A 56410-nucleotide genomic window follows, 5' to 3' on the forward strand; every position below is an offset into this window, starting at 1 on the left:
TTCGCCGGCCGAGAGCGTGCTCCACACAGCAGCGCGACGCCCGGAAGCGATGAGCGCCGCAACGGCAGCTGCCTTTGCCTGGCGGTCCTGTTGCGCAATGAGGCGACGCAGCGACGAGCGCGCGATCATGCCCACGATGATTCCTCCGACAACAATCGCGAGGAAGGGCACGAGAGCGCTCGTAATGAACGTCCACCCCTGATCGGAGTTGAACCAGTCGACGAGATCGTTCCACCACTCAAGAATCATGTTGGCACTGTAACCCCGCTAACGGCCGCTAACGCAGAGCGACAGGCGCGTCACATCAAAACCGGAAGATATCCAAAGCATCGTCGATCGTCCAAAAATCTCCCAACGGTAAAAAGCGGCGCTGGCGTTGCAGCATTCGCTTCGCTTGGTAGCGTGCTCCGGCCGCTGACATCCAGCGGTGAACATAGCCCAGCACTTCGCCGTCGGGACGAGTGATGCGCCAGAGATCGTCGTTGAGCTGCACCGTTACGATGCCCGAGCGGATCGATTGCGCCGGGCCGGCGAAGTCGAGAGTGGTCATGGAAAGCTCCTTCAGCTGCTGGGCACGAGTATCGAGTAATTCGAATATATGTTCGAACACTGACATTCGGCTGCGGCAGCGCGGAAACAGCTGACATGACAAAGGCCGGATTCCGCACGAGCGTGCGAAATCCGGCCTCTGTTGAGGTGCGGGAGTGGCTAGCGAAGAGCCGTACCGTCGACCGCAAGTGGCTCGATCGCGCCGAGCTCATCATCCGACAGCGGTGCTCCTTCAAGAGCCGCAAAGTTGTTCTCCAATTGGGCGACGCTGCTCGCGCCGACAAGAGCAGACGTGACCTGCGGATGACGCAGCACCCACGTGAGAGCGAGTTGCGCCAGACTCTGGCCGCGGTTCTGCGCAATCTCGTTGAGGGCGCGAACGCGCTGCAAATACGTGTCGCTAAGCGGACCAGGCTGAAGCCAGCGGCCCTCAGAAGCACGCGAACCCTCGGGGATCGTGCCATCCATGTAACGATCAGTCAGCAGCCCCTGCGCCAGCGGCGAGAAGACGATGCTGCCCGCGCCGATCTGGTCGAGCACGGGGAAGAGCCCGTCTTCGATGTGGCGATCGAACATGTTGTAGCGGGGCTGATGAATCGTGAGCGGGATGCCGTATTCGGCAAGCGCCTCTTGGGCGGCGAGCGTCTGCTCGGGGTTGTAGTTGGAGACACCGACGTAGAGTGCCTTGCCTGAGTTCACCGCGGTCGCAAGCGCGCCCATGGTCTCCTCAATCGGAGTCTCAGGATCGGGGCGGTGGTGGTAGTAGATATCGACGTACTCGAGACCCATGCGGTCGAGGCTCGCGTCGAGTGAGGAGATCAGGTACTTGCGCGAACCAAAGTCCTGGTAAGGGCCCTCACCCATGGTGTAGCCGGCCTTGGTCGAGACGATCATTTCGTCGCGGTACGGCACAAAATCGTCGGCGAAGATCTCACCGAAGTTGCGTTCGGCGGCGCCGATTTCGGGGCCGTAGTTGTTGGCGAGGTCGAAGTGGGTGATTCCGAGATCGAAAGCGCGGCGCAGGATCGCGCGCTGGGTGGCGCGAGGGCGATCATCGCCAAAGTTGTTCCACAATCCCAGTGAGATCGCGGGAAGTTTGAGGCCGCTGTGGCCTACGCGGTGGTACTTGGTGGAGTCATAACGGAGGGGAGAAGCGTCGTAAGGCATTCGCTCAGCATATGCCCAGCGACTGAGGGAACACAGCGTGCGAGGTGTGCGTTGTATGAGACATCCAGCCCAAGAAAGTAGGCTCAACTTATGCACACATTTCATCTCGCAGGCGGCTGTTTCTGGTGCCTCGATGCGGTCTACCGCACCCTCAATGGCGTTACTGACGTAGTTTCCGGCTACACCGGCGGAACCGTGCCCAACCCCAGCTACGAACTGGTGTGCACGGAGACCACGGGTCACGCTGAAGCGGTTGCGGTGACGTTCGACCCCGAGGTCATCCCCGACGAGGTCATCCTCGACGTCTACTTCACGTTGCACGACCCGCGCCAGCTCAACCGACAAGGCAACGACATCGGTTCGTCATACCGTTCGGCGATGTTCTATGTCGGGGACGAGCAGAAGGCGCTGTTCGAAGCAGCCCGTGACCGCGCATCCGAATATTGGGATGGTGGCATTGTGACCACGATCGAGCCACTCGACACCTACTACAACGCTGAGGAATACCACCAGGACTTCTTCGCGAAGAACCCCGGTCAGGGCTACTGCATGGCAGTGGCATTGCCGAAGGTCAACAAAATCCGTTCGTCGTTCTCGAGCTACATCAAGTAGCTCCCGCAGCGACACGCACTGTGCGCCGTCTGGCACGAAGGTCTTTATCTTCGTCGCGAGGCGGCGTACGGTCGTTAACAAGCGACACTGGCGTCGTTTCACTAATTCGAAGGAGGTTCGGAAATGACAAACCACACTCTGACCGGACAGACCTGGGTGGCATTCACTCAGGCAGGAGCAGTTGGCTCGGTTCACCGGGTAACCGACGGGTTCACCTTCAAGTTATTGAAAGACGAAGACTATCGAGGGGTGTATCCCACTCTGGATGCCGCGAAGTCTGCCCTGCACGCAAGCCTGTTGCCCGGCACAAGCTGGCCTGAGTTCCGCGAACACTAGGTCGCGCGCGGGCCTCGCCCAAACTGACTACTCCTGCGCTGCTCAACGTGTGCGGGCGAACATGCGCTGACTACTCCTGCACTGAGTGTTGAAAGCCGGTGCCGTCCACAGAAGGTGGCATCGAACGCTCAGGCCTGTGCGCCCAAAGAACACTGGTGTCAGACGGATGCCGGGTCGGCTTCCCGGCACGAGTGTCGACCCGCATCTGTCTCCCATCCGGTCGCGCTATTCGTTGTGCGGCCCAGAACTAGGAGTAGCTATGTCAGACACCATTACCGTTTCCGGGCTCGTCGCTACCGCACCGCGTCACATCGTGACAGGGGAAGGCTTGCCCATCACGTCATTCCGGCTTGCGTCAACGCAGCGACGTTTCGATCGAAGCAACCAGCGCTGGATCGACGGCGAGACCAATTGGTACACGATCACTTCGTTCCGTCAGCTCGCGATCAACAGCGCGACATCGATCGGTAAAGGCGATCGAGTTGTGCTTACGGGCCGACTAAAGATCCGTGAATGGGAGAACGCCGATCGCAGCGGAATCAACATCGAGATTGAAGCTGACTCTCTTGGTCACGACCTTATGTGGGGAACGGCCCAGTTCTCGCGCACTATTTCGAGCGGGAACCAGTCGAACAGCCACAGCGACAACGATGACAAGTTCCCTGCTGCGGACGATGCGGATGACGCAGACGCCGGAGACAACGCAGAAGAAGGCGAACTCGTTGGCGTCGCAAGCGGAGAGGCTAAACCCTTCTGAGTGGATCGTGCGCGCAAGCAATCTAGACTTGACGCGGCCCGGAAGAATCGTGGCCGACGAAGGGAATGCAATGCGCGTACGACCTACCGGCCGACTCGGTGCTGCTCTCGCCCTCACCATCGCGGCAGTCATTGCCCTCAGCGGTTGTGTTGCGCAAGAGCCCGAACCGACCGCAACGCCGACCGCAGAAGCCAGCAACACACCCGAACCCGATGCCACACCCACGGGCCCGATTCTTCGTCCCGGAGAAGCTGCCGCAGGTAACCGCCAGTTCTTCGACATGCTCAACAATGAGTCTTTTGACGCGAATGGACGCGGAGACGGCCGCAGCATCGTCGACAAGCTCGTAGAAAACGGCTTCGAGAAACAAGACATGGAAGTCACGCCCGACGCGACCGCTATTGGTCTTGCAGCAGACTCGATCGTCGTTTCAGTGCGCATCAAGGGGGAGTGCCTTATCGGGCAGTTCACTGCGGACAACTACTCGTCATCCATCGAGCCCTTGCTCGGAACGGGAAGCTGTCTCGTCGGAAAGACCCGACCGATCGACTGGTAACTTCTCAACGGGTTCGACTGAGCCCGAACGCTCCGTAGAATGGTCACATGGCCGAATTCATTTATTCCATGGTGCGCGCGCGAAAAGCGGTCGGCGACAAGCTCATTCTTGACGACGTCACAATGTCGTTCTACCCCGGCGCGAAGATCGGTGTGGTTGGCCCCAACGGTGCCGGTAAGTCCACGATCCTCAAGATCATGGCCGGTCTCGACACCCCCAGCAACGGCGAAGCTCGACTGAGCCCCGGCTACAGCGTGGGCATCCTCATGCAGGAGCCCGAGCTCGATGAGACCAAGACCGTTCTCGAAAACGTGCAAGAAGGTGTTGGCGAGATCAAAGCCAAGGTTGACCGTCACGCTGCTATCGGCCTCGAAATGGCTGAGCCCGACGCTGACTTCGACGCCCTCATGGCCGAAATGGGCTCGCTGCAAGAAGAAATCGACGCCGCCGACGCGTGGGACCTCGACTCCCAGCTCGAACAGGCAATGGATGCTCTGCGCACCCCTCCCGGAGACTGGCCCGTCAACAAGCTCTCCGGTGGAGAAAAGCGCCGCGTAGCGCTCACCAAACTGCTCCTGCAGAAGCCCGACCTGCTGCTTCTCGATGAGCCCACTAACCACCTCGACGCCGAGAGCGTTCTCTGGCTCGAGCAGCACCTCTCCAAGTACCCGGGCGCCGTACTGGCCGTCACTCACGATAGGTACTTCCTCGACCACGTCGCCGAATGGATTGCCGAAGTCGACCGCGGTCACCTTTACCCCTACGAGGGCAACTACTCGACCTACCTCGAGAAGAAGCAAGAGCGACTTCAGGTGCAGGGCAAGAAAGACGCCAAGCTCGCGAAGCGCCTCTCAAGCGAACTCGAATGGGTGCGCTCAAACTCCAAGGGCCGCCAGACCAAGTCGAAGGCTCGACTCGCACGCTACGAAGAAATGGCGAACGAGGCAGAGAAGACCAGAAAGTTGGACTTCGAAGAAATCGTCATCCCCATGGGCCCGCGCTTGGGATCACAGGTCATCGACGCCAAGAACCTGAAGAAGGGCTTCGACGAGCGCATTCTCATCGACGGCTTGAGCTTCACGCTTCCCCGAAACGGAATCGTCGGCGTCATCGGCCCCAACGGTGTCGGAAAGACCACGCTTTTCAAGACCATCGTTGGTCTTGAACCCCTCGACGAGGGAACGCTCAAGGTCGGCGAGACCGTAGACATCTCGTACGTTGACCAGAGCCGCGGTGGAATCGACCCCAACAAGACGCTGTGGGAAGTTGTCTCCGACGGGCAGGACTACATCCAGGTCGGCAAGACCGAGATCCCGTCGCGCGGTTACGTATCGCAGTTCGGCTTCAAGGGTCCCGACCAGCAGAAGAAGGCCGGCGTGCTTTCCGGTGGTGAGCGCAACCGTTTGAACCTCGCGCTCACGCTCAAGCAAGGTGGAAACCTCTTGCTGCTCGACGAACCGACTAACGACCTCGATGTTGAAACCCTCGGAAGCCTCGAGAACGCACTGCTCGAATTCCCCGGCTGTGCTGTGGTCATCACTCACGATAGGTGGTTCCTCGACCGCATCGCGACTCACATCCTTGCCTACGAAGGCAGCGAAGAGACGCCCGGCTACTGGCACTGGTTCGAGGGAAACTTCGAAGCATACGAAGAGAACAAGATCGAGCGTCTCGGTCCTGACGCCGCTAAGCCGCACCGCAGCGCCTACCGCAAGCTGACCCGCGACTAACAATGAGGCTTCACGTACCTCTCCCGCTGCGTTGGTCAGACGTTGACGCGTACCAACACGTCAACAACGCCGAAGTGTTTCGCCTCCTCGAAGAGGCGCGCATTCACGCGTTCTGGCCAGCAGCGGGAGAGGATGCGCCCCTCACCGCCGTTCTCGACGGTCGCCCGGGCGGCCCGACGATGACGCTCATCGCACGTCAAGAGATCGAGTACCTGCTGCCGATCCCGTACCTGCGCGAACCGGTCGACATCGAGATGTGGATCGGTCGAGTCGGGGGAGCGAGCCTCGAGGTCTGCTACGAGATCTATACCCCGGTGAACGTTGCACCGCGCGAGTTGTATGTGCGAGCGTCCACGACTTTGGTGCTCGTCGACGCTGCCAACTCGCGGCCACTGCGGATCAGCGCTGAGCAACGCGAGGTCTTCGCGCAGTATGCCGAAGAGCCACTGCAGTTCGGCAAACGGCGTTAGCGCCTAGTCGTCAAGAACTCCGAGGCCGTCGCCCTCATCGTCGCGAAATTCTTCGTCAAGATCGGTCGGTTCGAGCCACTCGGCAATCGCGTGCGCGCCACGCGCTTCGAGCAGGGGAGCCGCGAACTGGAACAGTTCTTTGCGGTTCTCGACACCAGATCCCAGCGGCAGAGCTACGTCGATTCCGGCGGCCGCTGACTGCTCAGGCGTGAGATCGATACCCGCGGCCACCACGACGAGGAAGGCCGTAGGCCCCTTGGAACCGCGCAGGTAATCAACAACCTTGCCATCGAGCGATTGAGCGTCGAGCCGGCCCTCGCCGCTGATGATCACGTCTGCGGTGCCAATTACTTCGCTCAGCCCGATTGTGTCGGCGACCAACTGGGCGCCACGCACAAGCTCGGCGCCAAACAGTGTTATGAGCGGGGCTGCCGTTCCACCGGCGGCTCCGATTCCGGGCAGGGCGGCGATTCCCGCAGCCGAGAACCCGCGTTGGGCGACCAGCGGCGTCTCTGCGAGCACTTCCGCCAAGCGGGCGAGCCCGGCATCCAGCACCGCGACGTCGGATGCCGTTGCCCCCTTTTGAGGTCCGAAAACGTGGGCTGCGCCGTGGGTTCCTGTCAGCGGGTTGGTCACATCAACGGCGATACGCCACTTCGTCTCCAGCGCGCCGGGCACCAGCCCGCTGAGGTCGATGGTTTCGAGGGAGGCTAGCGCGCCACCGCCGGGTGCCAGTTCCTTGCCGTCGGCGTCGAGCATTCGCGCACCGAGGGCGCGCAGCAGGCCAGTGCCGCCGTCGGTGCTGGCGGAGCCTCCGAGAAAGAGGGTCACGTCGCGGGCGCCGCGTTCGATGACGCTCGCGGCGATGACCCCAACGCCATAGCTGTCGGCGCGCAGTGGTTCTGCGGTGACGTCGAGAACGTGGGGGAGTCCGTTAGCTTGAGCGGCTTCGATGACAGCGCGGCGGCCATCAAGGTCGAGTCCGAAGCGCGCGTCGCGGTCGCGCCCGAGGGCGTCGACGGTCGGCATCGTGAGCGCCGGCTGAAGCCAGGCGGCGAGAACGGCGTCGAGCGAACCTTCTCCGCCGTCGGCCATGGGAAACGTCAGCACGGTTGCGGTGTCGGGAAGCATCTCGCGTGCGCCGCGCTCAAGGGCTGCTGCGGCATCCGCAGCGCTCAAGCTCCCTTTGAATGAATCGGGGGCGATGATGACGACAGGGTTCTCGGTAGCTGACACCCTTCGACCCTAGCGCGCGCAAACCCGTCGGGCGCGCAAAAAGGGGCCGCCCGAAGGCGACCCCTTTTCGTGAGTTACAGCACCGAAGTGCTGAAAGCTAAAACAGTATTAGCTGGTGAGGCCGTCTACGTAGTCCTGGTTCGCTGCAATCCAGTCAGCAACGATGGGCTCGAAGTCGGTTCCGTCGTACTCGTTGTACATGACGTTCTCGAGCGAGTAGAGCAGCTCGGAGTCCATCTTGAAGTTCGAGATCCACTCGGTGACCTCAGGCATGTCGTCGCTCAAGGTGTCGCGTGCGAAGGAGTGAATTTCTTCAACGTCTCCGAGCGTTCCCTCGGGGTCAGCAAGGTCCTTGATGTCGAATGCATCGTAGGCCCAGTGCGGACGCCAGAGCGTAACGGCAATGTTCTCGCCGTTGTCGAGTGCAGCCTGCAGTTCAGCAAGCATGGCGGGAGTCGACGAGGTCAACAGTTCCATGTCCTCGAGGCCGTAGGTCGGCATGGTGTTGTTCAGTACTGCCTCGGTGAGGCCTGCACCAGGCTCGATTCCAACGATGCGGTCGCCGAAAGCGTCAGCGTTTGCTGCGAGCTCTTCGAGCGAGTCGATCGGTGCATCAGCGTTTACAGCAACGGTCAGTCCCGCTTCGCTGTTCCAAGCGCCGAGGTCCTCGATCGTGTCGCCGTATTCTTCCATCAGGCTTGCGTGAGTGATGGGGAGCCATCCGTCAAGCGCGACGTCGTAGTCTCCGGTGCTGAGACCCGAGAAGATCGGGGTTACGTCAGCGTATTCGAGCTCTACGTTGTAGCCCTTTTCTTCAAGGATTGCCTTCCAGAGGTACGAAACTGCTTCGCCCTCGGGCCATCCGTTGAATACGGCAATGCTGAGATCCTTGTTCTCAGCAGCGTCTCCGCTAGCCGTGTCGTCTCCGCCTGCAGCGCAAGCTGAGAGACCGAGGAGCGCAGCGGCTCCGATTGCAATTGCAGCGCGTGTCTGCTTCTTCATTGTGTCGTCCTTTTCTGTCAACGCTAAAGCGCGACGATGTTGACGTCGATGCACACAGGGTTCTCTGCATGCGGGGAAACGAGCGCGGGTGGGCGCCCGAAAATTAGCGAACGGGAGGAGTGAGTTCCGCAGGTTCGGTTGTTGCAGCGTCGCTGTTTGCGGCAGCATCCACTGCAGCAGATTCTGCGCGACGACCGCGAACGTTGAATGATTCGATGATGAACCGGAAGTAACCCTTGCCCGAACCGAAGGATGCGGTGAGGCGGTCAAGGAAGATGGCCAAGATCACTACCGAAAGTCCAGCTTCGAAGCCGAGTGCGACATCCGCACGGCTCAGGCTCTGGATAACGGGCTGACCGAGGCCGCCAGCACCAACCATGGACGCGATAACGACCATGGAGAGCGACAGCATGATCACCTGGTTGATACCGGCCATGATGGACGGCAGCGCCAGGGGAAGCTGAATTTGACGCAGGATGCGGCCCGGCGACGAACCGAAGGCCTGGCCGGCTTCGACAACTTCGCTGTCTACACCGCGGATTCCGAGTTCGGTGAGGCGTACGCCGGGAGCAAGCGCGAAGAGCACGGTTGCAACGATTCCGGGAACATCACCGATACGGAACAGGATGAGAGCAGGGATGAGGTAAACGAAGGCCGGCATTGTCTGCAGGAAGTCGAGAACGGGCTTCACAATGGTGGAAACCGTGCGGTACTTCGCGGCGAGGATGCCCAGCGGAACGCTGATGAACACGGCGATAGCCGCGGCCACCAGAACGAGCGCCATGGTGTCCATGGCGTTTTCCCACTGATCCAGGCTGAGGATCAAAAGGAAGCCGAGGGTGGTTCCGAGCGAGAACAACCAACCGCGAGCCACGAAGGCAAGCACGGCGAAGATGATCAGCATGATCCAGAACGGCGGCGACGTGAACACAAAGTTCATTCCGTCGGCAACCGAGGAAATGATCAGCTTGATGAAGTCAAAAACAAAACCGAAGGTGTCGGTGATGAAATCGATGCCATTTTCGACCCACTGGCCGAGGGGAATTCTGAGGAAGTCGTTCATCGTGCGTCCTCCTTCGCGTCGGAGCTCGTATCGCTGGCATCGAGGGCATCAGTGATGACGTCCGTCGAGACGGTTAGTGGTGGTTCCATGACCTGCAGTTCACCGGTGTCGGTAGTGACGTTGCCGAGCGCAGCAAGCAGCGTGACCCGCGGAACAACGCCCTTGAGGCGACCACGCTCGTCGATAACAGCCAAGGGAAGAGGGCTTTCGACCGACGGAACAAAGAGTTCTGAGAGGTAGGTGTTCTCGTCGACAGCGTTGTACTCGTCGCTCAAGATCGTTGTCATGTCGGTAACGCCCTTGCGAACCAGCTTCATGACATCGGCGTCGCGAACGACACCCTGAAGCGTGCGGTCGCGGCTGATCACGAATGCGGTTGAGGTCTGAAGATCGCGCATGACCTTCAACGCTGCGCGCGGTCCGCCACTGGCGAATACCGTTGCGCGGACTGGCTCCATAACGCTGGCGGCCGTGAGAACACGCGAGCGGTCGACATCCTGAACGAACTGAGCAACGTAGTCGTTGGCCGGGTCAGTGAGGATGTCTTCTGGCGTACCGATCTGAACGATGCGACCGTCGCGCATAACCGCAATGCGGTCACCCAGGAACATGGCCTCGTTGAGGTCGTGAGTAATGAAGATGATGGTCTTGCCGAGTTCGGTCTGAAGCTCGAGCAGCTGCTCTTGCATTTCGCGACGGATCAGCGGGTCGAGCGCACTGAAAGCCTCATCCATAAGGAGAACGTCAGTGTCGGCGGTCAGGGCGCGGGCGAGGCCTACGCGCTGCTGCATTCCACCGGAAAGTTCGGAGGGCATCTTGTGGCCCCAGCCCTTGAGGCCAACGAGGTCAATCGTCTTCTGGGCGCGAGCGAGTCGCTCTTCGCGGGCGATGCCCTGAACTTCGAGCGCGTACGCGGCGTTTTCGAGAACGCTGCGGTGCGGGAAGAGTGCGAAGTGCTGGAACACCATCGAGATGCGGCGACGACGAACGTCGCGCAGCTTGGGAGCTGAGATTCCGGTGATGAGGTCGCCACCGACGGTGACGGTGCCGGATGTCGTGTCCCAGAGACCGTTCAACATGCGAATGAGGGTGGATTTTCCGGAACCGGAAAGACCCATTACGACGAAGATCTCGCCGGGCAGAACGTCGAAGCTCGCATCGATAACGGCTGCGGTGCCCAGTTCTGTGATCTCATCACGGGAGGCGCCGTGCTGGAGCCTCTCTACTGCTTCATTGGGACGACGCCCAAAAACCTTGTAGATGTTTTTGGCGCTGACAGCAAATTTCTCGGTCACGTTCTCCTGATTACTCGGCACCTTGAGGGCTTCGCTTCTCTCGATTACGGTCCGGGTTGAACGCAGGGCTCTGTCGAATCCTTGGGTGATTCTGGTGGGAAACGATAGGGGAGCGCTTTCGGAGCAACTCCACTGCGAAACAACCATACGAACGACATCCCATTGCTGGGGTGGCGCGCGCGGCCTGATTCGTAGCACCTTGCCGACAGGACCCAAAAACGGGCACACCGGGGGCAAGGCCGATATCAACGGTAACGTTTTTTGAGGGTTCTTGCAGGGTGGAGTCCACCAAATTGGGGACATCTCGCGCCGGGCGTAGTCGCCGATCCGCGGCACAGTAGGGATCGAGCGGGGTCGCCTTCGTTATTCTTTTGTTACCCAACGGTGTCGAATTAACCGTCCAATTTGACGAAAAGGGCCTGCGCTAGCGCGGCCGTCGGACCATTCCCTCTTGCGCAACGCTGGCGATCAGGCGCCCCGCACGGTCGTAGATGCGTCCCTGGGAGAGGCCGCGCCCGCCAATTGCGTTCGGCGACTCCTGCACATAGAGCAGCCACTCATCCACGCGGGCATCACGGTGCCACCACATGGCGTGGTCGAGGCTCGCGACCTTGATGCCGGGCGTGACCCAGGCCAAGCCGTGGCGGCGCATGATCGACTCCAAGATCGAGTAATCGCTCGCGTAGGCGAGCGCGGCGCGGTGCAAGTTCATGTCGTCGGGCATCGGGCCTACCGATTTGAGCCAGACCGCCTGATGCGCAACTTTTCCGCCCTCGACGCCGAGGAAGATCGGCGACGTGACGTAACGCATGTCGAACGGGCGTTCGGAGGCCCAATAGCGAGCGACTGGATGATCGAAGGCCGCGAGAACCTCCGCCGTCGTCGGCAGCGATTCGGGGTCCGGCAAGTCAGTGGGCATGTCGATCTGGTGGTCGAGCCCCTCATCGTCATCTTGAAACGATGCGATCGCCGAGAGAATCGGCACGCCATCCTGATACGCCTGCGTGCGGCGAGTAGAGAACGAACGGCCGTCGTGAATGCGATCAACCGAGAAGGTGATCGGAAGGTTCACGTCACCCGGGCGGAGGAAGTATCCGTGCATTGAGTGCACCGAGCGATCTTCGGCGATGGTGCGCTGGGCGGCAACGAGGGCCTGCGCTAGCACCTGCCCTCCGAACACCCGGCCCTGGGGCATCCACTGGCTGGGACCAGTGAAAATGTCTTCGCTTGTTCGTGCGCCGGTGTCGGTCAGATCGAGGGCAGTCAGAAGCCCAGACATAGGGTCGCTCATGCCTGTAGTTTAGAGGCCTATGACTGCAACGTTTACTTTGGTTGATTCCCTTGCGCTGGGCGACCTGCAGGTTTTCTTGGGCCGAGCTGCCCGAGTGGATGAGGGCTCCGTTCGCCTTATCGGTGGCGCCGGCGTTCTCGCCGTCTATGTCTCTGTGCTGCACCCCGCCGGACTGCTCGATCAGAGCCCCACGGTTCTCGGCCTACGCACCTTTGCTCTCGCCTCGAAAGACGAGTTCGATGCAGTGGTTCCCGTTCGTTCTCTGCTGGCGCGCATTGAGAGTGCTGCCGAGGAATCGGCGGATACCGTGGGCGAGCCAGTCGCGGTCCGTTTGCCGATGAGCGTCACCACCGTCACGTGGGCGGCCATCACTCCGCCACGCGGAGGATGGGTGGCGATCGATTCTGTGCCGAGTGCCGTGCTCGAAGAAGCCGCCCGCGCCGGAATCGACGAAGTTGCCGAAGCGATTCCCACCGGCACCGGCGAAGCGCTCGTGCACAAGGTGCGCACCGAAGTTTGGGGGCGTCCGCTCGACGAACCCGACTACATTCCTGCGGGTGCAGGATTCGCGGCTGTGAGCCTTGGTTTCTTGGGGGATGACGAAGCGGCATCCATCTACGAATCAGGAGCCTGGACGCGGCTGACGACCAAGCGCGGTCACGTTCTCGTGAAGCGACGGGCCTGGTCAGTAGCGCGTTAGAACGACTCTGAGATTTGGGCGACGAGCGACACGAAGAAGATTATGTTTGCGATGAAGCCCAAGAGCACAACGCCAACTGAACCCCACAACGGAGCGAGTCCCTGACCGGTTCGGCGGCGCACCACCACTGAACGTCCGATGGCGTAGACGAACCAACCAATGAAAACGAACGCCCAGTGGAAGGGACGGTCGACGCCGCGGCGGTCAAGAGCGCGGCGGTCAAAGATCGCGAGCGGGATCGCAGCAAGGAAGACTAGCCAGCCGGAGAGCGACACCCACAGGTAGCCCGGGTCGAGCATGAGTCGAAGCTGCGCGTCTGCAGGGCCATCGGTTGGGCGGGGAATGAAGGCGCTGGCATCGATCGCCAAGAGTCCGGGAATCTGCAGCAGCGGCAACAGAACGATGAGCCAGATTTGCCACGTGTTGGTGCCAGCGTCGCTGACATTGCTCGGTGCTGCGTAGCTGTAGCTGGGGGCTGATCCCACGCCGGGAGTCGTCGCGGCGGGTGTTGGCGACATTGCCGGGGCAACGGGGGCAACGGGGGCGGCAGGTGCAACCGGGGCGACCGGGTTCGCGGATGCCGCGGGCGGCGTAACAGGCGCCGGAGCTGGGGTCGGCAACGGCGTGGCATCCGCGGGAACCGTGTTGGCGGCAGCCCACGCTGTTCCGTTCCACCAGCGAGGAGCAGCTCCTCCGGCGGGGTCGCGGTACCAGCCAGCAGCGGGGAGGGGGTTTGATGCGTCAGTCACTCTGCGATTCTAACCGTCTGGGCGGGCGAAGCTGACACTTGCTCGCGGGCGAGGCCCCGTGTTTTCAGGACTGAACGTGAGCTGGGCATCCTCTCAATCTGCGGCCACTTTCGTGCGGCGTCTTGTGAACCGCCCAGTGTGTAGGTACCGTCAGATTAACTCCGAGCGACGAGGCTCGGGTCAACCTGCGATTTACCAATCGCGGTTGTGAGGATCGCTAGAGCGCGGCTTACCTGCAGGCGCAAAGGCGGATCGGAGAAACGATGAGTACCACCGTGCCCGTGAAAGCCCAGATGTCTGGGGCGAAGAAGCAAACTCCTGAGTTTGTACAACTTCTTGACCCTGATGGAAAACGGCTGAGCGACGAACTCTACGACCCCTGGGTCTCTGACGTCACCGGTGATCAGCTCGCGAGCCTCTACGAAGACCTCATCATCGTGCGCCGTATCGATACGGAAGCAACCGCCCTGCAACGTCAAGGCGAACTCGGCCTCTGGCCACCACTCTTTGGGCAGGAAGCTGCGCAGGTCGGCTCTGCCCGCACGCTGCGCCCCGACGACTTCGTATTCTCCAGCTACCGCGAGAATGCTGTCGCGTACTGCCGTGGCGTCAAGTTGCCTGACCTTCTGCGCGTCTGGCGCGGCACGGCATCGTCGGGCTGGGATCCCTTCGAGGTCGGTATGGCAACGCCCGCCGTGATCATTGGCGCTCAGACGCTGCACGCCACCGGGTATGCGGTCGGGTGCACATTCGACGGCGTCGACAGCGTTTCGGTCGCCTACTTCGGCGACGGTGCTACGAGTGAGGGGGATGTCAACGAAGCGATGGTCTTCGCCGCCTCCTTCAACGCTCCCGTGATTTTCTTCTGCCAGAACAACCAGTGGGCGATTTCTGAGCCCGTGGGGCTTCAAGCTCAGCGGCCGATTGCCGATCGGGCTCCGGGGTTCGGGATTCCGAGCATCCGAGTTGATGGCAACGACGTGCTGGCTGTCATGGCGGCGACCCGCAGTGCTCTCGACCGTGCCCGCACCGGCGGTGGCCCGACCTTCATCGAAGCGGTGACCTACCGCCGAGGACCGCACACGACCTCTGACGATCCGAGCCGCTATGTTGACCCGCTTGTCGCGAAGGAGTGGGAAGCGCGCGACCCGATCGCGCGCGTGGAAGCGTTTTTGCGCAGCGAAGGGGTGCTGACCGACGAACTGGCGGCATCCATTCAGGCTCGAGCAGACGAGGTGGCGGCAGAATTCCGCGCCGGATGCTTGGCGCTCGAGAACCCCGAACCGCTCAGTGTGTTCGACAACGTCTATGCGACCGAGCACTCGGGGCTCGCGCGTCAAAAGAGCCAGTACAAGGCCTACCTCGAGGGATTCGACAAATGACAGAACTCACTCTCGCGAAAGCTCTCGGCTCTGGACTGCGTCGCGCTCTCAGCGACGACGACAAGGTTGTCTTGCTTGGTGAAGACATCGGAACCCTCGGTGGTGTTTTCCGCGTCACCGACGGGCTGCAGCGCGACTTCGGCAAAGACCGCGTGATCGACACTCCGCTCGCCGAAGCCGGCATCATCGGTATGGCCGTTGGCCTTGCGTTCCGGGGCTACCGCCCGGTCTGTGAGATCCAATTCGACGGCTTCATCTACCCGGGCTTCGACCAGATCGTCGCCCAGGTCGCCAAGCTGCACTACCGCACTGCCGGCAAGGTGCGGATGCCGCTGACAATTCGTGTGCCGTATGGCGGAGGTATCGGCGCTGTCGAGCACCACTCGGAGTCACCGGAGGCGTACTTCGCGCACACCGCGGGACTGCGCGTTGTCACGTGTTCGACGCCGCAGGATGCCCACAGCATGCTGCGCGAAGCGATTGCCAGCGACGACCCGGTGCTGTTCTTCGAGCCCAAGCGCCGCTACTGGACTAAGGGCGAGGTTGACGAAGACGCCACCGCTCTGCCCATGGGCAAAGCGCGCGTCGTGACCGAAGGAACCGACGTCACGCTCGTGACCTATGGCCCGCTCGTCGCCACGGCTCTGGATGCCGCAGTCGCCGCCGCCGATGATGGAATTTCTATCGAAGTGGTTGATCTTCGCTCGCTCTCCCCGGTCGACTTCGACACTGTTTCGGCGAGCGTGCGCAAGACAGGGCGGCTCGTGATTACCCACGAGGCTGCGGAATCTGGCGGCATCGGCGCCGAGATCGCCGCGACGCTCACCGATCGTTGCTTCTACTACTTGGAGGCAGCGCCCGTGCGCATTACGGGCTTCGATGTGCCGTACCCAGCCGCGAAGTTGGAGGACCACTTCTTGCCCGACCTCGACCGCATCCTCGACGGTGTTGACCGTGCGCTGGGTCGCGTGAACTCACTCACCGGTTGGAGCGCATAGTGGCTGTCAAAGAGTTCGCGCTGCCCGATTTGGGCGAGGGGTTGACCGAATCTGAGCTCGTGGAATGGCATGTTGCTGTTGGCGATCTCGTGACGCTCAATCAGCCCATTGCTGAGGTGGAGACCGCCAAGGCGATCGTCTCCCTGCCTTCGCCCGTTGCCGGCAAGATCTCGGCACTGCACGCCGAGCCAGGCTCGACCGTGCAGGTCGGCACGCGCATCGTGACGTTCGAGCTTGAGGGTGGTGCGCCCGCGGGCGACAGCGGTTCGAGCAGTGCCACCGATTCAAGCGGTGCCACCGATTCAAGCCGTGCTGCGGACGATGCGACACAGGCGAACGGCGAAGACACCGCGGCTGCGGCAGAGGCCGCCCCCGAACGAAACTCGGTGCTCGTCGGCTACGGCCCCGCCGTGGAGAGCGGTAAGCGCCCCACGCGCAAGCCGCGCAAGGGCGGTGGCGCACCGGCGGCGGCAGAGTCAGCGGCAGTGTCATCGCCAGCTGCGGATGCCGCATCCGGCACCGTGGCAGAGCCTGCGACATCCATTTCCGACGCGTCTATGGCCGCATCCTCAGAGCCCGCAGTCTCGCAGGCAGACGCCCGCACTAAGACAACGCCACCAGTGCGCAAGCTTGCCGCCGACCGTGGTGTTGACCTCACGCAGGTGACCGGAACCGGGCCCGAGGGCATCATCACTCGGGATGACGTGCTGAGCGCGGCTGAAGCTTCAGCCACCGGAGCGCTGGCTGACGACGCCACGGGAGCGGGAGCATCCGCCCCGACTCGCACGGGAGTGCTGGCGAACTCGCGTCCGCGCGAAACGCGCACGCCGATCAAGTCAGTGCGCAAGGCAACCGCGGCGGCGATGGTCGCGAGCGCGTTCACGGCACCGCACGTTACCGAGTTCTTGACGATCGATGTCACGCGCACGGTAGAACTGGTCGCCAAGCTCAAGGCGAAGGGCACCGCAGCGTCGGTGCTCGCTGTTGTCGCGAAGGCGCTGTGCATTGGGGTGGCTCGCAACCCGTCGCTCAACTCGCGGTGGGATGCTGACGCTAACGAAATCGTGGAGTTCGGTTACCTCAACCTCGGGATCGCCGTCGCGACGCCGCGAGGGCTCATGGTGCCGAACCTCAAGGATGCTGATGCCATGAATCTGGCCGAACTCACTGAGGCCATCGGTGACTTGGCTCGCAATGCGCGAGCGAGCAAGGCAACTCCGGCATCGCTCAATGGTGGAACCATTTCGATCACCAACGTGGGCGTCTTCGGCATCGACGCGGGCACTCCCATCCTGAATCCGGGGGAAGCCGCGATTCTGGCGATGGGTGCCGTACGCAGGATGCCGTGGGAACACCACGGAGAAGTCGCGCTGCGCGACGTGATGACCCTGAGCCTGTCGTTCGATCACCGACTCGTGGACGGCGAGCAGGGCGCCCGATTCTTGACCGATGTTGGCTCGATTCTGAACGACCCCGGCACCGTTCTGACAATGGTGTGACAGCGGTAGTGGCCGCAACAGGTAAGAATGGTCTTATGACCGAGAATCTCGACCCTGCTGCGGCCACCCCTGCTCCGGCTCCTACTGCCACGCGCGCACCGCGCCGTTTGCTCGTGGGCCTCTTTGCGCTCGCCGCATTCGTGATCGCTGCTGACCAGCTCAGCAAGTGGTGGGCTGAAGCCAACCTCAGCGGTGGCGAGAACATCCCGATCATCGGTGATCTGCTGTCGTTCCAGCTCGTCTACAACCCCGGCGCTGCCTTCTCGCTTGCCGAGGAATTCACGTGGGTGCTCACGATCATCGCCGCGATCGCCGTCGTCGCCATCACGTGGTACGCGTGGACCGTTCAGTCGCGTGCGTGGGCCGTCGCCCTCGGCATGCTTCTCGGTGGAGCCATCACTCACCTCGGTGACCGCCTGTTCCGTGACCCCGGGTTTGCCCGCGGCCACGTTGTCGACTTCATCAACTACAACGGCTACTTCATCGGCAACATCGCCGACATTGCTCTCGTTGGCGGCGCGATCATGATCGTCATCATTTCGATCATGGGCATTGCAGCAAAGCCTGAACCTGCAACGACCGGTGACGCGGATGCCGCGACCACTCCCACCACGACGGGATGACCGACCTCAGCCTTCGCATGCCCAACACGCGGCTGCGGGCAGTACTCAACTTGGGCACGCGGCGCACTCCGCCGATCGATTTGCCGCCGACGCTTGCGGCGCCGGAACTCTTTGCTGGCTGGGATGACGAAGCCCAGTTAAGTGATCTGCACGTTGAGTATCCGGATGGGCAACTGCACTGCGAAACCACCGCAGAGGGCGTCAGTCACCACTTTCACACGCTGCACGGAGAACCTCGCGAGTCGAGCCCATGGTCGGCAAACGACACTCGCATCCTCGTGCTGTGGGCAACGCGACTAGCCAGCGACTTTCATGCGCTGCTCCCGACTCTGCTCGACGACATCACGCAGGCTGCGGCCTGGCACGATGCCGGTTTCGATCTCTACATCTGCGAAGTGGCAGAACCTGTGCAACTCGACCTGCTGGAGATTGAGGTGGAGGGCGAGCTGCTGACGCTGCCGTGGCTCGGTGCGGGCACCGTGAGCCATGACCACATCGACGGCGAGAATCATCCGATCGCCCTGCTGTGGGGCGCGGGGGAGTCAGAACCTGACCAGCCCATCGCTGAAGCCTGGACTGACCCGCGCACGGGAGAACCGCGCTCGAAAGCGGTACCCGGCGTCGACTGGAACACCATCGGTCTTGCGGCCGAAGAAGTTCTGCCGTGGCTCGAGGGCATCTACCTCAACCACCACGTGATTCCGGATGCCGAGGGCACGTTGCTCAACGCCGTGCTGCGTCGACTCGGCAGCCTCGACGGCGGCGCGTAGCTCTCCGCTGCCTTCGCTACCGCCCCGGGCTTGAAGACGAAGCGTCGCTGCACCTGGAAGCTGATGATGTAGAGCGTCACGTCAGAGAAGACCTTGGCGACCACGAGCGGCACGCCCCAGTCGACCAGCACCGCGAGCCAGACGTAGCTGGAGGCGACGAGTGCCAGCGCCAGAATCACGTAGCGCAGGGCATCCCTCGCCACGTGCTCGTGCGTTCCTGATTGGAAGACGAGGTGGCGGTTGATGAGGAAGTTTACGGATGCACTCACGAGCCGCGCCCCGATCACCGAGACGAGCAGCGAATCGGTGAGGGCAAAGAGCAGAAGCAGGCCAACGGCGTCGATCACGAAAGAGGCGAGGGATGACGAGATGTAGCGCAGTAGCGGCGCGAAGACTCGAATGGAGTCGACGATGGGCCGAAAGTGCGAAGAGGCATTGTGCTGCAAGTAGACCGTCTCAATCTCGATTTCTTCGATGCGGATGCCGGCCGAGCGTGACCCGAGCAACAGGTTCAGTTCGTATTCGAACCGTTCGCCCTTCACATTGAGCAGCCAGTCGAGCATGTTCGCGGGGTAGCCGCGCAGCCCGGTCTGGGTGTCGCGCACGGCAACTCCGGTGGCGAACTTGAATGCTGCACGCGAAACGGCGTTGCCGAAGCGACTGCGGGCGGGAACCTCACCGGCAAAGGCGCGGCCGCCCAGCACCATGGCGCCCTCCGAGGCGTGCAGCTGGGCCGCGACCCGAAGGATGTCGGCCACCGTGTGCTGGCCATCACTGTCGGCGCAGACAACAGCCTCGCCCGGGTGGTTCTTGCGGCTGTAGTTGAAGCCGAACTTGAGGGCGTGTCCCTTGCCGCGGTTGTCGTCGTAACCGATCACGTCGGCTCCGGCGAGCTGGGCGGTGGTGAAGAGATCGGCGTACTCGGGCCCGCTGCCGTCATCGACGATGACGACCTGCAGCTGTGGGGCGGCCTCGCGAAGGGAACTAACGAGCTGCACGAGCCGCGCATCCGGTTCGAAAGAAGGAATCAGGATGATCATGATGCTGCTCCTACGTAGAGGATGTCGGAGGTTTCGCGTTCGCCGCCGTTGGACGGCTGGTTGATTACGGAACCGTTGAAGTACATGGTTGAGGAGCCGCCGCCGTCGAGGTTGTAGGCCGTCGTGGCCCCGAGACTCTGCATGATCTCGGCAAGCTCGGGCAGGGTGACGCCGGCGCTGTAGCCGGGGTCGCGACCATCAACGACCACGAACACGAGGTGGTTGTCGTCGATCACGCCGACCGCGGTTCGCGGCTGATCGCCTTGAATGGAGTGGTTGCCGAAGTTGGTGTCGATTTCGACGTTCTCGATGCCGGCAACAACATCGCCGTCCTCGACGATCGCGGGACCGAACGAGAGTGTATTCCAGACGCCGTCGGCGATCAGCTCGTCGGCAGAGGTCGTGGTTTCGTCGTACACCTCAACGCTGCCGTCGAGGGAGAACGCGAGACCATCGCGTGCTGGCTCGTCACGGTAAGCGACGCCATTGCGGATGACGATGCCGGTGTCTCGAAAGCCGTAGTAGTCGCCGTTGATGGCAAAGATCGCATCGTGTTCAGCGGCGATCGACGAGGTGAGGTCGATGATGTTCTCACCGAAGCTGTTCTGGGCAAATGCTGACCGCAGGGCGGTGGCATCGGTGAGTTCAACATCCGCGACGTAGTAGGTAACGGTGTCGGCACCGCTGCCGGTGACGACGGTGGAGATTGAGACGCTGGCGTCGTCGGAGGTGTAACTCGTGGCGGTGAGAACCGGCTCAGTCGAGGTGGTGACCGTGGGCTCGGTGGCCGTGGTGGTGCTGTTCTCGGCCTCGTATTGGGCGACATCCGAAATCTCGACGTGCTCGATGACGAAGCGGTCGAGGGCCCACGCTGCGGTGCTGCCCAGGCCGAGCACGACCACCAGCACGGAACCGATGATGATGTTCCGCTTTCGGAGCGTTCTCTTGTGCGCTGCTCTCTTTCGCGCTGTTCTGTCTCGCATACGTCAAGAAGTACGCGGGGCGGCTATCACTCTCTAATGGGGACGCTGTGAGCTTGCCATGACGCTCGCGGGAGTGCGCTGAGAGTGCGTGCGCTGGGTCGTGCTAGGGGGAGTGGCGCCTAGAAATCGCGCGTGGTTGCCGCGTCGGTGTCTGATTGTGCAGAGTAACGGCCGAGGTGCACTCGGCGCGAGAAACGGATGATCGGGCGAATCAGCATCTCGACGCTACCCAGCACGAAGAGCCAGGTTCCCGCGTGCGTGAGCTCGGGCGTGAAAAAGAAAATGCTGCCCACGAGAAAGAGCAGGCCGATCAGGATGTCGTTGACGATGCTGATGACTTCGTAGCGTTGGCGAATCACCAGTTCTTCGCGCCCGATCCGCAGTACGAGCGGGTTCGAAGTGCCGCTGTTGCGGTTGTCACCGCGAGTGCTGTCGGAGGCTGCGGAAGTGGTGTCGCCCATGCGTTCGGTCCTTTGCTTGGTCAGCGCGCGTGGCCCACAGTTTCGCAGGCTCCGCGGCGGGATGCCACACGGGGCTGTCTGTGAGCCAAGCGATGTGCTGGGATCCACCGCACTCCGGGCACACGAAAGGGCCTGCGACCGATCAGTCGCAGGCCCTTCGTCCTGGGGGAGGTGTGCGGGGTAAGGCTTACTCCTCGGTGTCGCTTTCGGTGTTGGTGCTGTCGTCAGCGGAGCCGCTGCGGTCACCCATCTGGCCGCGATCTCCGCGCTCACCACGATCGGCGCGGTCGCCACGGTCTCCGCGCTCGCCGTTGCCGGCGTCGGGGTTGGCTTCGCGCTCGGCTTCATGCTCGGCGCGAAGTTCGGTAAGGGCAGCGGTAAGGGTGTCTTCGTCCACGTTGAGTTCGGCGGCGAGGGCGGTCACGAGGGCTGCTCGGCGCTCATCCTTCGCTGTCGTTCGTTCTTCTTCGGTGGCGTCGGAATCGAGCCGCTCGGGGCGCTCAGAGCTGTCGCGCAACGCTGCAAAAGCATCCGATACTTCGGTTTCGGTGAGGTCAAGCTTGGTGGCGAGGCCTGCCGCGTCGAGGCCGCGAGCGTGACCGCGCCCGGCGTGCTCGCCGCTGGTCGTCTTGTCTGTGGTGGTATCGGAGGCAACTGTCGTGCTGGCGGTCTCGATGGTGTCAGCCTGGGCGGGCAAAGCAATGCCCAGTCCGACACAGGAGGCCAAAACTACGCCGGCTGCTCCTGTGATCAGTTTCTTGTTCATGGTTGATCCTTTTCGTCCTATCCGGAATCTCCGGTGTACGTGATCAACAGTGCGCGCCAGTTCTATCAAAACGCTGTGGTGAGTCTGCGCAGGTCATGGGCAAGTTCTGCCGTTCGGCTATGAAGTGTGCGGCTATGAAGAGTGAACGGGCTTGTTTGTCGGCGCGAAGGCGAGAACGACCAGTGAGAGCCCAATAACGCTGAGGCCGATCCAGCCCAGGCTGCTCAAACGCTCACCAACGACTAGCACCGCGAGAATTGCGGCGACCGCCGGTTCGCTCAGGGTGATGGCGGTTGCGGTGCTGGCGGGCACGCGCGCAAGTCCGTACCCAAAGAGCAGGTAGCCGAGGAACATCGGAACGATGACCATGTAGGCGGCGACGCTGAAGTTCTGCGCATTCGCGAGGAGCGGGGCCCCGGTGACCGCGAGCACGGGCATCAGCAGGGCTCCACCCACGCCGAAGATTGCGCCCATGGATGCGGCACGGCTAACGCCGCGACTCATCAGTCGTTGTGCGGACCACGAGTAGGTGGCGTAGGTGCCGCCGGCGACGAGACCCAACAGGATGCCCAGCACGGTCTGCACGGTTTCGCTGGGTTCGTTGCTCATTTTGGCGAGACAGAGCACGATGCTGCCGATGATTCCGAGACCTGCGGCGAATAGCCACCACTTGCTCAGCGGGGTGCGCTGAATGATGCGCTCGAGGAGCCCGGATGCGAGCGGTGCCGAAGCCAAAGAGACCACCGAGCCGAGCGCGACGCCAGCGAGGTGCATCGAGCTATAAAAGGCGAGGGGATAGATCGCGACGGCGATCGCTCCGACAATGAGCGAGGTGCGGTTGGCTTTCAGCTGGGGGAGCGCTCGGCGTAACGCAGGGATGGCGATAAGGGCTTGCAGGAGCCCGCCAAGTCCGAGCGCGGCGGCACCGATCGCGAGGGGGCCGACGTCGGGGGCGAAAGTTGCCACGGTGCCGGTGGTGCCCCAAAGGATCGAGGTCGTTGTGATTGCGGCGAAGGCCAGCGAACGCTGACGGTTCATGCTCCGTCTCGCAGTCGTGTTCGTGCGGGTCGATTTCGCACCGAATTCTCGTTCATGCGTCGAGGGCGGCTAGCGCCATCCGCTCGAGCACGGCACTGGTGGCGCCGGCACGCCCGCTGTGGGGAGTGGAGTTGATGAGCCCGAAGGTGGCGTGGGCGCGGGTGCGCAGCTCGGTGGTCGCGGCATCCGGATGCAGTTGTGAGAGCACGCCAACCCACAGTTCAACGTAGCTGCGCTGCAGGGCGCGCACGTCGTGTTGGTCGCTGGCGGTGAGGCTGTCGAGGTCGCGATCTTGAACGCGGATGACGTCGGCATTGCCGAGCGCAAATTCAACATGAAATTGAACGAGGCTTTCGAGCGCGGCTCGCGGTGTGGCAGCGTGCTCGATCACGGTCTGCGCCCCGCGACACAGGTTGGAGCTGGCGTCGACCAGAATCGCGGCGAGCACATCTTGTTTGCCGTCGAAGTGGCGGTACACAGCGGGGCCGCTCACGCCGGCGGCGGAGCCGAGTTCTTCGAGCGAGACGCGCGTGAAGCCGCGCTCGGCGAAGAGGCTGGCGGCGGCGTCGAGGAGGGCCTCGCGTCGGTCGGCCTTCGCTTGGCTGCGCGGAGTTGGCGTCTCGTTCATGTTCTGAGTCTAGACAGTTCGGTTAATGCTCGCTAACCTAAATTCAGTTAGTAATGACTAACCCAAGTGGCCACAAGCTACGCAGAACGAAGGTGTTCGATGGAGAAGATTTCCACGGCCGCTCAACCGTCCCACCCGACGTTTGCGGCTAACGAAGAGTCAATGCGCGGCCTTGTCGAGCAATTGCGCGAACGACTCGCGACGACGGCTCTCGGCGGCTCGGAGAAATCTCGCGAACGCCATGTTTCCCGCGGCAAGCTGCTGCCTCGCGATCGCGTCGATGAACTGCTCGATGAGGGCAGCCCCTTCATAGAGATCGCCCCGCTCGCCGCGAATGGAATATACGACGACCAGGCTCCCGGCGCTGGCGTGATTGCGGGTATCGGCCTCATCCACTCTCGCCCCGTGCTCGTGATCTCCAACGACGCGACGGTCAAGGGCGGCACCTACTTTCCGCTCACGGTGAAGAAGCATTTGCGGGCTCAAGAGATTGCGCTCGAGAACAAGCTGCCGTGCGTGTACCTCGTTGACTCGGGTGGCGCTTTTCTCCCGATGCAAGACGAGGTCTTTCCCGATCGCGATCACTTCGGGCGCATCTTCTACAACCAGGCTCGGCTCTCGGCGGCCGGCATCCCCCAGATTGCTTCGGTTATGGGCTCCTGCACCGCCGGTGGTGCTTACGTGCCGGCGATGAGCGACGAAACGATCATCGTGCGTAATCAGGGCACGATCTTCTTGGGCGGCCCGCCGCTCGTGAAGGCCGCCATTGGCGAGATCGTCACGGCCGAAGATCTCGGCGGGGGAGACGTGCACGCGCGCACCTCCGGCGTCACCGACCACCTCGCCGACGACGACCGCCACGCGCTCGAAATTGTGCGGGACATCATCAAGACGATCCCGAAGCCTGCTGCTCCCGCGTGGGATGTTGTTGCCTCGCGGCCTCCCGCCGTCAACCCTGACGAGCTTTACGGGGTCGTACCCACCGACGTGCAAAGCCCCTACGAAGTGCGCGAAGTGATCGCGCGGCTCGTCGATGGCAGCGAGTTCCACGAGTTCAAGAAGGAATACGGCACGACGCTCATCACCGGGTTCGCGACGCTGCACGGGCATCCGATCGGCATCGTCGCCAACGCCGGGGTGCTGTTCAGCGAATCGGCGCTCAAGGGCGCTCACTTCATCGAACTGTGTGATCAGCGCGGCATCCCGCTGCTGTTCCTGCAGAACATTTCTGGGTTCATGGTCGGCAAGGAATATGAAGCCGGCGGCATTGCCAAGAACGGCGCCAAAATGGTGACCGCGGTCGCAACGACGCGCGTTCCCAAGTTCACGGTCGTGATCGGCGGCTCGTTCGGTGCCGGCAACTACTCGATGTGTGGCCGCTCGTATTCGCCACGCTTCTTGTGGATGTGGCCCAACGCCCGCATTTCGGTCATGGGCGGCCCTCAGGCTGCTGCCGTGCTCTCCACGGTGCGCCGCGACCAGCTCGGCGAAGACGCCTTCACCGACGACGACAAGGTCGCGTTCGAGAAGCCCATCCGCGAGCAGTATGAACGCCAGGGCAGCCCCTACTATTCGACAGCTCGCCTGTGGGATGACGGAATCATTGACCCCAAAGACACCAGAGACGTGCTCGGCATGGCCCTCGATATCGCCGCGGCCACCCCGCTGCCTGAGCCGGGCTTCGGCCTCTTCCGGATGTGATTGCCATGTTCTCTGCCGTTCTGGTCGCCAATCGTGGCGAAATTTCCTGTCGCATCACGCGCACCCTGCACTCGATGGGCATCCGTTCGATCGCGGTCTACACCGAGCACGATCGTGACGCGAAGCACGTTCAAGTGGCGGATGCCGCGGTGCTCATCGACAGCTACCTCTCGGTCGAATCGATCGTTGCTGCCGCTCATGCCGTAGACGGCATGCATGCTGAGGCGGTTCACCCGGGCTATGGCTTCCTCTCCGAGAATGCACAGCTGGCTGAGGCCTGCGCCGCTGCCGGAATCACGTTCATCGGCCCCGGTGTCGAAGCACTCGAGATCATGGGTGACAAGATCGCGTCGAAGAAGCACGTGACTGAGCGTGGCGTCGCTGTGATCCCCGGCATCGCTGAGCCGGGCATGACGAACGATGATCTGGTCGCTGCTGCTACCGAGGTCGGATTCCCGCTGCTGATCAAGCCATCGGCTGGTGGTGGTGGCAAGGGCATGACGATCGTGCGCCAGCCCGACGCCGTTGCTGGTGCACTCGACTCTGCTCACCGTGTGGCCAGTGCCGCGTTCGGCGATGACACTCTCTTCCTTGAGCGCCTCGTCGAGAAGCCCCGCCACATCGAGGTGCAGGTGCTGGCCGATAGTCACGGCACGATCATCCACTTGGGCGAACGCGAATGTTCGCTGCAGCGTCGCCACCAGAAGATCATCGAAGAAGCCCCATCCCCGCTGCTCGATGAGGCAACGCGGCAGCGCATTGGCGAAGCAGCGTGCGAGGTTGCGCGCAGCGTGAGCTACATCGGTGCCGGAACCGTCGAGTTCCTCGTCTCCGACAATGCTCCCGACGAGTTCTTCTTCATGGAGATGAACACGCGACTGCAAGTGGAGCACCCGGTCACCGAAATGGTCACCGGCATCGACCTTGTGGAGTGGCAAGTGCGAATCGCTGCTGGCGAGAAGCTCACGGTGGAGACACCGGTGCTTACGGGTCACTCGGTTGAGGCGCGCATCTACTCCGAAGATCCTGCCAACGACTTCTTGCCCTCCGCCGGTCAGATCGTGCACCTGCACGAGGCCGGCGACGGCAGTGCGGCCAGCGCTGGCACAAGCAGCGCCAGCACGACCGACACCGCAGCGGCCAACGTCCGCGTCGACAGCTCGCTCATCCAGGGCGGCACAGTCTCGGCCAACTACGACCCGATGCTTGCCAAGGTGATCGCCCACGGCGCCACGCGCGCCGAAGCACTCCGAGCCCTCGACCGTGCTCTCGCCGACACCGTCATCCTCGGCGTCACCACCAACATCGAATTCCTCCGCGCCCTCCTCAACCGCGACGACGTACAAGCCGGCGATCTCGACACCGGCCTCATCGAGCGCGCGCTTGCCGAGATCGAGTTCACCGCCCCCACTCCGGCGGTGCTCGCAGCGGCGGCTCTGAGCATCCATTCCGAGCGCTGGATGCCGGGCTCACCTTGGCAGCAGCCCAGCGGATGGCGTGTGGGCCAGCATCGCCCTGCCCGCTACCGTCTCGCTTGTGCGGGGCAGGTGCACGAGGTTCTGGTTGCCGGCCCACCCAACGCAGCGGAAGTCACGATCGACGGCACCACCACTCCGGCGCGCTTGACGAGCACCGGTGTCGAGTGGGGTGCGCAGAGCATCCGTCTCGCCATGGAAACAGTCGACGCCACGGTGTGGGTTGGGCAGGAGGGCACTTCCTGGGCTCTCACTGCGCAGTCTCGCGCCGAGTCGTTGGCCGACCACCGCGCCACGCTCGCGAGAGTCGCCGGCGTGGTCGATCCCGAGTTGCGTTCGCCCATGCCCGGCACCGTTGTGGCCGTTGCGGTGGCGAACGGAGATTCTGTGACTGCCGGTCAGACGGTGCTCACGATTGAAGCCATGAAGATGGAACACCCCGTTGTCGCAACCCTCGATGGGGTTGTCGACATCAGCTTGAAGCCTGGCGATCTGGTCACACGCGATCAGATCGTTGCCCGAATCGAATCGCCACAAGCGAGCACTGAAGGAGAAACCTCATGAGTCACGACGCTACCCGCGGCGAAATCACCCACCTCGGCCTCACCGATGAGCAATTGAAGTTGAGCGCTGACGTGCGCGATTTTGCGGACAAGGTTGTTGCCCCGGCAGCGTATGAGTACGACACGAAGCGTGAACTGCCTTACGGCATCATCGCCCAGATGGGTGAGATGGGTCTCTTCGGTTTGCCGTTCCCCAAGGAGTTTGGCGGGCAGGGCAAGGACTACGTTTCGCTGTGCCTCGCGATTGAGCAGCTTGCTCGCGTTGACCAGTCGATCGCGGTGACGCTCGAGGCCGGCATCGGTCTTGGCGCGATGCCGATCTTCAAGCACGGTAGCGAAGAGCAGAAGCAGCAGTGGGTTCCGATGCTCGCGCGCGGTGAAGCTCTCGCTGGTTTCGGGCTGACCGAAGCGGATGCCGGCTCCGATGCTGCGGGAACCAAGACCACTGCCGAGCTCGTCGATGGCGAATGGGTCATCAATGGCACGAAGCAGTTCATCACTAACTCGGGCAGCGAGATCACGAAGGTCGTGACGGTCACGGCGGTCACGGGTCGTCGGGAGAATGGCAAGCCTGAGCTGAGCGCCATCCTCGTTCCAAACGGTACGCCCGGCTTCACGGTGCACCCGCCCTACGACAAGGTCGGCTGGCACACTTCTGACACGCATCCGCTGTCGTTCGACAACGTGCGCGTGCCCGAAGAGAACCTGATGGGGGAGCGCGGCCGTGGCTTTGCGAACTTCATTGAGGCTCTGGATGAGGGTCGCGTCGCTTTCTCGGCACTCTGCACCGGTGCGGCTCAGGGCTGCCTGGAGGAGTCGATCCGTTACGCCAACGAGCGTCACGTCTTCGGTCGTTCGATTGGCTCGAACCAGCACATTGCGTTCAAGATTGCGCGGATGCAGGCGCGGGTTCACTCGGCACGCTTGGCAACGTACGACGCAGCCCGCAAACTGGTTGCCGGAGTTCCTTTCAAGATGGAGGCGAGCTTGGCGAAAATGATCAGCAGCGAGGCGGCCATGGATAACGCTCGGGATGCCACCCAAATCTTTGGTGGCTATGGCTTCATGAACGAGAACCCTGTCGCTCGCCACTACCGTGACTCGAAGGTGCTGGAGCTCGGTGAGGGCACCACTGAGGTGCAGATGATGGTCATTGCTCGTGAGCTGGGATTCGCGACCCTATGACCGGCAAACGTATTCAGCAGCGCGGTCTCTGGTTCGACGAGTTCGAGGAGGGCGCGGTCTATCTGCACGCGCCCGGCCGCACCGTCACCGAGGCTGACAATGTTCTCTTCACGACGATGACGATGAACACGCAGTCGCTGCACTTGGATGCCGCGTGGTCGGAGCAGCAGCCGTTCGGGCAGCGTTTGGTGAACTCGATGTTCACGCTCTCGACGATGGTGGGGGCATCCGTCGCTCAACTGACTCAGGGCACGATTGTGGCGAACTTGGGCTTCACCGAGGTCAACTTTCCGCATCCGCTGTATCACGGCGACACGATGTATTCCGAGAGTGAGGTGCTGGAGAAGCGGCTCTCGAAGTCGCGCCCCGGCCAGGGAATCATCTCGTTGCGTCACACGGCCAAGAACCAGGACGGTGTTGTGGTGGCTGTCGCAACCCGTTCGGTGATGGTGTGGACTGAGGAGGGCGCACCGTGATTTTCACTTTAGGGCCGTCGATTCTGTTTGTTCCGGGCGATCGCCCCGACCGTTATGCCAAGGCGCTGGAGCGCGCGGATGCCATCATCATTGACCTTGAGGATGCCGTTGCCAGCGTCGATAAGGCTGCGGCCCGCGCTGCTCTGATCGCTAACCCGATGGATCCGGCCCGCACGATTGTGCGACTGAATCCGGCGGGCACCGAGGATCACGATAGTGACCTCGAGGCGTTGGAGCAGACGGAGTACCGCACGGTGATGCTCTCCAAGTCGGAGTCGGTTGCTGACTTCGATGCGCTGAAAGAGCTCGACGTGATAGCCCTGTGCGAGACGGCGCGGGGTGTGCTGGCGGCCACAAGTCTGGCGGCGCTGGATTGCGTGGTTGCCCTCATGTGGGGTGCCGAAGATTTGGTGGCATCGCTCGGCGGATCATCGTCGCGCGAAGATTCCGGCCCGTACCGTGGTGTCGCGTTGCACGCGCGCTCGTCGGTGTTGTTGGCAGCCGGTGCCTATTCGAAGGCTGTGATTGATGCGGTGCATCTCGACATCGCAGACCTGGAGGGTCTCGGTGCTGAGGCTCGGGATGCCGCGGCTCTCGGGTTCACGGCAACGGCCTGCATTCATCCCTCTCAGGTCGCTATTGTGCGCGAAAGTTATGCGCCCACGGTCGAGCAAATCGCGTCGGCACGGGCACTTCTCGCCGCCGCGGAATCGCAGCCTGGCGTCTTCAGCTTCGAGGGCCGCATGGTCGACGGCCCCATCCTGCGGCACGCGGAGTGCGTGGTAGCGCGGGCGGGGTTGCGGGAGGGTTGAAGCCAATCTATTGCCCGGGAGAACTGCGGACACGGCACTCGGTCGGCTGCGTTCGCGTTGAAACTGGGGGCATACCCGATCAGCTGCGTGGTTTGGGCCAATGTGCCTCATATCTGTCGAGGTGTCTGCTGATTTAAACAGATGGTTGTGACACGTAGTTATGAGAATTCATTCTGATTTCCGAGCCGCGGAAAATCAGGAGTACGGGGAAAGGCGGGACGGCGCCAACGAGACTTCCAATATTTCTAGGTTTGTAAAGCTCTAGGCGGGCGGACCGATATGGAGCTGGGTGGGGCGGGCATTCGTTCGCTGATCCCACGCGCACGCCAAGGGCGTGGCCGGTGACGCCTCGTCGTGAACGTGAAAAATTAGCCATAACAGTCGGCCATATCGGTCGAAGCTCCCTAGTGGGTTCTGTCACCGCAACGGCCGATTGTGCCATAGATTGAGTTTATGTTCGATATTCTGGCGCTCGAGGGCGTGACCCAGTGCGTCTAGGAGAGAATCCCTTTTCCGATTCAGCGATAGCGAATCTTGTCAAGACGAAGTCCGATAATGGCATCCTCCACGTACTGACGCGTGAAAGTGCGACTAAGGAGTTCAAGGAGACTTTCATGTGGGGGTCGATCGGGCTTTACGCTCGAACGATGGCGGCTTTCGCCAACTCACGCGGCGGGTACATCTTGTTCGGAATCGAAGACAAGCCCCGTGTGGCCGTAGGGCTAACTGGCAAATCGAAGATCAACTTCGATGATTTGGACCAGGCGAAGCTCACAGAGTCCCTTAATCAACTTTTTTCACCAGAAATCCACTGGACGCTCGGTCTGATCGAATTGGCGGGTGGCCTCACTCTTGGTGCTATTTACACGTTTGAATCCGACGATAAGCCGCTCGTCGCGACCAAAAACTACCAACAGCAGAATGCCAAGATTCTCGAAGGAGACATTCTCTATAGATATAATTCTCGATCGCAGCGGATCAAGTTTCCGGAGTTGAAACGACTTCTGGACGATGCGAAACTGCGGGAGCAACGTGCCATGATGAGCCACATCGAAACCCTCGTAAGAGCAGGCGCGTCGAACGCGGCAGTCTTGGATTTCTCAGAAAACATCCTCAAAGGGCCGAATGGACAGACAGTCCTCATCGATGAGGGACTTCTCGATCAGATCTCCTTCATAAAAGAGGGCGAGTTCGACGAGGTAGCCGGCGCACCGACCCTAAAACTCGTGGGCGACCTCCAGCCCGCAACCGCAATTACACTCGGTGAGAACCGCATTGTGCGTACAGCACTTTCCAGCGACGACGTGCTCGGTGATTTCCTGATCCGCCAGAATGTCGGCAACCCGGAGCAATACATCCGCCAGGCGGCAGCTGGGACAACAGGATACCTCCCAGTTCAGTTCTACCGCGTACTAGCTCGGCTGTCCCATGATGAGCTATATGCATACGTCGCGGAGGTTGCTACGCGATCACCCGCTAAGAAAAGACTTCTGGAGCGGCTTTCCACTGCAAGCGATATGAAAGTAAGTCCACCGTTAGCTGACTCTCCGCACCCCTCGACAGTAGAACGCCGCCGCTTTTACGACCAGTTGGTAACGGGCGGAGCAGGAGAGATCGAGATTGTCACCGCGAGTGAAGCGCAACACTTCCTCGTGTCTATCAAGAGCCTAGAAGACGAGCAGATTCACGCCGACGTGGGGGGAGTGCTTGAGCTCATGAAGATGTGTTTTGATGTTTACTACGCCACAGATTCAAAGGTGGCGGACGCTCTTCGTCGAGCCTCATGCCGAGTAGATAGCGCGATGTTCGGATCCGCGTAGTTCGACCTTTGTTAGGTGAATGGCTGGTTATTCACTCGAGGGTTCCTGTTCGACACGCCATTTTACGTGCTCCGAATCGGTCTTCGATTGCTGCTTGTCGCTTTCTCTTTTCGCTCGCTTGCCCGAGTCGCACGCGAGGTCTTTCTCTACGTCCGCACATGGGTGAACACCCATCCATAGATGTGCTCCTAAACGGCGGGATACGTGGCACCGTTTCGACTTGATCTATTTTCCCACAGATGCGGAAGTCAATCGATGCTCGAATGCGCGACCATCTATTTTCACGCAGAGCCGCCGCGACCGTGTCTCGTAACCGCCCAGCCTCGCTGTTCATGCGTTTCGAGACACTTCGGTTACCAGTCAATCCGGGGGCTTCGGGGAGAGATGCGAAGCACAAGAATTAACGCCTGGTGACGCAATAGGTCGAGCTGTACGAAGCATCAAGTCACCGTCGCGCTGGTCGCCCCATCACCGCCCGGGAGAATGTGCACATCTCGGAACCGAGAGGACGGAAACGGAGGTCGTCGATCTGCCGGCGACCAAGTATCCGCGCTTACAGCCCTCATTTGGATGAGTTCGGGGCGCTGGAATAATGCAGCGAGCATCGCGTCGGTCGCCTCCTCGAAGATCTGTCGCTTCAACACCTCTAAGGCTTCTGTAAGCCGGCCGATTAAGCTGTCTATCATCTCGCGAACTCTTTCAACGAAGTCCCGTGGTAACGGCTGCTCGAACGTCATGCTCCGAATCTTCACGAGCTCGACTGAACCGTCTGACAGCCGTTCCAAATCGAAAAGTGGCACCGTTACCGTCATCGTGTTCTCGGAGTGCACCGCAAATCGATTACGGAGAATACGAATGCTTTCGGTCAGCTCGGAGTCGTCTGGGGAGAATTGGACATAATCAGCCAAGTCGCCTCGTACTTTCGACCCCCACGTACGTCCATAGATGCTCACTGCTTGCACTATGAGGTGGCGTTGAGTATCCGCTTTGTCTGCGCCTGCGGCAGCGTCGATAGCAGATAAGGATTGACGAAGGTCGTGCATGTGGCTCGAGGCAGCGATGTACTTTTGCACAGCCTTCGTGTCAAAGCCCATTGTCTGCACCCGTGTTCCGCGCTCCTTGTCAATCCCCGCTATCACGGCTTGACGCGCGGCATCCTCGGTGTTCCCCCACGCGCGAAGCTCCCACTGGGCCTCCTCGCCATCGAGTTTGCGGAAAGATGCGACCGCTCGCCATGCTCCGCGTTTATCAGCCGGTGCCGGGGCGACAATTGGGTCCGAGTGTGCTCCAGGCGTCAGCTGCTCCATGAACCGAAGCGTACAGGGCGGCAGTCAAAATCAAACTTGGCCTAGGTGGTCGTTCTGGGTTGGGGAGAATTTAGTGTCAAGACGCCATCGAGAGTGGGGTGCAAGGTTCTTGTCCTGTGACGCTCTGGAATCGGCTCAAGGGCACCAGCCTGAACAACATCGCCGACGTCTGATCCACCGACCCAAAAACTAGCGCGCTAGAGAACTTTTGATTGGTGAGTAATCGTAGGGTTTGAAGTGTATGGAAGCTGGTGGTGAGGGCTCCCCCCGAGAACGGAGTCCTCATTATTGTTCGCGGGTCAGCAAGCGCTGTGTCAAGAACCGACTAGAGGGTTCAGGGCTTACAAAACAGGTCCGGCCCCTTCGTCGATGAGTCCCTGCCCAGTGGCGTTTAGACCGACCCACGTCGCCTCCTCCACCTTGTATTGAATTACTGCAACGGGTCCTAATTCAGCGAACTCGAAGGCCGCTTTTGTGAGGGATCCGGAAGTCCAGAGCACGGGGGTCTTGTTGAGGGTGATTGCAACCCCGAAGATTTCGCGTATTTCTTCGACTGGTACGGCTCCTGCGTAGTGTTTGACGCTTACTGCAAAACGGCTAGTCACGACGTCGACCCCGCCATCTTGAGACTGCTGAGTGACCGTTGCGTCATGAGCTCCAAGTGATCGCATGGCATCAGCAACCCATAATTCGGCGCCACGGGGCGACACTCCGTAAGGCTGAGCGACCGGTGCAGCAAACCCAGTCTCCGCACGTTTGCTCCTCAATTTCTGGTCCCTCTCCGCGAGAGCTGCCGTTAACAACAACCAACGCTCAGTAAGAGGCGCAACGAGTTCTTCAATGGCTAATCTCGCCCTCTGTATCGCTATCAACCGTTGCGCGGCTCGCCTCTCCTCTTCTTCCCTGCGTTCGTCATCGCCGAGGGGGAGCGGGGTGCCCAACGGAAAGTCTTCAAGATACTGGTCCCGAGCTAGTTCTACCTGTTCGAGCATGTTCGCTTGGAATTCAGTTGAGACGTCGCTCCATGTGAGAGTGATGAACTTCGCGCCAGAATTGTCGAACCTGCGTTCTTCCGTCATTCGCTGCACGTACGCCACGGTGATGACTCGGATCGCTTGGGAAACGGCGCCCGCACCGCTATCTTCCTCAAGCGCATGCAACGGTCCTGCGAGTCTCCCTAATTCTCGGTGGAGATGGAGGAGGTCATCGAACGATACAGACTCATCTCGATTGGTATTGGTGCGTTCGACGAACTCAATCGCTCTTGTGCTGGCGTGCGCGCGATATTCCTCCCGCGACGCAAGGGCTGCCTGTTCGCGGGTCCAGCGCCTTGTTGCTAGGTTCATGGCTGCCTTCCGCGCAGCGCGTTTATTCTTCTCTTTTTCCCTGTTTGCGAAGTCCTGAATGCGCTCATTGCGGGATACGCCGTCCAAACCGGATATCCGGCGAAGCACTTCGGAAATTTCCAAATCTCTGAGGCCCGCTTCAACGAGCGCACCGCTTTTACATTTCCGGGCAGCCGCAATGAAGACTCCGAACAAAGAAGTCTGCTCATCCTCCGTCACGGCCGCGAGATCGTCTCGAAGTTCTGTTGTTAGGAGCTCAAGATGCATTTTTACGATTTTGGGCTCGCCCTCGACAGCCCAATCGGCAACAGAACCCGCCAGTTTTCCTTCGCGCATGAAGAACATCCTGAGCTCACGGAGCGTCAGAAATTCCATAGTTCTCTCCAATTCGAACTCACGGGCACCCGCGAGCACGTGCGCGTCGGGCAACCGCGCGATTCAATATCCCAGCTCGATTCGCCGATTCAACTTTGCGGGGTCAGGAGGACTCGAAGCTGGCTTAGCTAGTTCGACGTCATCGATCTTTCTCAGCTCGGCTTTGAGGATCGGGTCGCTTTTGACTTTGTCCCAGCGGACAGAGGTCCGGGCGTTCGGGCGTATTTCGAGGAAGCCCGCGTCAAATGCGCGATCGACAAAGGTCGACAGGCAAATGCCGTTGCTAGGGTCGGTCCGAATATTCTCGTCATCGCTCCACGGAACGATATGGGATGCCACCAAGAACTCGCGTGTGCTGATGCCAGTCACGGCGCATTCCCCGCCATAGTTCGCCTTCACTGCCTTCGAGAAGACGCGCTGGGCGCTCCCGCGTATCTTCGTCGTTCCGGTCTGATCCTCGACGCGGAAAACTCCTAAGTCGAAGTCCTTTTGGATCGCAGAAGTCAACTTCGGGTCAGCGTCTGCAGCCTCGGCGATCTGGTCGTTTAGGACACCGCGAACAATTGTGGGCTCAAAGCTGCACCAGCCGTTACCGTCGAAGTAAATGGTGTCGGCTACGCGTCGATATACCCATTTGGTGTTGTCTGAAAATTCTGACTCACCCTTGAAAACTCCAAGGAACGCGTAATAGTTGGGGCCCGGTCGGGACTTCATGTGGCCGAAGGTGAATACATATTCCCGAAGTTGCTTCGACTCCATAACATCTGCGTACTCGCCCCCGAGAACAGGAACCATGGTGATCGTGTCGCCCATGTCGGAAAGCGAGTTGGCCCAGTCCTTGTTCTCATACATCTTCGGGAACCAGACCTCTATGGACTCATCGAGCCGTATCGTCGCCCTTTGGTGGCCTTTAAAGTCGTGACCGAAGAGCTTAGCTACTTGTACATGGGTGCTAAACGGGACGTGGTCGTTCACCGATAGACGGCCGTGTTCGATTAGATCTTCGAGCCAGACCGCGTCGGCATTGGGAACGAGACTCTTGCGGCGCCGGACTGTAACCTGTGGCGTGAGCGTCGGCTGTCCGCCGTCTTCCGGCAGATCTTTGGCGTAACGCTTGTAGCAGAGCAGCCTGTGCTCGGCAGCCATATCGTCAACATCAGAAGCCGTGCTTTCTGCTCCGAACCGAGGCGCCCGTTCGTACCCTGGCCCCATGGACCCGTCAGCGCGTATACAGAGCGATGTCAGTGGTGGTTCTTCAGCGTCAGCTGCACGTTGCGCTGCAATCTCAAGAACATCGCCAATCCAGTGTTTGATTAGTTGATCTGTTTTGATGCCCGTTCTGCTTTGCAAAAGCAGCGCAAGCTTCTTGTAGGTAATCGTGTTGTTGTATCGATGAGCAACTTCTTTGAGTGTCTCGTAGGCCACAGGTGCCCATAGCGCGAGCGTTTCGGCAGGGGCAACTTCAGTGCCATCAGATCGGGAATACATGGGCCCAGTATGGCGTGACGGTCACGCTGTGCGTGGATTCCACGCTCTATGGAGAGAAGTGGCTTTTGGTGCGGGCGGCGCGGAGGCATTGTTCGGATCAGCCATTACCGTTGTTGCCTACTTGGTTATAGAGCGCGTGTACGCAATCGGTGAGCACAAGTTCGATTACGCAGGTCTTCCATTTGGTGGTTCGGGAGAGCGGCCGGCGGTTTGCCGCATGTGGCGCATGCGAAGCCCGGTGACCGAACTCCGTGCTGTGTGTATTCGGGCCCGCCGGATGCTGCTCAAAAAAGCACGTCATGCGCTGCACCGTCAATACCGGGCTATTCCGAGCACCTAACCGCCTCAGACCATCGACCCCAGATCTGACCCGGTCGACGGGTAAGCGGCGGTTGTCGCCTTGATTTGGCGGGTGGTGAGGCCGTTCTTCATGGCGAGAGCGATCGTGTTGGCGAGTTCGGCGTAGTCGTGGCCGAGGAGGTGGGCGCCGATGATGCGGTCGGTGCTCTTGTCGACCAGAATCTTTGTCGCACCGGTCGTTTCACCAATGCGGTAGCTGGAGAACCATCCGCTCGTGTCAGTGAATCGCACGTCAACGTTGAGCCCGCTTTCCTTGGCCTCGTGCTCGAGCATGCCGACTCTCACAAGTTCCGGAATGGTGAGCACCGCAGTGGGAATGGCGCTGTAATCCGGTGTCGCCGAATTCGGCTTCAACATGTTGGATGCCGCGATCTTGGCCTCGAACACCGCCACCGGTGTCAGCGGCATCCCTGGGGTGTCCGCAGCATCGCCGGCCGCATACACGTCAGGGTTCGTGGTGCTCTGAAGGTGCTCCGAAACTTGGATGCCGCGAGGGCCGAAAGCGACATTGGCCGCTTCGAGGTTCAGGCGATCGAGGTCTGCGGTGCGCCCCGCACCGTGCACGACGAGGTCAACATCCATCGTGGATTCTGTGTCGCCCTGTTGAGTCGTAACCCGGAAACCTTGGGTGAGTTTCTCGACACTCGTGATGGTTGTCTCGCGGCGCACGGCGACGCCAGCGCTCTCACCACGCTTGAGCAAGAGTTCGACGAGGTCGGGGTCAAAACCCTTCAGCGGGATGCGGCCGCGGTCGATGACTACCGGGGTGCTTCCCGCGCGGGCAGCGATGTGCGCAAACTCGAACGACACAAAGCCGCCGCCGATGAACGCAATCCGTCGCGGAAGCTCGGGGAGATTGAGAAAGCCCGTGCTGTCGATGAGGTGCTCGTGGCCGGGGAAGTTGAGCTCGCGGGGCACTGCACCGGTAGCGATCAAGAACTTGTTTGCCTGAAACTTGGTGCCGTCGATCTCGATGTGGTTGTTGTCGACGAACGTCGCGATGCCGTGCAGGGTGTCAACGCCGGCCGCCTTGAGCCCCTTCTCCATGCTCTCGGGCACCGGATCGGTGAAGCCGTGCTTGTGCTGCATGAGGTCAGCCCAGTTGACGCTGAGGTCATCCGCGTTGATTCCCTTGTCGGCGAAGAGGCGGGCAGAGTCGACGATCTCTGCAGCGCGCCGAAGGATCTTCTTGGGGTCGCATCCACGAAGCGCGCACGTGCCGCCATAGGGGAGTGCATCCACAATTCCGACGCGCCACCCGCGTGACGCCGTCTTCTTCGCGGCGGCAATGCCGGCCATTCCGGCTCCGATGACGAGCAATTCATAGTTGTTGTCACTCATGGCTGTTCAACTTCTCTCTCAGCTGGTCAACGGTGGGTGCGCCGGCAAAGCCAGCCGGGGTGATGTAGCGGCGGCAGGCAAGCCCGACCGGGGCATCCGGCTGGGCAAAGGGATCCACACCATCGAAGAGGATGCTCGGCGACCCGCGGAACCCCACACGCTCAGCTTCCTCGACCGTGTCGACCAGGTGTCGCGACACGGTTATCTGCGTGAACTCCTGTACGAGTTCGGTGATGTGCTGATCGGCAACCTTCCAGTTGGGGCAGCCCTCGAAGTATTGCAGCGTGATTTCCATACCTTCACCGTAAACCTTGAAGTGCACTTGAAGGTCAAGCGTTAGTGTTGCCCCATGCTTATTGGAGAAGTAGCCGATCGCCTGGATGTTCCCCGCCACACGATCCGTTTTTACGAAAAGCAAGGGCTTCTGCCCGAGCCTCAGCGACAAGGCAACGGGTATCGCGACTACGATCCCGCCGTCGTCGACCGCGTCACGTTCATCCGCAACAGCCAAGCCGCGGGGCTCACGCTCTCGGAAATCATGAGCATCCTGTCGCTGCGGGATGCCGGCGAAGCACCCTGCACCCACGTCTCAAGCTTGCTCGAACACAAACTAGAAGGCGTGCAGGAGCGCCTGACAGACCTGGCGGCGCTCGAAGCGGAGCTGAAGCAACTCATCCACGAGGCTAAGGCTCTCGACCCGGCCAACTGCACCGAGGCTGAGATCTGCACCATCATCCCGCGCACCTAGCTGTACGTGTTCGGCCCGCCCCAAACAGTGTGCCAAGAAGCCGGTGAGGCGCTGGATCGCACCTCTTTGTGTTCCTGATCGTCCTCGCCCTCAGGAAGGCGCGACCAATATAGTGGCGTCATGGCCATCACTAGCCCCGCAATCGAGACGCTTCGAAGTGCCGGGGTCACCTTCCGGCTCATGCCAGATGCGGATGCTCGCGGCGAGGAACCTACCGAGCAGACCCAGGGTCTGATCAAACCGTTCCATTCGGTCGCCTGCCACTGGGTGTACCGAGAGAAACTCCCGCCGGTGTTCGTAGTTCTGTCACCGGAGCGCACAATATCTCGGCTCAAGGTTGCCGATGCGGTAGAGGACACCGTCACGTCAATCAAGCAACGAAAGCCCAGCGACGTGGCGACGCAGTTGGGCGCCAAACGTCCCCGAGGAGAACCCTCGCGGGTCATCGTGGATGCTGCTCTGGCTCGGGCATCCAGACACGTCATGTTTCCCAGCGGCGCCAAGGACCAGACGATCGTCGTCACTGCTGCGGGCCTCATCGATGGTTTCGACGCGCATATCTGGGATGTGAGCGACGTACCGGTGTTGCAACGCGTGGAGCCCTACTTCGCGGTCACCGCCGATGGGATCAGATCACTCGAGCCCGACAAGGAACACTCCCACGTGAGCCCCGGCGAAATCTACTTTCCCGAGGTTCGCCAAATCGTGAGCATCGGCGCTACGGAGGAGTACCTGGAGTGCTTTGATCGAGCGCTCCTGGCGGCCAAGAAACATCATCCCAAGCCGTCAGAGTCCGAACACGCGGCAGCACATTTCGCCTTCCTCAAGGAACACTAAAAGACCTGACCGCACGGTGGGGTGCAAAACCCCACCGTGCGCGGCCCCGTAGAGCTACTCGATCAGAGCTCTGCTCTTCCTAGCTGATGCCGTTTCCGGTGTAGGCATACATGTCGAGGTTGTCGCCGCTGACCTCAAAAGTCACGACAACGTTGGTGTCATTGTCTGCATACCAGCCGTGATATTCGAAGATGACCCCACCGGCGTCGTAGTCATTGTTCACGTAGTAAGCGCCGTCAACACCAAACATGTCGGCAACATCCTGATAGCTCGTGGCGTCCCCGCTGAGGTTTGCCGCCTTCAGCTCTTCGAACGCCGCCGCAAAATCATCCGCTGGGATCAGAGGGTAGTCCTCGGGGAAAGCTGTGACATCCAGCTCTTCGACCTCAACCGTGTACCCCGAGGACTCTGCCTCAGAGGTGCTTGCGGCGCTGCTGCTGCACGCAGTCACGGTCAGAAGTAATGCGCTTGCTAAAAACAATGCTGTGAGGCTCTTCACAATCCCTAATCCCTAGTCGTAGTCATTCCGAATATCGATTGCGGATAACCTCTAGGCACTAACGGAGTGACGCCTCATGCACAGAGGCACCAACGCCCGCGCCGCAGCCCGGACGCGCCAGACCCCACACAGACCGGGTTGCTGCGCGCAAACCCGAGGGAGGGTGCGACCCCGGAGTGAAGTCGCTCATCGATCGGAACTCGTGAATCTCGGTGGGCGCATCCGATGGCAGCACAGTGTGGGGGAGATCGTGGACTTAGAGGTTTCAACTCATCTCTGATCGTTCATCTCTCGATGACGAGTGACGAATCCGCGCTATGGTCATCGGTAAGCACTGCCGGCGCTTACGTTGCGTGATCGTCCACTCACCCGATTGCTGGACGACGAACTTAGACTGGACAGACAAATGAAAAGACGAAAAATCTTTGGTTCACTCGTGCTTGCTCTCTCTTTAGCTGCAAGCGTAGCTGGCTGCGGCTCGCCGCCTCAGCAAGCTGAAGAAGCTTCACGCGATTTGATACAGGAGCAGCAGGATCGAAATGACCTAGCGCTCCTCGCGTATGTAGAGGCTGAACGTGCAACGATTCCGCGCCTACTTGACCAGTACCCGGGGCTCTATAGCGAAGCACTCGTTTCTGGCTCCCGTTTTGAATCGCGAGGAGATCGCGGCATTCCCGCAGGAAGCTATTCAGTCGTCACCTTCACCTACGACTACGCGAACGCGGTCGATTGGACCGCCGCGCAAGCAGCCCTCGACACGCAACGCTCGGCTATCGATGAGCTTTGCGAAACTGCAGTGTTTCCCGCGATGAGGAGCGCAGGAATTACGGGATATCTCGGCGTCGAATACTTATATAAGGATGCTAGAGATATAGGAACTTTGTGGGATTACTCTTGTTGGGAATCCTCGTTCTAATTTCGACAGGTTAGTTTGACCCATCTTTTCGGAGCAGCGCTCACGGCGAGTGACACTTTCGCTACGTATCGAGAGCCTCTGTGGTAGATGATCAGGTCAGAGAGTCTTTCGAATAGGAACAGGTATGACCAAAGCGAATTGTGTGGCGTTCTGCCGATCGATGATTCATGCGGCCGCCAAGAGGATGCCGTACATGCACTCCGCACCTAATCCTCAAATGTGTTGACCATGGCGTGCGCGGCACGGTCGAGGTACGCCCAGATTTCGGCGTCGTAGAGCGGTGGCAGTTCGAGGGTGTCGAGGGCGTTGCGCATGTGGTGCAACCAACGGTCGCGGGCATCCGGGTTCACCTTGAAGGGCATGTGGCGCATGCGGAGGCGGGGGTGTCCGCGTTCCTGGCTGTACGTGTTCGGGCCGCCCCAATACTGTTCCAAGAAACCCGTCAGGCGCTGGATCGCACCCTCAAGATCGGGCTGCTCCGGGTACATCGGCAGCAGCACCTCATCCGTTGCCACACCCACATAGAACTCGCGCACAAGCTTCTCGAACGTGTCGCGACCGCCGATGAGTTCCCACATCGAATCGGCCGGAGCATCCGGAGTCACCGCCGGCTTCGCAATGATGCGAATCTTCGGGCGCTTCACGGGGTCAGCCGCATTGCCAGATTCAGCCGCAGTCTCGGCCACGTTCTTGGGCTCAGCCACGCCCGCAGCGTCAGCCACGTTCTCAGGATCGGTCATTTCTTGGGCTTCTCCTCGCCAAAGTTCACGGGCACTGGGCGCGTGCGGGGCGGTCGTGCACCGCGCACACTCGCAGCACCCTCAAAGCCACTCAACACGATCGAGTTCAAAGCGGGAAGTTTGACACCCGCCTCATCCAAATCCTTCTTCAAACGGGCCCGCAGCTCGCGAGCAACATCATCCTTTGTCGCGGATGCCGTCTTCACGACGAGACGAACGACCACCGCTTCATCCGAAATAGATTCGATGCCCCAAATCTCGGGCACCTCCAAGATGCGAGTTGTCCACTTGGGGGTCTTATAGAGATCAACGGCGGTCTTCAGGATGCGCTCCTGCACGGCATCCACATCGGAGTCATACGGCACAGCAAGATCAATGATCACGCGCGCCCAGCCCTGCGACATATTGCCCACCCGGGTGATCTCACCGTTGCGCACAAACCAGAGGGTTCCGTTCACGTCGCGAACCTGGGTGGTGCGGATGTCGACAGACTCCACGACACCCACCGCCGGCCCGAGGTCAACAATGTCGCCAACGCCCAACTGATCCTCGGCCACCATAAAGAGACCGTTCAGCACATCCTTGACCACGTTTTGGGCACCAAAACCGAGACCAGCACCGGTCGCCGCCGTGATGAGGGCAAAGGCGCCGGTGGCGTTGGGGGCGAAAAGATCGAAGAGCAGCAGCAGCACGACGATCACGATCGCCACGGTGACCAGGCTGGAGAGAACGCCGCCGAGAGTGCGAGTGCGTTGAACAACGCGCACAGCGGCGAGCGGGGAAGTCAGCAGAACTTGAGTGTCGTGAATGTTCTCTTTGTGCTTCACACCGTTCACTACGCGGTCGACGACGCGCTTGATGACGAACAGCAGAATGAAGCGAAGAACCCAAGCGCCGGCAATGATCACGGCACCTTGAAGAAGCGTCGAGCTCTCGTAAAACGCTCGCACCGCGGCCCACAGGCCACCTATCGTGAAATCTTCCATGCTTGGGAGCCTAGCGAGCGACTGCTGAATAGTCGCCGCTAGGCTCCCGCACGACCACCCGAAGGCGGCTGAAAGGGGTTAGGAGTTGTCGCGAGCCTGAACTACCAGCGCACGCTCAACCCCCGCAAGGTTCTCCACGATGATGCGGCGCAGGGCCGGCACATCAGGGTTTGCCTCGAGCCAGGCGTTCGTGGCATCCACGAGTCCCTGGTTTGCCAGCGGTGCCGGGTAGAGGCCACGAAGAACCGTCTCGGCAATCGCGTAGCTGCGGTTGTTCCACACATCGTTGATCGCCTCAAAGTACGGAGCCACGAAAGCTTCGAGCACAGCGGGGTCGTTCACGTGGGTGTAGCCCATGGTCACGTTGCGCACGATCGCGTTCGGAGCCTTGTCGCTCTTTACGAGCGAGTCGAATGCGGCCTGCTTGCCCGCCTCCGTGGTGATCGTGGCGCGAGCGCGGGCCGCAGCCTGCTGGCCGTTCGCCGTCTTGTCCTTGGCGAGAGCCTCATCCACTTCAGCATCACCGGCAGCACCGTTGAGCACGAGGCCCTCCAGAAGCTCCCAGCTCAGGTCCGTGTCAATCTCGAGACCCTCGAGCGTGGTCGAACCGCTGAGCAGGGCGCGAAGCACCGTGACGTGCTGTTCGGTGGATGCCACATTCGCGAAGTACTTCACGAACTGGAACTGAGCATCCGATCCAGCCTCAGCACTCTGAGCGAGACCCCAGAGCGTGTCGCCGATCTTCTCGATCGTGGCGGCACGACGCTCAGGAGCAACGTACTGCTTAGCAACCAGAACCAGCTGCGCGAGCGTGGTGCGGATGGTGGTCGACTCGGTCTCCGAGGCAATGTTGCCGAGAACCAGGGCAACATAATCGCTGGCCGGAGTCTCAGCATCGCGAGCAGCATCCCACGCGGCACCCCACACGATGGCGCGAGCCAGCGGGTCAGTGATGTCAGAGAGGTGCTTCATCGCCACAGCAAGCGAGGAGTCATCGAGACGAATCTTCGCGTACGCGAGGTCGTCATCGTTGATCAGGATGAGGTCGGGGCGCTTCGTGCCCACAAGCTCGGGAACCTCGGTGCGCTCGCCTTCAACATCGATCTCGACGCGGTGGTGGCGAACAAGCTTGCCGCCTTCCAGCGAGTAGTAACCGATGGCCAGACGGTGCGGGCGAATCGTGGGGTAGTCCTCGGCGGCGGTCTGAACGATCGCGAAGCTTTCGACGGTTCCGTCTTCAGCGGTCACTACATCCGGGCGCAGCGTGTTCACACCAGCGGTCTCAAGCCAGAGCTTGCTCCACTCCATGAGCTCGCGGCCACTGGTCTTCTCCAGTTCAACCAGCAGGTCCTTGAGCTCAGTGTTGCCGAAGGCGTGCTTCTTGAAGTATGCGGCAACGCCGGCCATGAACGCTTCGAGACCAACCCAGGCCACGAGCTGCTTGAGAATCGAGCCTCCCTTGGCGTAGGTGATGCCGTCGAAGTTGACGAGAACGTCATCGAGGTCATTGATCGATGCGTAGACGGGGTGAGTCGAAGGAAGCTGGTCCTGCTTGTAAGCCCAGCTCTTCTCCATGGCCTGGAACGTGGTCCACGCTTCGGTCCACTCGGTGGCTTCAGCGGTCGCGATGGTCGATGCCCACTCAGCGAACGACTCGTTCAGCCAGAGGTCATTCCACCACTTCATGGTGACGAGGTCGCCGAACCACATGTGAGCCAGCTCGTGCAAGATCGTGACGACGCGACGTTCCTTGATGGCGTCGGTCACCTTCGAGCGGAACACGTAGGTCTCGGTGAACGTGACAGCGCCAGCGTTCTCCATGGCACCAGCGTTGAACTCGGGCACGAACATCTGGTCGTACTTCTCGAAGGGGTACGGGTACTGGAAGTGCTTCTCGAAGAACTCGAAACCCTGCTTGGTCTTCTCGAAAATGTAGTCAGCATCAAGGTGCTCGCTCAGCGACGCACGCGTGAAGATACCGAGCGGGATGACGCGGCCGTCGCTCGAGGTGAGCTCGTCGCGAACCTCGGCATACGGGCCAGCCACGATCGCGGTGATGTAGCTCGACATGATCTGAGTGGGCGGGAACTCCCACGTGGCGTTCTCGCCATCCACCACAGGCTCAGGAGTGGGGGAGTTGCTGATAACAGCCCAGCGTGCCGGTGCGGTCACGGTGAACTGGAACGTGGCCTTGAGGTCAGGCTGCTCGAACACAGCGAACACGCGACGCGAGTCGGGCACCTCGAACTGCGAGTAGAGGTACACCTCGTCATCAACCGGGTCAACGAAGCGGTGCAGGCCCTCCCCGGTGTTGGTGTATTCGGCATCCGCCACAACCTCAAGAACGTTGTTCTCAGCAAGGTTGTCGAGCTGGATGCGCACACCATCGTTCACGGCCGCAACATCAAGAGCGGTGCCGTTGAGCGTGACCGAGTGCACCGTGCGGGTGATCGAATCAATGAAAGTGGATGCGCCAGCAGTGGCAGTAAAGCGAACAGTCGTGCTGCTCTTAAACGTCTCAGGACCCGTAGTGAGGTCAAGCGCAATCTCATAGCTGTCAACGTTGACAATCGCTTTGCGTTCTTGCGCTTCAACTCGGGTGAGGTTCTCTCCGGGCACGTACAACTCCTTCGTGTTGGGGCGGTTTGTGGCCGCACCTATCTACCTTATGCCGCACCTCCTCAATGTCAGCACTACCGCTCGGATGCGACCGTAGACTGGACGAATGCGCATCCATATCGCCACCGATCACGCCGGCCTCGAGTTCAGTGCCACCCTGCAGCAGCACCTCACCGATGCAGGCCACGAAGTGATCGATCACGGACCTGTTCAGTACGACGCTCTCGACGATTACCCCGGGTTCTGCATCGCCGCAGCCCGTGGTGTTGCCGCCGACCAGGCTGCCGGTGTCGACGCCCTCGGTGTCGTCTTCGGTGGTTCGGGTAACGGCGAGCAGATCGCCGCCAACAAGGTCGTGGGCATCCGCGCCGCGCTCGTGTGGAACGACTCGACCGCCGCTCTGGCGCGCCAGCACAACGACGCCAACGTCATCTCTATTGGCGCCCGCCAGCACACCGTCGACGAAGCCACGCGCTTCATCGACCTCTTCATCGCCGAGCCCTTCTCGGGCGACGAGCGTCACGCCCGCCGCATCGCTCAGCTTGCCGAGTACGAAACGACAGGCGCCATCGCCGCGCACCCCTTCGACAACTAATGCCTGAGGGGCATTCCGTACATCGCATCGCGCGCCAGTTCGCGCTGCACTTCGTCGGCAAAACCGTCGCAGTGTCGTCTCCGCAAGGCCGCTTTGCTGCGGGAGCCGAACGCATCGATGGACTTCGGATGCTCAGCGCCAAAGCTGTGGGCAAGCAGATGTTTCTCGAATTCGAGCACGACCGTTGGCTGCGCGTGCACCTCGGGCTCTACGGAGCGTGGGATTTCGCGGGCAACTTCACCGCCGACGCGACCACGGCATCCGCCGCCGGTCGTATGGGGCAGACCAACCAGCACGGCACCGTCGTGGGGGAGCACGAAGACTCGCTCGCGAGCATCGGTGCCCCGCGCCGCACACGGTTGCGGATGTCGGAGCAGGAGAAAGCGAGCGATGCGCCGTCTGAGTTCCCGCCCGAGCCCATCGGCGCGGTGCGCGTTCGTCTCCTCACCGATACGACGTGTGCCGACCTGCGCGGGCCCACCGCGTGCGAAGTGCTCACCCCTGACGAGGTGCAGGTCGCGCTCAACAAGCTCGGGCCCGACCCGCTAGTCGACGACAACGGCGCGGCTGAAGAGCGCTTCGTTGCTACCGTTCGCAAGAAGCAGACCGCTATCGGCATCCTGCTCATGGATCAGTCGGTCGTCAGCGGCATCGGCAACGTGTACCGCGCCGAGATTTTGTTCCGCGCTCGCCTCGACCCGCACACTCCGGGCAAGCTCATCCCCGAAGAGTTGCTGCGCGAACTCTGGCGTGACTGGGCACACCTGCTCGAAATCGGTGTGCGTACCGGCCAGATGATGACAATGGATGGACTCACCGGCGACGACTACACGGCCGCGCTCGCGAGCCGGGATGACCGTCACTGGGTCTATCACCGCGAAGGGCTGCCGTGCCGCGTCTGTGGCGCGAACATCGCAATGGAACTCGCTTCGGCCCGCAAGCTGTACTGGTGCCCGAGCTGCCAAGCACCACTGGGCAGCTAACGTGCGTCACCGCGCTAACTGCGCGTACGCTAGCCCAGAACTAGCCGCAGAAATGACAAGGGCATTACCGAGTGAAACTGACTAACGCGCGCATCGTCGGCGACGATGCCTCCGCCCTGGTCGATGTCACCCTCACCGAGGGCCGCATCTCCGCTATCGAGCCCCACCGGCATGCTGCGGATGCCGCGGGCGACACTGCTGCTGAGCGCGACTTTGCCGACCACGAGAGTGTCGATCTCGACGGCCGCTGGATCATGCCCGGCCTCTGGGATCAGCACGTGCACTCGAGCATGTGGGCGCAGCAATCGCAGCGCATCGACCTCAGCCACACGACCTCGGCCACTGAAGTCGCCGTCACTCTCGCTACTTCGGTATTGCCGCAGTCCGAGGGCATCATTGTCGGCCAGGGTTTCCGCGATGCCCTGTGGCCCGACCAGCCCACCCGCGCCCTGCTCGACTCGGCCGTCTCTGACATTGCCGTCGTTCTTGTCAGTGGCGACCTGCACTCCTGCTGGCTCAATAGCCTCGCCCTCGAACGCTTCGGCTTCTACGATCACCCCACCGGCTTCCTGCGCGAAGAGGAAGCCTTCGCGGTCGGAAGTGCGCTCAGCCGGGTGGAACCCGAGGTTCTCGACGAGTGGATCCACAACGGCGCGCGCGAAGCGGCATCCCGCGGTGTGGTCGGCATCGTCGACCTCGAGATGACGTGGGAGTTTGAGAACTGGCAGCGCCGCATGCTGCACGGCTTCGACCTGTTCCGCGTGCGCGTTGGCGTGTACCCGCGCTTCTTGGAGCGCGCCATTTCCGAAGGTCTCGCCACCGGGCAGCGCCTCGCGCCGTTGCTCGAAGTCGGTCCGTTCAAGATCATCACCGACGGTTCGCTCAACACCCGCACCGCGTACTGCGTCGAGTCGTACCCGGGCGAAGCCGAGAACAGGGGAGTGCTCAACATCCCCACCGATGAACTCGTCGAATGGATTCGCACCGCCAGCGACGCCGGCCTCTCACCCGCCGTTCACGCCATCGGTGACGACGCCAACACTCTTGCCCTCGATGCTTTCGAAGCTGTCGGATGCCGTGGCCGCATCGAGCACGCCCAGTTGCTGTCCGCAACGGACCTGCCTCGCTTCGCGGCTCTCGGTATTGGTGCGAGCGTGCAGCCCGAACACGCCATGGATGACCGTGACGTAGCGGACGCACTGTGGCCCGGGCGAAACGACCGCACCATCGCCCTCCGGGCTCTGCTCGATGCGGGTGCTGAGTTGCTGATGGGCTCGGATGCTCCGGTGGCACCGCTTGACCCGTGGGCAGCGATCGCGTCGGCCGTGAGTCGTAGCCGCGATGGGCGCGAGCCGTGGCATCCAGAACAGTGCATCACGGTTGCCGAAGCGCTGCAGGCCTCAGTGCAATCAAGCATCGCGGTCGGAGAAGTCGCTGACATTGTCGTGACACGCAAAAACCCGCTCGACTGCAGCGGTGATGAGCTGCGATCGATGCGGGTTGACGCGACGATTCTGGATGGCCGCTTCACTCACAACGAGCTGTAGCTGCGACGAGTCGCAATCACAGCCAGTCGCCAGCGAAGCGACCGCCCGAAAAGTTACTTCGTGGCGAGGTGAGCGAAGAGGAACCAGCGGTCCTTCTCCAGCCCACGAGCGATCTCAATCGCAACGTCTTCGCTGACCTTGTCGAGCTCACCGAGCTCGTCAACGGCGGTGCGAACGGTCACGAGCGTGGCGTCGATCGCGGCGATAACCTGCGCGATGACCTCGTCGGACTGCTGGAAGCCAGCGGTCATGCTCGGAGTCGTTGCCTTAGCGCCAACGGTCTGCGTGCGAGCGTCGATCGGGAGTCCGAGAGCAACAACGCGCTCTGCGGCCGTGTCAGCCCATTCGCGGGCGTGGTCGACGATGACGTCGAGAAGTTCGTGTACTGCCTGGAAGTTGACACCGCGAACATGCCAGTGAGCCTGCTTGCCGTCGATCGACAGGGCCGTGAGGTCGGTGACGACCGGGCCGAGGAACTGGGCAACACCCGAGGTGACATCAGGGTCTGCTGAGGTCTGCGGAACTGCTTGAATTTCGGTCATTGTGTGCTCCTTCATTGTTCTTCAGATACAACGCTACGCAGCCACAAAAATTTCACAAGCAAGCTGAGGCAACGCTAACCCGCCCGTACGCGCTCTCATCAGTGCTCCGGAGATGTGCGCCATTGCCGCCCGGAGCACGAGCACGGGGGATATCCCCACTGACAGTTGGTGTGCATCCACGCTGGGGCGCGGTCGCCGTTTTCGAGAATCTGTATTCAACGAACATCCGCCCCACTAATGCGCGAGACTGAAGCGAGAGAACAATGACTACAGACACTGTGACGAAACCCCGAAACCCGTATTGGCAGCTCTGGCGAACCACGCCAAAAGAAGTGCTCTATCTGATGCTGAGCTTCCCGCTCGCGATGACCGGATTTGGCGTGGCCATCTCCCTCGTCGCCAGCGGTGTCGGCACGCTCGCCGTATTTTTGATCGGGTTCTTCGTCATGATCTTGGCTTTGTACGTCGGCCGTGGTTTCGGGCTCGCGGAGATCAATCTCTTGGAGTGGGCCGGTCGCGAAAAGATTGCGCGCCCGGATTGGCAAGACGATCGAGCCGCTACCGGATTCGGCGGCTGGCTGGCAGCAACTCTGGGAAACGCCCACTACTGGCTGTACCTCCTCCACACAGTCATCTTGAACTTCGTTCTCACCCTCGTGACCTGGATAATCTCGGTGGTCTGGCTCAGCGTCGGTCTCACCGGAATCTTCGCGTGGTTGCTCGATGGCGAAGTGCAGACGGGCGACCCCAACTGGTCTCTCGGTGAGTGGTTCTTCGGCCTGTTTGGGGTCAACACCGCAAGTTGGAATCTCGAAGTTGCCGACAACATCGTTGTCTTCGTCGTGGGCCTCATCTTCATCGCAACACTTCCCTTCGTCACTCGCGGTCTCGTTCTGACCCACTGGTGGCTGGCCCGCGCTCTGCTCTCCGCGTTCAAGTCGGATGGGCTGCGTCGCGAGGTGCAGTCCCTCGAAGAGTCGCGCGGTGCCGCTCTCTCGGCAGAAGGCCACTCGCTTCGTCGCCTTGAGCGCGACATCCATGATGGACCGCAGCAGCGTCTCGTTCGCCTGCAGATGGATCTCGCGGCAGCGGAACGTCAGCTCGACGCCGACCCCGAGCAGGCGCGCCAGCTGCTCTCCGAAGCGCGAGCGCAATCAGCCGAGGCCTTGGAGGAATTGCGTGCGCTCTCTCGTGGCTTCGCGCCGCCGCTCTTGCTCGATCGCGGCCTCGTCGCAGCCCTCGAGTCGGTAGTGACGCGTGCTGCTGTGCCGACCACCCTCACTGCTGAGCTTCCCACGCCGTTGGCGCTGCCCGGTGAAGTTGAACGGGCGTCGTACTTCGTCGTTGCCGAACTGCTCACGAATGTTGCGAAGCATTCGAAGGCCAGTCACGCCGGAGTGCACCTCGGCACAGAACTCAGCGACGATCGCCCGTGGCTGCTTGTACAGGTGACGGATGACGGCCAGGGTGGTGCTGCAGTGCTTGCCGACCACGGTCTTGCCGGCATCGAAGAGCGTGTGCGCGGTGTGGGCGGACGTCTTGAGATCACGAGTCCTGCGGGCGGGCCGACTGCGGTCACGGCGCGACTGCCGCTGCCCAAGTCGAGTGCAGATCGGGCGCCCGTTGACCTCTAGTCTTAAGCGCATGAGCCCTTTGCGAGTTGCTGTTGCTGATGATTCGGTACTGCTGCGCGAAGGGCTCGTGCGTGTTCTCATCGAAGCGGGTTTCGACGTCGTCGGCTCGTTCGGCGACGCGGATGAACTGCTCGCGAACCTCGATGACTGCGCGCCCGAGCTTGTCGTGCTCGATGTGCGCATGCCGCCGACGTTTCGGGATGAGGGAGTGCGGGCCGCGATTCGCTTGCGTGAACTCCGGCCCCAGATCGGCATCCTCTTGCTCTCGCAGTATGTCGAGGTTGTCTATGCGCAGGAGCTCTTGTCGTCGGGCCGTGGTGGCGTCGGCTATTTGCTGAAGGATCGCGTTGCATCGCTTTCTGAACTGCAGGATGCCGTGGAGCGAATCTCGGCGGGCAGCACGGTGCTTGACCCCGAGGTTGTCGCGCAGCTTGTCGGGCGCCGTCAAGATCCGCTCATGTCGCTCACGCCGCGCGAGCACGAGGTCATGACGCTCGTCGCCGAGGGGCGCACCAATGCCGCTATCGCCAAGCAACTCGTGATCGGAATCGGCGCGGTCGAGAAGAACGTGACCTCAATCTTTCAGAAACTGAATCTCGAAGATTCGGGCAGCGACCACCGCCGGGTGCTTGCTGTGCTCACCTGGTTGCAGCGCTAGCGTCGCTTTTTCTCGCTAGCGAAGGGCACTGAACTTTGTGTTGAGAGTCTTGAGATCCCGGATGCGCCGCTCGAGCGTGATGCCGAGGAACAACACGATCGCGCCGCCGACCACGGCCCACAGCCACCAATCGGTGAGTTGATACAGCGCGACGATTGCGGGAGCAAACGTGTGCGCCGCATGTATGAGGGCGACGACGGCGCCGATCACGAGGGGTGCTTGAAGTCTGAGCCAGGTGCCGGCGACGATAGCGACGACGGAAGCAACGCCGAGAGCAAGGATTCTCCACACCGTGTTGAGACTGTCGGTGGCGATGAATGTCGCGATCAGGCTGGGCAACAGAATGATTACTAACCCGGCGGTGAGCGCGGAGAAGCTGCGAAGTTCGGGGGCGCGTGCCATTCGAATCACGCCGTGGATCAGCACGGCAGCGCCGAGCGGAATGGTGACCCACTCAACGGGAGTGATGAGTCCTCCGAGCGCAGCGATGGCCCCGACGAGGCTCGCGAGCACGAACGCGAGGTAGCTAATGCGGTGCGTGAGCGGTCGTGCCGAAGGGCGAGCCGTCACGAGCAACAGCGAGCTGCCGATCACTACGAGCCCAACGATGCGGATGCTGTCTAGAGCGCTCTCGACGCTGCCAGAGTCGAGCAGAACGAGGGTTTCTATCGCAAACAGCAGCACTAGCGCGGTGCCGAGCAGAATCTCGCTCGTCGGTGCCCAACGCGAATGTGCCGGATCGGTAGTGAAGCTGGTGGAGGCGAGACCGAAGCTGCCCAGGGCGATCACGGCAACGGCACCGAGCAGCCACGAGTCGAGTTCTGGTAATGCGTTGGTGCTCTGGCTCGCCAACACGAGCGCGCGACTACCGGTCGTGGCAATGAGGCCGACGCCGGCGGCGACGATCGCGACACCCCAGAAGTCGACGAGTCGCTCGTGAGGCTCAACAAAGCAGGCGGTGAGCAGCACCGCTCCGCTGAGTCCGGCAATGATGAGCGTGTGCAGTCCGCTGCCCGATGCGGCGTTGAGCCCCAGCGGCAAAACGGCAATGAGCAGTGCGGCGAGCACAATCGCGGGAGCGGAGACGAGGCGTGACTGACGTAGTTCTGCGCGTGCCGTGAACGCGCCCACGATGAGCACGACAGCGGCGAGCGGCAGCACATAGGCCTCAAGCGCTTCGACGCGCCCCTGGTCGAGCCGCAGCCAGAGCGCCCCAGTGCCGAAAGTAACCGCGGCCCACACGAGGTGTCGGCGCGGTGAGTGCGAACCGAAGATGCCATCGCGAGCAATGGATGCCAGCAGCAACGTGATCGAGACCAGCAGCACGATGAGCCAGTGGCTCGCTCGCGGCTCGACGATCGCGTTGGCGGCGGTGATGCCGGCCACGGTGAGTGCGCTGATTTCACTGACGCGGCGCATCCGTGGGTGAAGTCCGCGCACACGCAGAGCCATGCTGGCCGCGCCGACGAGAACGGATGCGGTTGCCGGTGCCAGCTGGATCGCAATGTCGGAGAGCCCCAGAGTGCGACTCGCGCTGTCGAGTGCCCACACCGTTGCTGGCGCGAGGAGCGCGGCTGCTGTGTAGCGGGCTTCGAGCCGGTTGATTCCGACGCGACCCGTCATGGTGAGAGCGAGCGCTAGGAGAGCGGCGGCGGCGATTATGAAACTCACGAGTGGCAGGTTGAGCACTAGCGGTGCTGAGTCGCTGGGTGCGCCGTTAATCGAGGCGATCCACAGCACTGCGGCGGCGAGGGAGGTGGCTCCCAGCCCGATCCACCACACCGTGAGACGATCTGCTGCGGTCGTCTGCGGCGCCGATTTCCAGAACGAGAGCGCCAGTAGCAGCACGCCTGCGGCTCCGACCACGAGCCACGATTCGAGTTGGTTCGGTTGCCCATCAGTGAAGCCGAATTGCAGTTGTTCGCCCACTCCGGCTGCTGCCAAGAGCAGCACGATGCTAGCGCTGCCCAGCAGAGCGGCGCGATCGCCAATGCCGGTCAGCACGGAACGTGCGGCAACCAGTAGCGCAGCAGTAACCACGCTCGCGAGCACCCAGGTGTGGTGGCTTGACCAGCCTGAGCTGTATGCCAGCACGAGGGGGAGCAGTCCACCTGCCGCAATAGTGACGTGGATGCGTCGCGCCCCGTTGCGCCGTCTATCTCGCGCAATCGATACGAGAGCTGCCGTCGCGAGAATGAGCCACGCGATGACTGCGCTGAGGAGCGTGCCTGTCAGCGGAGCGGCGAGGGCAAGGGCGATGCCTGCGCTGCCCAGAACACTGTGCAGGCGGCCGCGCAACTGGCGGGTGAGCCACCAGACAATCGCCATCGCTGCCGGCACGATCAACAGTGTTAGCTGGGGCCAGCCGCCGTTTTCGATGTCGAAGGGCGCACTGCCGGGCGTGATGCGTCGCAGATCTTGTTGCCCGGTAAATTGCAGGGCGACGAAGAGTGACTGAAAGAGAGGGATGATCGCGGCAGTACCGGTGACAATCCAGACACCCACCGCAGCCCAGAAGGTTGCGAGTCGGCCCGCGGCGGCGAGCCGCCTCCCGATAGTTTCGCTGGCAAGCGCTGTGGCCGTGAGTGCGGCTACGACGAGCAACAGGCGGAATGGGGCCGCATCCGCTCCTTCGACCGCATCGTCGACTGCTTCGGCGCGCGGAATGATCGCGATCCAGAGGGCGGCGCCGAGCAGCACGCCGGCCACTGCAGCGAAGGCGTTGTGCAGGCCGGGCATGAGGGCGTTGCCGCGGCCCCAGGCGGCGATGCCGTGGAGTGCTGCCAGCGCAGCGAGTGCGAATACCCAACCGGCGGTGTCATTGTTACTGCTCGCGGTGTGGGTGAACGCCGCGAGGACAAGGCCACCGGCGAAGGCGAAGAGAGCGTAAACAACACAAATAATGCGCTCGGCATAGGCCGTATAGGAGCCGTGCGCCGCGAACACATGGATGAGCGAGGCAGCCGCGAGAGCGACGAGCGCGGCGAGGGCTGCCGTGTCGAAGGTGCTTTCGTCAGCGAGTCCGGCCGCAAGGAGTGCTGCGGCGAGGGGAAACAGTGCGAAGCCCACCACATTGACGAGCACGAGCGCACTTGCTCGATGCCACAGCATGAATCCGAGAGCGGCGAGCAGTAGTGCGCCGCCCCAGTACAGTCGCCCTGCCTCGTCGCCGAGGACCACGAGGTCATTGGCCCTCAGTGCATAGATGTCGAGAATCACCAGCACCACGGCAAGAGCTGAGAGCGCTTCGCCGGTAGCGGAAAGTCCGCGGCGTTTCATGGCAGATGCCGTCACGATGCTCGCGATCGTGATGCTCGCGATGATCGCCGAACGCCAGATGAGTCCGAATGTCAGGAATGCGTAGATGAGGAAGAAGATCGCGCCGATCGAAAGCAACGAGACGCCAACCACAAGCAACAGAACTTGGATGCCGGAGTGCGGCTTGCCTGCCACCTCAGTGCTGGAGTGGGAAGGATTCGCCGGCGGCGAGACTACCGAGTCGTGAGCTGCCGGGGGAGTGGCACCCGGAATTGCTGTGTTCGCACTAGCTGCGGGGGTGGCGGCTGTGGCGGCCGTAGCGGCAGCAACGGTGCGAATGTCGGATTCCGGCGCGGCGGCTGATCGGGCCGCACGGTGAGCTGTCGCCGCCTCGAACGCGGCATATTCGGCATCCCGAGCTTCGTCGCGAAGGCGTTTGCGTTCGGCGGCGGTCTCGAACCGGATCTTGCCGATGAGCTCGAGCCGGGAATCGAGCAGAGTCGCGACGTCGTGTGATTCTTCGCGGAGAAGGGCGGCATCCGGGTGATTGAGATCAAGCCCACATTGTGAGCACACCGCAGAAGGCGGGAGTATGACAAAGCACGCCGGGCATCGCGAGGTGTCGGTGAGGTCTAGCGGTTCACGAGGAAAGAGAACATGGCCTACATGCTCAATGAAGGAACGCGCTGAACTGACCATCTACTCTGACTTCCTTTCGGGAGGAAGTCTCAGAGTAGCGGTGCTGAAAGCCTAAGAAGCGATGAGGCGCGAAAGTGTGGACTGTTGCTGGGCGTAGCCCTTTGCAGCCTGAAGTTCGGGGCGCGGCTTTTCGAGACGGTTGGTCCAGACCTTGCCATCCCACCAGCGAAGCAGGTGGCTACCAGCGGGGTCCGGGTACCAGCCGAAGGGAGGAAGTTGAGTTGCGGTGTTAGACATCGGGGGCGTCCAAGGTGCCCTGCCACGGGGGGCGATACGGGTGTGGCGTTCGATCCAGCCGCCGAGGATCAGTTCGGGGGAACGGCTAGTCCCCAGTATAGGGGGCACGTTTCCGGCCCCACAAGGGGGTACGCGCCTCGGCGAGGGTGACTTCGGTGTGAGAGTACTCGTGGGTAAGATGGAGGAGTGAACATTCTTGGATTTGTAATTTCCTTCGTGCTCTTCGTGGGCGGCATCTACATGATGGGCGAAGCCTTCTACGTTGAGGGTCTGGAGTCTGTCGTGTTCATTGGTGGCCTGCTCGTCACCACTGCGGGGGTCTTCATCCCGATCCACGTAATGAAGCGCGTAGACAGCTAGCACGGCATGGCGAGCCTTCTCAGTCGGCTCGCTCCACTTGCGTTGACCCTTCGAGGGTCAAAACGCATGTTCAGCGATCCCCAGCGAACTCTCGCGCGGATTGCTGAGCTTCGAAAGAAACCTGTCCGGTTCGCCCCTCCGGCGTCGATCTCCAGGCACGTCTCGGTCTCACGCCGCGATGTTGGCGGTTGGCCCGTGTTCACGATTGCGCCCCAGTCCTCTTCGGGCGCCGGCCATGTCGTGTATCTCCACGGTGGAAGCTACGTCTTTCAGATCGATCCGCTGCACTGGAAGCTCATCGCCCGTCTCGTGCGCGCCACCGGAACGACGTTCACCGTTCCGATCATGCCTCTCGCTCCCGACGGCCGTGCTTCCGTGGTTGTTGATCGAGCGGCATCCATCGTTCAATCCGTTGTGGCCGACGTCGGCGCTGAGAATGTCAGCGTGATGGGGGATTCCTCCGGCGGTGGGATGGCCATGGCCGTTTCCATGGAACTGCGCGACCGCAAGCTTCCTCCGCTCCGCTCGATCGTGCTGATTGCGCCCTGGCTCGACATCAGCGGCACCGACCCGATGTTGGCGGAGATTGCTCCGCGGGATCC

The 56410-nt window shown here is 61.4% G+C and carries 55 protein-coding genes (2 of these 55 only partly in view); 28 read left to right on the top strand and 27 right to left on the bottom strand.

Going from position 1 to position 56410, the window contains the following annotated elements; translation table 11 throughout:
- The 3 genes from CLV85_RS06045 to CLV85_RS06055 form a co-directional block, all read right to left on the bottom strand.
- Positions 1–249, bottom strand: the 5' portion of a protein-coding gene (locus tag CLV85_RS06045) for a hypothetical protein (protein WP_100388660.1). The gene continues 417 nt to the left of window position 1, outside the view; only the first 249 of its 666 coding nucleotides appear in the window; its start codon is at positions 247–249; the stop codon falls past the left edge of the window.
- 55 nt (positions 250–304) lie between these two features.
- A complete protein-coding gene (locus tag CLV85_RS06050) occupies positions 305–550 on the bottom strand; it encodes a hypothetical protein (RefSeq protein WP_100388661.1) in 246 nt (81 codons plus the stop codon).
- Between the two features lie 158 nt (positions 551–708).
- A complete protein-coding gene (locus CLV85_RS06055) occupies positions 709–1716 on the bottom strand; it encodes an aldo/keto reductase (protein ID WP_100388662.1) in 1008 nt (335 codons plus the stop codon).
- A 90-nt stretch (positions 1717–1806) separates the two neighbouring features.
- Here CLV85_RS06055 and msrA point away from each other — a divergent pair, with 90 nt between their 5' ends.
- The 6 genes from msrA to CLV85_RS06085 all read left to right on the top strand — a co-directional run bounded on the left by msrA (position 1807) and on the right by CLV85_RS06085 (position 6177).
- The gene (gene msrA / locus CLV85_RS06060; RefSeq protein WP_100388663.1) at positions 1807–2328 is read left to right on the top strand and encodes a peptide-methionine (S)-S-oxide reductase MsrA; all 522 of its coding nucleotides are present in this window, start codon (positions 1807–1809) and stop codon (positions 2326–2328) included.
- 123 nt (positions 2329–2451) lie between these two features.
- On the top strand, positions 2452–2664 hold the full coding sequence (locus tag CLV85_RS06065) for a methyltransferase (RefSeq protein WP_100388664.1): 213 nt from the start codon (positions 2452–2454) through the stop codon (positions 2662–2664).
- A gap of 259 nt (positions 2665–2923) precedes the next feature.
- Positions 2924–3421, top strand: a complete 498-nt coding sequence (locus CLV85_RS06070; protein WP_100388665.1) for a single-stranded DNA-binding protein — start codon at positions 2924–2926, stop codon at positions 3419–3421.
- 70 nt (positions 3422–3491) lie between these two features.
- Entirely contained in the window at positions 3492–3977 is a 486-nt protein-coding gene (locus tag CLV85_RS06075; RefSeq protein WP_100388666.1) for a DUF6993 domain-containing protein, read from the top strand.
- A gap of 47 nt (positions 3978–4024) precedes the next feature.
- Positions 4025–5707 carry an energy-dependent translational throttle protein EttA gene (gene ettA / locus CLV85_RS06080; RefSeq protein ID WP_100388667.1) on the top strand — a complete coding sequence of 561 codons (1683 nt, stop codon included), beginning with the start codon at positions 4025–4027 and terminating at the stop codon, positions 5705–5707.
- Positions 5708–5709: 2 nt separating this feature from the next.
- Positions 5710–6177 (top strand): acyl-CoA thioesterase, encoded by a 468-nt coding sequence (locus CLV85_RS06085; protein WP_100388668.1) that lies wholly within the window; start codon positions 5710–5712, stop codon positions 6175–6177.
- Between the two features lie 3 nt (positions 6178–6180).
- Here CLV85_RS06085 and CLV85_RS06090 read toward each other — a convergent pair whose 3' ends face one another.
- The 5 genes from CLV85_RS06090 to CLV85_RS06110 all read right to left on the bottom strand — a co-directional run bounded on the left by CLV85_RS06090 (position 6181) and on the right by CLV85_RS06110 (position 12052).
- Positions 6181–7413: a glycerate kinase gene (locus CLV85_RS06090; protein WP_100388669.1), complete on the bottom strand. Its 1233-nt coding sequence runs from the start codon at positions 7411–7413 to the stop codon at positions 6181–6183.
- A gap of 108 nt (positions 7414–7521) precedes the next feature.
- On the bottom strand, positions 7522–8415 hold the full coding sequence (locus tag CLV85_RS06095) for a glycine betaine ABC transporter substrate-binding protein (RefSeq protein ID WP_100388670.1): 894 nt from the start codon (positions 8413–8415) through the stop codon (positions 7522–7524).
- 103 nt (positions 8416–8518) lie between these two features.
- The gene (locus tag CLV85_RS06100) at positions 8519–9478 is read right to left on the bottom strand and encodes an ABC transporter permease (protein ID WP_100388671.1); all 960 of its coding nucleotides are present in this window, start codon (positions 9476–9478) and stop codon (positions 8519–8521) included.
- Entirely contained in the window at positions 9475–10773 is a 1299-nt protein-coding gene (locus tag CLV85_RS06105; RefSeq protein ID WP_229820285.1) for a quaternary amine ABC transporter ATP-binding protein, read from the bottom strand. Before CLV85_RS06105 ends, CLV85_RS06100 begins: the two co-directional genes overlap by 4 nt.
- 424 nt (positions 10774–11197) lie before the next feature.
- Positions 11198–12052 carry an acyl-CoA thioesterase gene (locus CLV85_RS06110; RefSeq protein ID WP_100388673.1) on the bottom strand — a complete coding sequence of 285 codons (855 nt, stop codon included), beginning with the start codon at positions 12050–12052 and terminating at the stop codon, positions 11198–11200.
- A gap of 31 nt (positions 12053–12083) precedes the next feature.
- Here CLV85_RS06110 and CLV85_RS06115 point away from each other — a divergent pair, with 31 nt between their 5' ends.
- Positions 12084–12764, top strand: a complete 681-nt coding sequence (locus tag CLV85_RS06115) for a DUF8185 domain-containing protein (RefSeq protein WP_100388674.1) — start codon at positions 12084–12086, stop codon at positions 12762–12764.
- On the opposite strand, the gene CLV85_RS06120 is transcribed toward CLV85_RS06115, so the two are convergent.
- A complete protein-coding gene (locus CLV85_RS06120) occupies positions 12761–13513 on the bottom strand; it encodes a DUF2510 domain-containing protein (RefSeq protein ID WP_100388675.1) in 753 nt (250 codons plus the stop codon). The two genes, CLV85_RS06115 and CLV85_RS06120, sit on opposite strands and share 4 nt — an antisense overlap.
- Before the next feature lie 263 nt (positions 13514–13776).
- Between CLV85_RS06120 and pdhA the strand changes: the two genes are divergently transcribed.
- The 5 genes from pdhA to CLV85_RS06145 are packed head-to-tail and all read left to right on the top strand — an operon-like array spanning position 13777 to position 18785.
- Positions 13777–14895 (top strand): pyruvate dehydrogenase (acetyl-transferring) E1 component subunit alpha, encoded by a 1119-nt coding sequence (gene pdhA, locus CLV85_RS06125; RefSeq protein WP_100388676.1) that lies wholly within the window; start codon positions 13777–13779, stop codon positions 14893–14895.
- Positions 14892–15893 (top strand): alpha-ketoacid dehydrogenase subunit beta, encoded by a 1002-nt coding sequence (locus CLV85_RS06130; protein WP_100388677.1) that lies wholly within the window; start codon positions 14892–14894, stop codon positions 15891–15893. Before pdhA ends, CLV85_RS06130 begins: the two co-directional genes overlap by 4 nt.
- On the top strand, positions 15893–17392 hold the full coding sequence (locus CLV85_RS06135) for a dihydrolipoamide acetyltransferase family protein (RefSeq protein ID WP_100388678.1): 1500 nt from the start codon (positions 15893–15895) through the stop codon (positions 17390–17392). The genes CLV85_RS06130 and CLV85_RS06135 overlap by 1 nt, the downstream gene beginning before the upstream one ends.
- A 35-nt stretch (positions 17393–17427) precedes the next feature.
- Positions 17428–18015 (top strand): signal peptidase II, encoded by a 588-nt coding sequence (locus tag CLV85_RS06140; protein WP_100388679.1) that lies wholly within the window; start codon positions 17428–17430, stop codon positions 18013–18015.
- On the top strand, positions 18012–18785 hold the full coding sequence (locus CLV85_RS06145) for a hypothetical protein (RefSeq protein ID WP_100388680.1): 774 nt from the start codon (positions 18012–18014) through the stop codon (positions 18783–18785). Before CLV85_RS06140 ends, CLV85_RS06145 begins: the two co-directional genes overlap by 4 nt.
- Here CLV85_RS06145 and CLV85_RS06150 read toward each other — a convergent pair.
- The 6 genes from CLV85_RS06150 to CLV85_RS06175 form a co-directional block, all read right to left on the bottom strand.
- Positions 18695–19825, bottom strand: coding sequence for a bifunctional glycosyltransferase family 2/GtrA family protein (locus CLV85_RS06150; RefSeq protein ID WP_100388681.1), 1131 nt, complete (start codon positions 19823–19825; stop codon positions 18695–18697). The two genes, CLV85_RS06145 and CLV85_RS06150, sit on opposite strands and share 91 nt — an antisense overlap.
- Positions 19822–20808 (bottom strand): phosphodiester glycosidase family protein, encoded by a 987-nt coding sequence (locus CLV85_RS06155; protein ID WP_100388682.1) that lies wholly within the window; start codon positions 20806–20808, stop codon positions 19822–19824. The genes CLV85_RS06150 and CLV85_RS06155 overlap by 4 nt, the downstream gene beginning before the upstream one ends.
- Positions 20809–20927: 119 nt before the next feature.
- Positions 20928–21269, bottom strand: coding sequence for a YrhK family protein (locus tag CLV85_RS06160; protein ID WP_100388683.1), 342 nt, complete (start codon positions 21267–21269; stop codon positions 20928–20930).
- A 187-nt stretch (positions 21270–21456) separates the two neighbouring features.
- Positions 21457–22035 (bottom strand): hypothetical protein, encoded by a 579-nt coding sequence (locus CLV85_RS06165; RefSeq protein ID WP_100388684.1) that lies wholly within the window; start codon positions 22033–22035, stop codon positions 21457–21459.
- Positions 22036–22167: 132 nt separating this feature from the next.
- Complete coding sequence (locus CLV85_RS06170; protein ID WP_100388685.1) at positions 22168–23073, bottom strand: DMT family transporter; 906 nt, start codon at positions 23071–23073, stop codon at positions 22168–22170.
- Positions 23074–23125: 52 nt separating this feature from the next.
- Positions 23126–23701, bottom strand: a complete 576-nt coding sequence (locus CLV85_RS06175) for a TetR/AcrR family transcriptional regulator (RefSeq protein WP_100388686.1) — start codon at positions 23699–23701, stop codon at positions 23126–23128.
- A gap of 99 nt (positions 23702–23800) precedes the next feature.
- Here CLV85_RS06175 and CLV85_RS06180 point away from each other — a divergent pair, with 99 nt between their 5' ends.
- The 6 genes from CLV85_RS06180 (at position 23801) to CLV85_RS06205 (ending at position 31733) form a co-directional block, all read left to right on the top strand.
- Entirely contained in the window at positions 23801–25402 is a 1602-nt protein-coding gene (locus CLV85_RS06180; protein ID WP_100388687.1) for a carboxyl transferase domain-containing protein, read from the top strand.
- Between the two features lie 5 nt (positions 25403–25407).
- Positions 25408–27441, top strand: a complete 2034-nt coding sequence (locus tag CLV85_RS06185) for an ATP-binding protein (RefSeq protein WP_100389284.1) — start codon at positions 25408–25410, stop codon at positions 27439–27441.
- Positions 27438–28625, top strand: a complete 1188-nt coding sequence (locus CLV85_RS06190; protein ID WP_100388688.1) for an acyl-CoA dehydrogenase family protein — start codon at positions 27438–27440, stop codon at positions 28623–28625. Before CLV85_RS06185 ends, CLV85_RS06190 begins: the two co-directional genes overlap by 4 nt.
- Positions 28622–29101: a MaoC family dehydratase gene (locus CLV85_RS06195; RefSeq protein ID WP_100388689.1), complete on the top strand. Its 480-nt coding sequence runs from the start codon at positions 28622–28624 to the stop codon at positions 29099–29101. Before CLV85_RS06190 ends, CLV85_RS06195 begins: the two co-directional genes overlap by 4 nt.
- Complete coding sequence (locus tag CLV85_RS06200; protein WP_100388690.1) at positions 29098–29913, top strand: HpcH/HpaI aldolase/citrate lyase family protein; 816 nt, start codon at positions 29098–29100, stop codon at positions 29911–29913. The genes CLV85_RS06195 and CLV85_RS06200 overlap by 4 nt, the downstream gene beginning before the upstream one ends.
- Before the next feature lie 488 nt (positions 29914–30401).
- Positions 30402–31733 carry an ATP-binding protein gene (locus CLV85_RS06205; protein ID WP_100388691.1) on the top strand — a complete coding sequence of 444 codons (1332 nt, stop codon included), beginning with the start codon at positions 30402–30404 and terminating at the stop codon, positions 31731–31733.
- Between the two features lie 440 nt (positions 31734–32173).
- Here the strand turns inward: CLV85_RS06205 and CLV85_RS06210 are convergent, their stop codons facing one another.
- The 5 genes from CLV85_RS06210 to CLV85_RS06235 form a co-directional block, all read right to left on the bottom strand.
- On the bottom strand, positions 32174–33040 hold the full coding sequence (locus CLV85_RS06210) for a hypothetical protein (protein WP_100388692.1): 867 nt from the start codon (positions 33038–33040) through the stop codon (positions 32174–32176).
- Between the two features lie 341 nt (positions 33041–33381).
- Entirely contained in the window at positions 33382–34761 is a 1380-nt protein-coding gene (locus CLV85_RS06215) for a restriction endonuclease (protein ID WP_147433351.1), read from the bottom strand.
- A 63-nt stretch (positions 34762–34824) separates the two neighbouring features.
- Positions 34825–36249: an HNH endonuclease gene (locus tag CLV85_RS13480; protein WP_189621820.1), complete on the bottom strand. Its 1425-nt coding sequence runs from the start codon at positions 36247–36249 to the stop codon at positions 34825–34827.
- 345 nt (positions 36250–36594) lie between these two features.
- Positions 36595–37950 carry a dihydrolipoyl dehydrogenase family protein gene (locus CLV85_RS06230; RefSeq protein ID WP_100388695.1) on the bottom strand — a complete coding sequence of 452 codons (1356 nt, stop codon included), beginning with the start codon at positions 37948–37950 and terminating at the stop codon, positions 36595–36597.
- A complete protein-coding gene (locus tag CLV85_RS06235; protein WP_100389286.1) occupies positions 37943–38245 on the bottom strand; it encodes a thioredoxin family protein in 303 nt (100 codons plus the stop codon). Before CLV85_RS06235 ends, CLV85_RS06230 begins: the two co-directional genes overlap by 8 nt.
- A gap of 54 nt (positions 38246–38299) precedes the next feature.
- Between CLV85_RS06235 and CLV85_RS06240 the strand changes: the two genes are divergently transcribed.
- Both CLV85_RS06240 and CLV85_RS06245 read left to right on the top strand, forming a co-directional pair.
- Entirely contained in the window at positions 38300–38698 is a 399-nt protein-coding gene (locus CLV85_RS06240; protein WP_100388696.1) for a heavy metal-responsive transcriptional regulator, read from the top strand.
- 120 nt (positions 38699–38818) lie between these two features.
- Entirely contained in the window at positions 38819–39535 is a 717-nt protein-coding gene (locus CLV85_RS06245; protein WP_100388697.1) for a hypothetical protein, read from the top strand.
- 79 nt (positions 39536–39614) lie between these two features.
- Here CLV85_RS06245 and CLV85_RS06250 read toward each other — a convergent pair whose 3' ends face one another.
- Positions 39615–39986 carry a hypothetical protein gene (locus CLV85_RS06250; RefSeq protein WP_157847481.1) on the bottom strand — a complete coding sequence of 124 codons (372 nt, stop codon included), beginning with the start codon at positions 39984–39986 and terminating at the stop codon, positions 39615–39617.
- Positions 39987–40440: 454 nt separating this feature from the next.
- Between CLV85_RS06250 and CLV85_RS06255 the strand changes: the two genes are divergently transcribed.
- Positions 40441–40950, top strand: a complete 510-nt coding sequence (locus CLV85_RS06255; RefSeq protein WP_147433352.1) for a hypothetical protein — start codon at positions 40441–40443, stop codon at positions 40948–40950.
- 206 nt (positions 40951–41156) lie between these two features.
- Here the strand turns inward: CLV85_RS06255 and CLV85_RS06260 are convergent, their stop codons facing one another.
- From CLV85_RS06260 to pepN, 3 genes are all read right to left on the bottom strand, one after another.
- Positions 41157–41528, bottom strand: coding sequence for a globin (locus CLV85_RS06260; RefSeq protein ID WP_100389287.1), 372 nt, complete (start codon positions 41526–41528; stop codon positions 41157–41159).
- A 158-nt stretch (positions 41529–41686) separates the two neighbouring features.
- Positions 41687–42676 carry a mechanosensitive ion channel family protein gene (locus tag CLV85_RS06265; protein ID WP_100388700.1) on the bottom strand — a complete coding sequence of 330 codons (990 nt, stop codon included), beginning with the start codon at positions 42674–42676 and terminating at the stop codon, positions 41687–41689.
- Positions 42677–42754: 78 nt separating this feature from the next.
- Complete coding sequence (gene pepN, locus CLV85_RS06270) at positions 42755–45295, bottom strand: aminopeptidase N (protein ID WP_100388701.1); 2541 nt, start codon at positions 45293–45295, stop codon at positions 42755–42757.
- 106 nt (positions 45296–45401) lie between these two features.
- On the opposite strand from pepN, the gene CLV85_RS06275 reads away from it, so the two are divergent.
- The 3 genes from CLV85_RS06275 to CLV85_RS06285 all read left to right on the top strand — a co-directional run bounded on the left by CLV85_RS06275 (position 45402) and on the right by CLV85_RS06285 (position 48420).
- On the top strand, positions 45402–45890 hold the full coding sequence (locus CLV85_RS06275) for a ribose-5-phosphate isomerase (RefSeq protein ID WP_100388702.1): 489 nt from the start codon (positions 45402–45404) through the stop codon (positions 45888–45890).
- The gene (locus CLV85_RS06280) at positions 45890–46873 is read left to right on the top strand and encodes an Fpg/Nei family DNA glycosylase (protein ID WP_100388703.1); all 984 of its coding nucleotides are present in this window, start codon (positions 45890–45892) and stop codon (positions 46871–46873) included. Before CLV85_RS06275 ends, CLV85_RS06280 begins: the two co-directional genes overlap by 1 nt.
- Positions 46874–46944: 71 nt before the next feature.
- Positions 46945–48420, top strand: coding sequence for an amidohydrolase (locus CLV85_RS06285; protein ID WP_100388704.1), 1476 nt, complete (start codon positions 46945–46947; stop codon positions 48418–48420).
- Positions 48421–48473: 53 nt separating this feature from the next.
- Here CLV85_RS06285 and CLV85_RS06290 read toward each other — a convergent pair whose 3' ends face one another.
- Positions 48474–48962, bottom strand: a complete 489-nt coding sequence (locus CLV85_RS06290; protein WP_100388705.1) for a Dps family protein — start codon at positions 48960–48962, stop codon at positions 48474–48476.
- A 263-nt stretch (positions 48963–49225) separates the two neighbouring features.
- On the opposite strand from CLV85_RS06290, the gene CLV85_RS06295 reads away from it, so the two are divergent.
- The gene (locus tag CLV85_RS06295; protein ID WP_100388706.1) at positions 49226–50596 is read left to right on the top strand and encodes a sensor histidine kinase; all 1371 of its coding nucleotides are present in this window, start codon (positions 49226–49228) and stop codon (positions 50594–50596) included.
- Positions 50597–50606: 10 nt separating this feature from the next.
- Positions 50607–51254: a response regulator transcription factor gene (locus CLV85_RS06300; protein ID WP_100388707.1), complete on the top strand. Its 648-nt coding sequence runs from the start codon at positions 50607–50609 to the stop codon at positions 51252–51254.
- Between the two features lie 15 nt (positions 51255–51269).
- Here CLV85_RS06300 and CLV85_RS06305 read toward each other — a convergent pair whose 3' ends face one another.
- Both CLV85_RS06305 and CLV85_RS06310 read right to left on the bottom strand, forming a co-directional pair.
- Positions 51270–55088 carry an SCO7613 C-terminal domain-containing membrane protein gene (locus tag CLV85_RS06305; protein ID WP_229820281.1) on the bottom strand — a complete coding sequence of 1273 codons (3819 nt, stop codon included), beginning with the start codon at positions 55086–55088 and terminating at the stop codon, positions 51270–51272.
- Positions 55089–55262: 174 nt separating this feature from the next.
- The gene (locus CLV85_RS06310; protein WP_100388709.1) at positions 55263–55448 is read right to left on the bottom strand and encodes a DUF2510 domain-containing protein; all 186 of its coding nucleotides are present in this window, start codon (positions 55446–55448) and stop codon (positions 55263–55265) included.
- Between the two features lie 186 nt (positions 55449–55634).
- On the opposite strand from CLV85_RS06310, the gene CLV85_RS13415 reads away from it, so the two are divergent.
- Together CLV85_RS13415 and CLV85_RS06315 are read left to right on the top strand one after the other, a co-directional pair.
- Positions 55635–55808: a hypothetical protein gene (locus CLV85_RS13415; protein ID WP_168187183.1), complete on the top strand. Its 174-nt coding sequence runs from the start codon at positions 55635–55637 to the stop codon at positions 55806–55808.
- A gap of 195 nt (positions 55809–56003) precedes the next feature.
- A protein-coding gene (locus tag CLV85_RS06315; RefSeq protein ID WP_229820278.1) for an alpha/beta hydrolase fold domain-containing protein crosses the window boundary here: on the top strand, positions 56004–56410 show its 5' portion. The gene runs 301 nt beyond the window's last position; the window shows 407 of its 708 coding nt (coding positions 1–407); its start codon is at positions 56004–56006; the stop codon falls past the right edge of the window.

It is taken from the genome of Salinibacterium amurskyense, assembly GCF_002797685.1.
In the GTDB taxonomy this organism is placed as follows: domain Bacteria; phylum Actinomycetota; class Actinomycetes; order Actinomycetales; family Microbacteriaceae; genus Rhodoglobus; species Rhodoglobus amurskyensis.

Coding starts and splice junctions, on each gene's coding strand:
- CLV85_RS06050 (WP_100388661.1), bottom strand. CDS start 550: ATGACCACTCTCGACTTCGCCGGCCCGGCGCAATCGATCCGCTCGGGC.
- CLV85_RS06055 (WP_100388662.1), bottom strand. CDS start 1,716: ATGCCTTACGACGCTTCTCCCCTCCGTTATGACTCCACCAAGTACCAC.
- msrA (WP_100388663.1), top strand. CDS start 1,807: ATGCACACATTTCATCTCGCAGGCGGCTGTTTCTGGTGCCTCGATGCG.
- CLV85_RS06065 (WP_100388664.1), top strand. CDS start 2,452: ATGACAAACCACACTCTGACCGGACAGACCTGGGTGGCATTCACTCAG.
- CLV85_RS06070 (WP_100388665.1), top strand. CDS start 2,924: ATGTCAGACACCATTACCGTTTCCGGGCTCGTCGCTACCGCACCGCGT.
- CLV85_RS06075 (WP_100388666.1), top strand. CDS start 3,492: ATGCGCGTACGACCTACCGGCCGACTCGGTGCTGCTCTCGCCCTCACC.
- ettA (WP_100388667.1), top strand. CDS start 4,025: ATGGCCGAATTCATTTATTCCATGGTGCGCGCGCGAAAAGCGGTCGGC.
- CLV85_RS06085 (WP_100388668.1), top strand. CDS start 5,710: ATGAGGCTTCACGTACCTCTCCCGCTGCGTTGGTCAGACGTTGACGCG.
- CLV85_RS06095 (WP_100388670.1), bottom strand. CDS start 8,415: ATGAAGAAGCAGACACGCGCTGCAATTGCAATCGGAGCCGCTGCGCTC.
- CLV85_RS06100 (WP_100388671.1), bottom strand. CDS start 9,478: ATGAACGACTTCCTCAGAATTCCCCTCGGCCAGTGGGTCGAAAATGGC.
- CLV85_RS06110 (WP_100388673.1), bottom strand. CDS start 12,052: ATGTCTGGGCTTCTGACTGCCCTCGATCTGACCGACACCGGCGCACGA.
- CLV85_RS06115 (WP_100388674.1), top strand. CDS start 12,084: ATGACTGCAACGTTTACTTTGGTTGATTCCCTTGCGCTGGGCGACCTG.
- pdhA (WP_100388676.1), top strand. CDS start 13,777: ATGAGTACCACCGTGCCCGTGAAAGCCCAGATGTCTGGGGCGAAGAAG.
- CLV85_RS06130 (WP_100388677.1), top strand. CDS start 14,892: ATGACAGAACTCACTCTCGCGAAAGCTCTCGGCTCTGGACTGCGTCGC.
- CLV85_RS06140 (WP_100388679.1), top strand. CDS start 17,428: ATGACCGAGAATCTCGACCCTGCTGCGGCCACCCCTGCTCCGGCTCCT.
- CLV85_RS06145 (WP_100388680.1), top strand. CDS start 18,012: ATGACCGACCTCAGCCTTCGCATGCCCAACACGCGGCTGCGGGCAGTA.
- CLV85_RS06150 (WP_100388681.1), bottom strand. CDS start 19,825: ATGATCATCCTGATTCCTTCTTTCGAACCGGATGCGCGGCTCGTGCAG.
- CLV85_RS06155 (WP_100388682.1), bottom strand. CDS start 20,808: ATGCGAGACAGAACAGCGCGAAAGAGAGCAGCGCACAAGAGAACGCTC.
- CLV85_RS06160 (WP_100388683.1), bottom strand. CDS start 21,269: ATGGGCGACACCACTTCCGCAGCCTCCGACAGCACTCGCGGTGACAAC.
- CLV85_RS06165 (WP_100388684.1), bottom strand. CDS start 22,035: ATGAACAAGAAACTGATCACAGGAGCAGCCGGCGTAGTTTTGGCCTCC.
- CLV85_RS06170 (WP_100388685.1), bottom strand. CDS start 23,073: ATGAACCGTCAGCGTTCGCTGGCCTTCGCCGCAATCACAACGACCTCG.
- CLV85_RS06175 (WP_100388686.1), bottom strand. CDS start 23,701: ATGAACGAGACGCCAACTCCGCGCAGCCAAGCGAAGGCCGACCGACGC.
- CLV85_RS06180 (WP_100388687.1), top strand. CDS start 23,801: ATGGAGAAGATTTCCACGGCCGCTCAACCGTCCCACCCGACGTTTGCG.
- CLV85_RS06185 (WP_100389284.1), top strand. CDS start 25,408: ATGTTCTCTGCCGTTCTGGTCGCCAATCGTGGCGAAATTTCCTGTCGC.
- CLV85_RS06190 (WP_100388688.1), top strand. CDS start 27,438: ATGAGTCACGACGCTACCCGCGGCGAAATCACCCACCTCGGCCTCACC.
- CLV85_RS06195 (WP_100388689.1), top strand. CDS start 28,622: ATGACCGGCAAACGTATTCAGCAGCGCGGTCTCTGGTTCGACGAGTTC.
- CLV85_RS06210 (WP_100388692.1), bottom strand. CDS start 33,040: ATGGAGCAGCTGACGCCTGGAGCACACTCGGACCCAATTGTCGCCCCG.
- CLV85_RS06215 (WP_147433351.1), bottom strand. CDS start 34,761: ATGGAATTTCTGACGCTCCGTGAGCTCAGGATGTTCTTCATGCGCGAA.
- CLV85_RS13480 (WP_189621820.1), bottom strand. CDS start 36,249: ATGTATTCCCGATCTGATGGCACTGAAGTTGCCCCTGCCGAAACGCTC.
- CLV85_RS06230 (WP_100388695.1), bottom strand. CDS start 37,950: ATGAGTGACAACAACTATGAATTGCTCGTCATCGGAGCCGGAATGGCC.
- CLV85_RS06235 (WP_100389286.1), bottom strand. CDS start 38,245: ATGGAAATCACGCTGCAATACTTCGAGGGCTGCCCCAACTGGAAGGTT.
- CLV85_RS06240 (WP_100388696.1), top strand. CDS start 38,300: ATGCTTATTGGAGAAGTAGCCGATCGCCTGGATGTTCCCCGCCACACG.
- CLV85_RS06245 (WP_100388697.1), top strand. CDS start 38,819: ATGGCCATCACTAGCCCCGCAATCGAGACGCTTCGAAGTGCCGGGGTC.
- CLV85_RS06255 (WP_147433352.1), top strand. CDS start 40,441: ATGAAAAGACGAAAAATCTTTGGTTCACTCGTGCTTGCTCTCTCTTTA.
- CLV85_RS06260 (WP_100389287.1), bottom strand. CDS start 41,528: ATGTGGGAACTCATCGGCGGTCGCGACACGTTCGAGAAGCTTGTGCGC.
- CLV85_RS06265 (WP_100388700.1), bottom strand. CDS start 42,676: ATGGAAGATTTCACGATAGGTGGCCTGTGGGCCGCGGTGCGAGCGTTT.
- CLV85_RS06275 (WP_100388702.1), top strand. CDS start 45,402: ATGCGCATCCATATCGCCACCGATCACGCCGGCCTCGAGTTCAGTGCC.
- CLV85_RS06280 (WP_100388703.1), top strand. CDS start 45,890: ATGCCTGAGGGGCATTCCGTACATCGCATCGCGCGCCAGTTCGCGCTG.
- CLV85_RS06290 (WP_100388705.1), bottom strand. CDS start 48,962: ATGACCGAAATTCAAGCAGTTCCGCAGACCTCAGCAGACCCTGATGTC.
- CLV85_RS06295 (WP_100388706.1), top strand. CDS start 49,226: ATGACTACAGACACTGTGACGAAACCCCGAAACCCGTATTGGCAGCTC.
- CLV85_RS06300 (WP_100388707.1), top strand. CDS start 50,607: ATGAGCCCTTTGCGAGTTGCTGTTGCTGATGATTCGGTACTGCTGCGC.
- CLV85_RS06310 (WP_100388709.1), bottom strand. CDS start 55,448: ATGTCTAACACCGCAACTCAACTTCCTCCCTTCGGCTGGTACCCGGAC.